Genomic DNA, 57671 nt, shown 5'->3' with positions numbered 1-57671 from the left:
GCGTGAAACCGTCGTTGTAGCCAAATTGCATAACTGCTATGCTCAGCGCAATCGAAGTGCTCGGGCGGCCGACTCAAGCGGCTGAAGCAATCCATGGAAATCTATCAACTGCGCACCTTTGTCACTGTCGCGCAGCAGGGGCATCTGACCCAGGCTGCCGAGCAGTTGCATCTGTCGCAGCCCGCAGTGACGGCGCAGATCAAGGCGCTGGAAGAAGAGGTGGGTTTGCCGCTGTTCGAACGTACCGCGGGGGGCGTGATGCTGACCCTGGCCGGACAGGACCTGCTGCCACGAGCGCAGTCTATCCTCGATTCGGCTCGTCACATGATTGACCATGCCCGTAGCCTGAAAGGGCAGCCCGGCGGGCTGGCACGCATCGGTCTGGCCTTGTCGCCGTCGATTCTGCGTATTGGCCCCTGGGTCGCGCACCTTTGTCAGCGTACCCCTTTGCTCGATTTACGCCTGTATCAGGGGGTGACGATCGACATCCTCAACAAGGTACGCAAGCATGAGCTGGAAGGGGGATTTTTCCTCGGAAAAAACCCCTATGCCAACGTGAATACCCAGTTGTTGACGCAGCTGCCTTTCGTGATCGCCATGCCGACCGCCTGGCGCGAGCGTCTGGCCGGTGGCCAGTTACGAGAGTTGGGCAAGTTGCCCTGGATCGGTCTTTCGCAGTTTTCCAGCTTTAACCGCCTGACGGCCGAGTTGTGGCGCGAACTGAATATTTCACCGCGCAAGCTGGTGGAGTGCGATCATCACGACACCCTGCTCGAGCTGGTGGCGTCGGAGGTGGGGCTGGCGCTGGTGCGTGAGGATGCCGCCCAGGCGATGGCGGCGCGCGGCGCATTGTGGGTTGTTCCCGGCGTGCGCAAACATTTTGATTTGCAGTTTGTCTATCCTGCAGACCGTGAGGGCGATCCGGTCATGCGTTTGTTGCTGTCCTCCCTGGCCGAGATCTGGACATTGTCGCCAGCCGAAGCACAGGCTCTTTCCTGATCTTCACTTCATCGACGGGTTTGCCGCCATGCGTAGCTATCTTGATACCCTGGATCACCATCGTCGCTGCCTGGACGAGGCGCAACGCGATGTCTGTCGCTCGGTGGCCGATGCCATCGACTCCGCCATGAACTGGCGCGAGGAGGAATGGCAGCAGCATCTGGACGGTGCCATGGTGGCCTCGCTGGCCTGGTGGCAGGTTCATGCCGACAGCCAGCGCGAAATGCAGCGCGTGGGTGAGCAATGGCTCAGTGCCCTGCATGCGCTGTGGCTGAAGCCCTGGCAGGATCCGGATGATCCGATTGCCCGTGCCATTCGCCTGAGCGACGTTTCCTGTGGTGCCATGGCCAAGATGACGCGCCAGGTCAGTCATTTTGCCTCGACCCGGCTGTCGGCGGCCGCCGTCAATGCGGCGCGCGAAGCACGCCGGGCCTGGCTCATCAGCCAGGGCCATGAACCGAAGGCCGGGCACGGCGGCATGTATTACTGCCGGCCGGGCTGTGGTCGCAGCAAGTAAGTCATTCCCCTACCGGTAACCACGTTTTTTTCCGCGTCGGCCACGGCTAGAATCCGGGCATGCCTATCTCATTTCCCCGTTTCGGCCAGCGCTTCCGTTCGCTGCCTGCCGTGTGTTACCGCCAGGTGGCGCCGACGCCGCTGCCCCAGCCCTACTGGATTGCCCGCAACGCCGCGCTGGCGGCCGAGCTGGGGCTGCCGGATGATTTGCTGGCCAGCCAGCTGCTCCTGTTCGCCGGTTCGGCCGTGGCCGACGGCGAACAACCGCTGGCCGCGCTGTATGCCGGACATCAGTTCGGGGTGTATGTGCCGCAGCTGGGCGACGGTCGGGCTCTGTTGCTGGGTGATTTGCCTCATGCGGACGGTGTCATGGAGCTGCAGCTGAAGGGGGCCGGGCAGACTCCCTTTTCGCGCATGGGGGACGGCCGTGCGGTCCTGCGTTCCAGTATTCGCGAATATCTGTGCTCCGAAGCCATGCATGGGCTGGGCATCCCGACCACCCGTGCCTTGTGCCTGGCCGGTTCCGACGAGACCGTTTGGCGCGAAAGCGCCGAAACCGCGGCGGTGGTGACGCGCGTGGCGCCCAGCTTTATCCGTTTCGGTTCTTTCGAGGTGTTCTATCACCGCGGCCAGCACGATGTGGTGCGCGCCCTGGCCGACCATGTGCTGCAGCATCATTACCCGCAGTGCCTGGCGGCCGACCAGCCCTATGCGGCGCTATTTGCCGAAATCAGCCGGCGTACCGCACAGATGGTCGCTGCCTGGCAGGCTGTTGGTTTCTGCCACGGGGTGATGAACAGCGACAATATGTCGATCCTCGGCCTGACCCTCGACTATGGCCCGTTCGGTTTTCTCGATGCCTTCGATGCCGGCCATATCTGCAACCATTCCGACCATGGCGGGCGCTACGCCTATAACGAGCAGCCACGCGTGGCGCACTGGAATCTGTCCTGTCTGGCCAGTGCGCTGCTGCCGCTGGTGTCGGAGGCCGATCTGCTGGCCGTGCTGGAGGATTTTCCGGGCGTGTTCCGCCAGGCCTGGCTGAGCCGCTGGCGTGCCAAGCTGGGGTTCGTCTCTGCGCAGGATGACGACGAGTCGCTGTTGCAGGCTTTGCTGCTGCTGTTGCAGGCGCAGGCGGTCGATTTTACGGTGTTCTTCCGGCGTCTGAGTCGTCTGTCGCTGCAAGGGGAGGATGATGCGCTGACCGCGCTGTTTGCCGAGCCGGCCGACTGGCTGGCCTGGCTTGCCCGCTATCGTGCCCGCCTGCAGGCCGAGGGCAGTGTCGATGCCGTTCGTCATCCGGCGATGCTGGCGGTCAACCCCAAATACATCCTGCGCAATTATCTGGCGGAACAGGCCATTGCCCGGGCGCGTGATGCACGCGACTACAGCGAGATTGCCCGTCTGCAGCAATGCCTGATGCATCCCTTTGACGAGCAGCCCGAGTTCGAGGCCTATGCGGCGCTGCCACCCTCCTGGGCGGCAGAGATCTGCCTGAGCTGTTCCAGTTGAGTGTGCCGGCCGGGGGTGGGGGCGCCAGGGGCCTGGCGATCAGCGCTCGCCGGTGACAGGCCCCAGTGCATGGGCGCTGATGCCGTGTGTGTCGATTTGCAGATAGCCGCCACGATCATCGTGCCAGTCGGCAATTACCCAGCGCTGGGTTTGCTGTCCGTCCTGCTCGATCAGATGACAGGCTGGGCGATGAGTGTGGCCATGCACCAGCATTGGCCAGCCATGAGCCTGCAGCAGGGCGAGCACGGCGCTGTCGGTGACATCGGAGATATCGCTCAGGCCTGTCTGCTGTTTGTTGCTCTCGCTGGCCATGCGTGCCTGGCGCGCGATGGCATGGCGTTCGGCCAGCGGTCGTGACAACATCGCCTGTTGCCAGGCCGGCTGGCGGCTCTGGGCGCGAAACTGCTGGTAGGCCAGATCATCGGTGCACAGGGCATCGCCATGGCAGAGCAGGTAGCGGCCGATGCCGACCTGCAGCTCGCTCGGCTCTTCCAGCAGGGTGGCGCCACTGGCGTCGGCAAAGCCCTGGCCCAGCAGGAAGTCTCGGTTGCCACGCATGACAAACAGCGGCGTGACGCGGGAGAACGCTTGCATGGCGGCCAGCATCTGGCGGATGAAATCCGAATCGTCGTCGTCTCCCACCCAGTATTCAAACAGATCGCCAAGGATGTAGAGGGCGTCGATCTTTCCTTGCCAGTCGGCCAGTGTCCTCAGGAACAGCTGGTTGAGTTTCGGCGTCTCTTCGCTCAGGTGCAGGTCGGAAATCAGGTGGATGGCCATGGCGGCTCCGCGCGGCGGTGGGTATGGATAGGCCCCCTGACGGGCAGGGGGCGGGGGACGATCAGGCGGTTTCGATCACTTCAGCCTTGACGATGGTCACCGGTTCCTTCGGTACGTCCTGGTGCATGCCACTGCGGCCGGTCGGTACGGTCTTGATGCGGTCGACCACGTCCTTGCCTTCGACCACTTCACCGAATACGGCATAGCCCCAGCCCTGGGCGGTCGCCGAGGTGTGGTTCAGGAAGTCGTTGTCTGCCACGTTGATGAAGAACTGAGCCGAGGCCGAGTGCGGGTCCATGGTGCGGGCCATGGCGATGGTGTAGGTCTTGTTGCCGACGCCATTGTTGGCTTCGTTCTTGATCGGCTCGCGGGTTTCTTTTTGCGCCATGTCGGCGGTGAAGCCGCCGCCCTGGATCATGAAGCCGTTGATGACGCGATGGAAGATGGTGCCGTCATAGTGGCCGTCACGCACGTACTGTTCGAAGTTGGCGGCGGTGACCGGTGCGCGGTCGTGGTACAGGTCGATGACGATATCGCCCAGGTTGGTGCTCAGTTTGATCATGTCTTGTTCCTTCGATATAGCGTGGAGAGGGGGACTCAGCCCTTGATCACCGCCTTGATGATCACGACCGGTTTTTCAGGGACGTCGGACATCATGCCGACATCAATGGTTTTCATGTGCGAGATGCGGTTGACCACATCCATCCCGCGCGTCACCTTGCCGAATACCGCATAGCCCCAGCCCTCATCGGTGCGGGAGCGGAAATCGAGCGGGTCGTTGTTGGCGACGTTGATGAAAAACTGTGCCGTGGCCGAATTGGGTTCCGGTGTGCGCGCCATGGCGATCGTGCCGATGGTGTTTTTCAGGCCGTTGTCGGCCTCGTTGACGATCGGTGCCCGTGTCGGTTTCTGCTTGAGTTTGGCATCGAAACCGCCGCCCTGGATCATGAAACCTTCTATAACACGGTGGAATACAGTACCGTTGTAATGACCTGATTTGACATAGGCCAGAAAGTTGGCAACTGTTTTGGGTGCGTGGGCCTGATCAAGCGTAATCTCGATATTGCCCTGGTTGGTGGTCAGTTCGACCACCGGCGCCGCCAGCACCAGGCCAGGCAGCAGCGCAAGGAGAGCCAGCAGTTTTTTCATCGTTGATCTCGGCGACATTTTAAAAAGCGGATTTTAGCACAGCGTTCGATCGCCTCAGAACAAGTTATTGCGCTGCAGGCACCACGGTTTGGTTGCCGAGACCATGGGCGCGGAAGGCGGGCTGGATCCGGGTTTATCCATTTTCAAGAAGACTTGTCATGATTGCATTTCGTCCAAGGTTACTGGACTGTCTGGCCGGCTATGACCGGCAAATTTTCCGCCATGATCTGATGGCCGGGCTGACGGTGGGGATTGTGGCGCTGCCGCTGGCCATGGCGTTTGCCATGGCCTCCGGGGTGACGCCGCAGGCGGGGATTTTCACCGCGGTGATCGGTGGCCTGCTGGCTGCCCTGTTCGGGGGGACGCGCCTGTCGGTCAGCGGCCCGACCGGGGCCTTCATCGTCATCATTTATGGCATCGTGCTGAAGTACGGCGTCGCCAATTTGCTGATCTGTACCATGATGGCCGGTGTGATGCTGCTGATCATGGGGCTGCTGCGCCTGGGACAGGTGATCCGCTTCTTCCCCATGCCGCTGATTACCGGGTTCACCAACGGGATTGCCCTGCTGATTTTCCTGACCCAGCTGAAAGATTTCTTCGGCTTGCCGGTGGCGCACATGCCGTCCGGTTTCTTCGCTGTGGCGCAAACCCTGAAACAGTCTCTGCCGCATCTGGATCCCCTGACCACGACCGTGGCCGTGCTGACGCTGGCGCTGATCCTGCTGTGGCCGCGCCGTCTCAACAAACTCTTGCCATCGCCCTTTGTGGCACTGGTACTGGGCACGGTAGTGTGCTCGCTGCTGCATCTGCCGCTGGCCACCATCGGCAGCAAGTTCGGCGCGATTCCGCAAGGCTTGCCCTCTCTGGTCGTGCCGCAACTGGATTTCAATCATCTGTCCGATCTGCTGGCTCCGGCCTTTACCATCGCCTTGCTGGGTGCCATCGAGTCCCTGCTGTGTGCGGTGGTGGCCGATACCATGACCAATGACAAGCATGATGCGAACCAGGAACTGATGGCGCAGGGGATTGCCAACCTGCTGGTGCCGCTGTTCGGCGGTATTCCGGTGACCGGTGCCGTGGCGCGGACCGCGACCAGCATCAGTAATGGCGGGCGGACGCCGGTCGCTGCCCTGATTCACTGCCTGGTGCTGCTGCTGATCCTGCTGCTGGCCGCACCGCTGGCATCGTATATTCCGCTGGCCGTGCTGGCCGCGATTCTGGTGTCGGTGTCACTGAAGATGGGTGACTGGGATGTGCGCAAGGCCATGCTGTTTCCTCGCCGCGATACCGCCATCCTGATCGTGACTTTCGTGCTGACGGTTACCTTCGATCTGACGGTGGCGGTCGAGGTCGGCCTGCTGATGGCCGCGGTGTTTTTCATTCAGAGCATGGCGCGCCATACCGGGGTGCATTTGCTCAAGCCAGAGTACGCCCAGCTGTTCGAGCGTCACTCGATTGCCGGCAAGGTCGTCCCGCCGGGCTGCGCCGCGTTCCGGATCGAGGGTGCACTGTTTTTTGGGGCGGCCGATACGGTGGATCAGTTACTGCACCAGGCACCGGATGCGCGTGTGATCATTCTGCAGCTGCACCGGCTGGTGTTGCTGGATACCACCGGCCTGCTGGCGCTCGACAGCCTCAATAGCAAGCTGCGCGAGCAGGGGCGGGTGCTGGTGCTGTGCGGTGCGGGCGCCGAAGTCATGGATCTGCTGGTCGGCTCGCGTCTGGCGGCGGATATGGGGGAGCGCAATTTGCAGCCGGATCTGGCGGCAGCGCTCAAGCATGCCGAAGAGCTATTGCTGCAAGGCGTGGTCTGGGGCTAGGGTCCGGGGTGTCGCTGGCCAGTTTTTGACCAGCGAGATAAAGTCCCGGCCGGACAGTGAATTAACAGGGTTGTCCACAGATTTATCCCCGATTCTTGTGGGCAACCCAAATCAGTCGTTTACGTCTTAAGTGTATGACAATAGTTTTGCAATGTGCGTTGGCCGGACTATTTTGTGTCTTTGTTTGAGGTGCGCGGAACTTTTGCGCGCCATTTTTGACTAAGTGCATCCAGTCGGTGGCTAGAAATTGATCGCTGCCACAAAATCTCGCCCGGACAGGCAATTAACAGGCTTATCCACAGCCTTATCCCAAAGTTCTTGTGAGCAACCCGGTGGTGGCGCACCGGGCTGATTTGGCATGTTATGGCTTGACCTGCGTCCGGGAGGGTCAACCTGTTGTTCCCGGGTTCTCCAGGCGTTCCAAAGCCTCCTGTACGCCCAGCCAGGCTTCCTCCACCTCGGCCAGCCGCGTACTGACCTCCCCCTGGCGCTTGATGCTGATGGTCATGCGCTCGCGGTTGGCTTCCTCGTAGGCCTCGGCCGACGACAGGAAGCTGTCCAGTGCCGCCTTCTCGCTGCCCAGGGTTTCCAGTTCCTTTTCCAGCTTGTTGAGCTGCTGTTGCAACGGTTTGCGCTGCTGTGACAGTCGTTGCCGGTTCTCTGCCTCCAGCCGCTTTTGTTCCTTGCGGTTGACGGCTGGTTCCTCGGATGCCGCAGGCCGCAGTGCTTCGGACAATTGTGCCAGGCGCCACTGGCGGTAATCCTCCAGATCGCCGTCGAAGGGGCGTACGCTGCCATCGGCCACCAGCCAGAAGGTGTCGGTGGTGGACTCCAGCAAGGCACGGTCGTGCGATACCACCAGCAGGGCGCCGGCAAAGTCCTGCAGGGCCATGGTCAGCGCATGGCGCATTTCCAGATCCAGATGGTTGGTTGGTTCGTCGAGCAGCAGCAGGTTGGGTTTGTCCCAGACAATCAGTGCCAGCGCCAGGCGAGCTTTTTCGCCGCCGGACATCGGGCCCACCGGGTCATTGACCATGTCGCCGCGGAAGTTGAAGCCGCCGAGGAAGCTGCGCAGCTCCTGTTCGCGTGCCTGCGGGGCTTTTTTCTGCAGGTGCCACAGGGGGGATTCTTCCAGTCGCAGGTGTTCCAGCTGGTGTTGGGCAAAGTAGCCGATGCGGATGGTGGGCGAGGTGATGCTCTGGCCTTGCAGGGGCGACAACTCGCCGGCCAGTACCTTGACCAGGGTCGACTTGCCGGCGCCGTTGACGCCCAGCAGGCCGATGCGACTGCCTGCCTCGACCGACAGGGACACCCGGGACAGAATGGTGCGTTCACCGTAGCCGGCCGATAGCTCGTCCAGGCGCAGCAGCGGGTTGGGCAGGCTGTCGGGGGTGGCAAAGTGAAAGTCGAACGGGGAGTGCACGTGCGCCGGGGCAATGCGCTCCAGTTTCTCCAGCGCCTTGACCCGGCTTTGAGCCTGGCGTGCCTTGGAGGCTTTGGCCTTGAAGCGACGGATAAAGTTTTCCAGGTGGGCGATTTCCCGCTGCTGCTTGTCGAAGTCGGACTGCTGACGTGACAGGCGTTCGGCACGCATGATCTCGAACTGGCTGTAGTTGCCGGTGTACAGCGAGAGGGTTTGCTGGGCCATTTCCACGATATGGCTGCAGATGGCATCGAGGAAGTCGCGGTCGTGCGAGATGACCAGCAGGGTGCCCGGGTAGCCCTTGAGCCATTCTTCCAGCCACAACACGGTTTCCAGATCCAGGTGGTTGGTCGGCTCGTCGAGCAGCAGCAGGTCGGAGCGGCACATCAGTGCCTGGGCCAGGTTCAGGCGCATGCGCCAGCCACCGGAGAAGCTGGCGACCGGCCGGGCATGCTGCTCGGTGCTGAAGCCCAGACCGTTGAGCAGCCGGGCTGCACGTGCCGGGGCGCTGTAGGCCTCGATGCGGGTCATTTCGTCGTGCAGATGCCCCTGGGCCATGCCATCGCCGGCGGCTTCTGCCGCGGCCAGATCGCGCTCCAGGGTGCGCAGTTCGTGGTCGCCATCCAGTACGAAGTCCAGCGCGCTCTGCGTCAGTGCCGGTGTTTCCTGTGCGACGTGGGCAATCACCCAGTTGGGCGGGATGTCGGCACTGCCGGCATCGGCATGCAGTTCACCCATCAGCAGGGCAAACAGACTGGATTTGCCGACGCCGTTGGCGCCGACCAGGCCGGCCTTGTAGCCCGGATTAAGGGTCAGGCTGGCATCTTTGAGCAGTTCTTTCAGGCCGCGCCGCAGCGCGAGGTTCTTGATTTGTATCATCGGTTTGCAGGCCGGCCCCCGGGGAGGCCGGCAATCAGGGTTAGACGGCCGGCAGGCTGGACAGGTCCCAGCGCGGCTTGACGCTGAAGCCGGCTGCCGGCTCGGCGTATTTCAGCCGCATGGCACCGGCAAAGGCGATCATGGCGCCGTTGTCGGTACACAGGGCCAGGGGCGGGTAGAAGACCTCGAAACGGCGACGGGCCGCGGCCTGGTCCAGGGCCGCGCGCAGCTGACGGTTGGCACCGACGCCGCCGGCAACCACCAGACGCTTCATGCCGGTCTGTTTCAGGGCCTTGAGCGATTTTTTCAACAGCACTTCGACGATGGCCTCCTGGAAGGCGCGGCAGATATCCTTGCGCGTCTGTTCGTCGAGCGTACCCAGCGCGGCTTCCTGCTGCCGGACCAGGGTCAGTACGGCGGTCTTCAGGCCGGAAAAGCTCATGTCCAGGTCGGCCGAGTTGAGCATCGGGCGCGGCAGGGTAAAGCGCAGCGGGTCCCCGCTTTCTGCCAGGCGCGACAGGGTCGGTCCGCCCGGGTAATCCAGCCCGAGCAGCTTGGCGGTTTTGTCGAAGGCCTCGCCGGCGGCATCGTCCAGCGTTTCGCCCAGTACTTCATAGCGGCCGACACCATGCACGGCCATTAACTGGGTGTGTCCGCCGGAAACCAGCAGGGCCAGGAAGGGGAAGTCCGGACGCGGCTCGGCCAGCAGCGGTGACAACAGGTGTCCTTCCAGGTGATGGACGGCGATGACCGGAATGCCCAGGCCGAAAGCCAGTGCATTGGCCACACTGGTGCCCACCAGCAGGGCGCCGCCAAGCCCCGGTCCCTTGGTATACGCCACGGCATCCAGGTCGGCCAGCGTCAGGCCGGCCTCGGCCAGGCAGGCCTCGGTCAGCGGAATGACGCGGCGGATATGGTCGCGGCTGGCCAGCTCCGGTACCACGCCACCGTATTCGGCGTGCATGGCCATTTGCGTGTGCAGTTGGTGCGCGAGCAGGCCGCGCTGGCTGTCATACAGCGCAACGCCGGTTTCGTCGCAGGAAGATTCGATACCCAGTACCAGCATGATGCTCCAGACGCCTGAAAAAAGGGCTGACAGGCTCTTTATAACAAAGAAAGCTTTCCATTCTACTGGTGAATCTTTGAACGCCCAAATCGATAGTGATACTTTCGTGCCATTGCACATGAATTTCAGAGGGTCAAAAGCATGAAGGCAGCATTGAAATGGGTGGACGGGGTGTGCTTTCTCGGTGAGTCAGGCAGTGGTCATGCGGTGGTGATGGATGGCGCACCGGAGGGCGGCGGGCGGAATCTCGGTCCGCGTCCGATGGAGCTGTTACTGCTGGGCACGGCCGGCTGTACCAGCTATGACGTGATGACGATTTTGAAAAAAGCGCGTCAGGATGTGCGGGACTGCCAGGTGGCGATCGAGGCGGAGCGGGCCGACACGGATCCGAAGGTCTTTACCCGCATTCATTTTCATTTCGAACTGACCGGGCGCGATCTCAAACCCGAGGTGGTGGAGCGCGCCCTGTCTTTGTCAGCGGAAAAGTACTGCTCGGCATCGATCATGCTGGGCAAGACCGCCGAGATCACGCACGACTATGTGTTGCGTGAAGCCTGAAGGGACGCCAGCAGGTAGGCCAGTGCGCTGAGCAGGGTGATCCAGAAACTGGTCGGCCAGTCGGTGAAGTAGGCCAGGGTAATCCCCAGCCAGGTTTCGCCCAGGGCGATCAGACCGGATAGCAGGATGCCGGCGCCCAGGCGGCTGGTGAGCTTCTGGGCGGTGGCGCCGGGGCCGACCATCAGGGTAAAGACCAGCAGCACACCAACGATCTGTACCGATTCGGCGGTGGCCAGCGCCACGATGCCGAGAAACAGCATCGACACCAGGCGCAGGGAAACACCCTTGGCTTCCGCCAGCTCGGGCTGCAGGCTGGCAAACAGCAGGGGTCTGGCCAGCACGGCCAGCAAGACCAGGCTGATCACGGCCAGCAAGGCCAGCCACCAGAGCGTGTCGCTGCTGACGCCGAGGACGTTGCCGAACAGCAGGGCCGTCGCCTGGGTGGCGTAGCTGGTATAGAAATGCAGGAACAGCATGCCCAGGCCGAGGGACAGTGACAGTACCGAGCCGATGGCGATGTCGCTGCCCTGCAGGCGGTCACCCATATAGCCCATGGCCATGCCGCCGGCCAGGGTGACGGCAACCAGGCCGCCCATCGGCGACAGTCCAATCAGGGCGGCGCCGGTGGCACCGGCAAAGCCGACGTGCGACAGGGCATGACCGGCGAAGGTCTGCCCGCGCAGCACCAGAAAATAGCCGACGATGCCCGCCAGCAGGGCGACAATTCCGCCCGCCATCAGGGCGTTTTGCATGAAATCGTAGTCAAGCATCGTGACAGTGATCCTCTTTTTCCACGTCCACTTCGCCGGACATGACGAAAATGCGGCCGTTGTGGCGCACGACATCGATGGGGGCACCATACAGTCGCGACAATACCGCCGGCTGGATGACCTGATCGACCGTGCCGAGTGCCACCTTGCCATGGCCGAGGTACAGCACCTGATCGATGACCGGCAGCAACGGGTTGAGCTCGTGCGCACTGAACAGGACCGTGATCCCCAGCTCGGCACGAACCTGGCGTACCAGCTCGATCACCCCATGCTGGTGGCGCGGGTCAAGGCTGACCAGCGGCTCGTCCAGCAGCAGCAGGCGCGGGTTGCCGATCAGGGCCTGGGCCAGCAGCAGACGCTGGCGCTGGCCGCCGGAGAGCTCCATCAGCGGTCGGCGGGCCAGCTCGCGTGCGTCCACCAGGGTCAGCACCCGATCAACCTCGCGCCACTGCTGGCGATCCAGTCGCGGCCAGCCCCAGCGATGGCCGTTGAGGGCAATGGCAACGAAGTCCCGGCCGCTCAGGCGCAGACTGGCGTTCTGGCTGCGTACCTGCGGCATGTAGCCGATGTCGGGGTTGCCGCGCAGGCCCTGGCTACCCAGGACGGCAATGCGGCCGGACTCTGGTGTGATCAGGCCGAGGATGGTGCGCATCAGGGTGGTCTTGCCGGCACCGTTGGGGCCGAGCACACCAATGAATTGATCCTGGCCGATGCTCAGACTGACATCGTCCAGGATGCGACGGTCACGGAAAGACACCGTGACCCGGTCAAGTTGCAGTACGTTCATGCGGATTATTTCAGTGCCTTGTCCAGCGTATCCAGTTCGGACAGGATCCAGTCCTGATAGTGTTTGCCGGCAGGCATGGTTTCGCTGATGCCGACCACCGGCACGCCGGCCTTCAGTGCGAGTTGCTGCATGCGCTTGGCGGAGGCGTCGCTGGCCTGGTTATTGTAAAGCAGTACGCGGACCTGTCGGGTTTTCAGGTCTCGCTCGAAAGCGGCGATATCTCCTGCCCGTGGTTCGGTTCCATTCATGACGGCCAGCTGGAAGCGTTCGTTGCGCATGATCAGGCCCAGCGCGCCAGCCATATAGCTGAACACCGGTTCGGTGGCGGTGACGGCCTTGCCGGCATGGCGAGTCTTCATGGCAGCGATGCGCTGGTCAATCTGCTTCAGGCTGGTCAGGACCTGCGCCAGATGCTGCTTGTAGTCGGCCGCATGAGCCGGGTCCAGCTGCTGCAGCTGGGTGCTGATCGTGCGGGCCAGTGCCGGCATGGTGGCAGGATCATACCAGAGGTGCGGGTTGTCGCCGGATTTCTTGCCCAGCAGGCTGCCTGCCACAACGACTTTGCGCTGTGCATTTTTGCCGGCTGCCAGCAGTTTGTTCATCCACGGGTCGTAATCGACGCCATTGTAAATGACCAGCCTGGCCTGGCTGAGGGCGCGCGCGGTCGACGGGCTGGCTTCGAACAGATGGGGGTCCTGTTCCGGGTTACTCATGATGCTGCTGACCTGGACATGCGTCCCGCCGAGTTGCTGGGCCAGGTCGCCATAGAAGTTTTCCGCGGCCACCACCTGGATGGTCTGGTTGGCGGCGATGCTGGTCGAGGCGGCCAGCAGCAGGGCACTTAGCCCGAGGAGTTTGCGCAGCAGCGTCATCACGGTTCCAGTGTTATGTTATAACGGATAGCAAATGTTACGGTATAACATACTCATTCGTCAATGCGTGCGGCGCAGGGACAAAAAAAATGAGCCGCGCAGGCGGCTCACAAGACGTTAGTTCTCCAGCTCAAATCTGCTCCCGAACCCATCTGTACGGAGCAGCCTCTCGTGTTGGCGAAAGACAGCCTGATCTTGCCCGAATTGCTGGGGAAGCAGCAAATTTAAGCATTTAAACATAAAATATTGTCGCAAAATCGAATATTAGGCGGGGAGTTAACCTGGGTTTAATTGCTATGCATGAAACTAATAGTGGTCCCATTAGCTGGGTTTGTTGCGTGAAGCAGTTGATTTGGCTGGCTTGATCTTTAAAGGGCAGTGAATTGCACTTAGGCAACACCGATGGGCAGACATCTCTCCGTGAGCACGCCTCGCCGCCAGGCGTATACCGCGCAGAAGGGGGCCGGCGCGCGTGCCGATTGGCTGACTGGCACATTTTTGCCTCGGCTGGCCGAAAAAACACCGGGCGTCTTCGCTTTTTCCCGGGTTTTGACATAAGATACGCGCTTTGCCATTGCTGCTGATGGCGACCATGTGGCAACGGTTTGTATCGATGCACAGTTCAGACCGCAGACGGGTGGCCATGCTGCCCGAAGCACTAACCGACTAGATTGAAGTTCATGAAGCCAAATACTGAAACGGCACTGGGCGCCGCTCTCAAATCCGCTGTACAGAGTCTGAGCAAGAAAAAGCAGACCGAGATGATCGCGGAGCATGTCTACAACAAGTTTGAAGTGTTTCGCCAGTTCCGCCCTCTGGCGCTGGGTATTCACGAGAGCCTGATTGCAGCCCTGCCACAGTTTGATCCGGTACTGATTGCTCGGGTGGTCGCCAACCATTGCCGCAAGCCGCGCTACATCAAGTCGGTGGCCCGTGGCGGCAAGCGCTTTGACCTGGCAGGCAAGCCGTCCGGCGAGGTCAAGCCGGAAGAAAAGAAGGCCGCCGAGCTGCAGTCCCTGCCCAAGCCGGCCGCGCCGGTGCCGGAACCTGCGGCAGACGCTGTGCCGCCGGCCAGCGGCGAGTAAGCCCGCCGTACGGAAAGCCACCGCCCCTCATTGCGGTGGCTTTTTTGTTGTCTGCCGGTGGGTCCCGGGTCTGCTGCCGTGGCAGTCAGGCCGTCTTTGACGAGGTGCCTCATGCATTGGTTACTCGCTCCGGATGCCTATAAAGGCTGCCTGTCCGCGCAACAGGTGGCCAGGGCGATGGCGGCCGGCATTCTGCGTGCAGATCCCGGCGCACAATGCACCTTGCAGCCCATGGCCGATGGCGGAGAGGGGACGCTGTCGGTATTGCAACATACGCTGGGCGGGCGCTGGTTGCGTCTGCCGGCAGAAGATCTCACCGGGCGCCAGCGGCAGACCGATTGCCTGTTGTTGCCGGATGGCACCGCCGTGATTGAGGTGGCTCGCATCATCGGGCTGACGCTGGCCGCGGGCACGCCCCTGATGTATCGCAGCAGTCGTGGTGTCGGTCAGTTGATCCGCGGTTGTCTGGATGCCGGGTGCCGGCGACTGATTTTGACGTTGGGAGGCTCCGGCACCAATGATGGCGGGGCGGGCTGTCTGGCGGCGCTGGGGGCGGTCTGGCTCGATGATCACGGGCAGGCGCTGGACGCTACGCCGCAGGGCTTGCAGGCGGTGGCGGCCGTCGATCTCTCCGGACTGGATGCGCGATTGGCGCAGGTGCCGCTGGAGGTCTGGAGTGATGTCGACAATCCCTTGCTGGGCGAGCAGGGGGCTACACGGGTTTTTGGACGCCAGAAGGGCGCGGGGGCTGAAGACGGTGAGCGCCTTGAGGCGCTGCTGGGGCAGCTGGCCTCTCTGGCGGGGGGCTCCCTGGCAGAAAGGCCGGGAAGCGGAGCGGCCGGTGGTCTTGGCTTTGCCCTGCAGTGGCTTGGCGGGACGCTGTGCCGTGGCGCGCAGGCGGTCGCCGAACGTTGCCGGCTGGATGCCGCGCTGGCCGGGGCAGACTGGGTCGTGACGGGGGAGGGCAGAACCGATGCCCAGACCCTGAATGGCAAGGCGCCTCTCGAAGTGGCGCGTCGCGCCCGTCTGGCGGGTATCCCTGTCTGTCTGATCTCCGGAGGTATCGAGTCACATCCTGCCTTGTCACAGGCCTTTGATGGTTTGTTTTCTCTCTGTCGCGGGCCGATGACCATCGCCTATGCCAAGGCCAATGCGGCGACGCTGATCAGTGAAACCAGTGAGCAGCTGGCACGCCTTGTGCTGGCAAGCGCCCGCCATGCGCCATCCCGCTGAGCTTTACTGCGGGGCCAGTTTGTGGCCGCAGCGCTTGCAGTGGCGGGCGTCCTGGTCGTGCCTGTCCAGCCCGCAGTCCGGGCAGCGTAATGCCGACGGGCGGGCCTTGCCGATTTCCACACTGACAATGCCGGTGGGCACCGCAATAATGCCGTAGCCGAGAATCATCACCAGACTGGCCAGTGACTGGCCGAGCGGTGTCTTGGGGGTGATGTCGCCGAATCCGACCGTGGTCAGGGTAACGATGGCCCAGTAAATGCTCACCGGAATACTGGTAAAGCCGTTCTCTTCCCCCTCGATGACATACATCAGCGAGCCCAGCACCATCACCATCATCATCACCACGACCAGAAACACCGTGATCTTGCGCCGGCTGGCCTGCAGGGCGTCGCGCAACTGCTGTGCCACACCCAGGTAGCGCGTGAGCTTGAAGACCCGGAACATGCGCAACAGGCGCAGGATGCGCACCGAAGACAGGAAGCGGCTTTCCGGTACGAACAGGGCGATGTACTGCGGCAGGATCGCCAGCAGATCGACGATGCCGAAAAAACTGCGGGCATAGCGGGCCGGGCGCGGGGCACACAGCAGACGCAGCAGGTACTCGATGGTGAACAGGATGGTCAGCCCCCAGTCCAGACCGTGCAGCAGGCCGGCGTATTGTCGGCGGATGCTTTGAACACTTTCCAGCGTCACGGTCAGCGCCGACAGCAGAATGGCGATGATCAGGACTTGATCGAACAGCCGGCCACGCCAGCTGTCCGGTTCGAAAAACAGCGTGTAGAGCTTCTGGCGCCAGGGGGCGCCGGGCATGTCGCTAGTGGTCATGGATGAGTAACCCGGCTGTTGTGATGGGCGGCAAAGCCAGCCGTGACGCGGCTTTCACCAGTGCGGTCGCAATGGTTCCCTTTTGCTGATGATATTGTATTACACTCCGGGCATGAGAGCGCTGACGACCCTGTTGCTGTTTTCGCTGCTGTTGTCTGCCTGCGGCAGCCTCAAGCAGTCCGCTGCACCGGTACAGTCCGGTGGCCGTTCTGCGACCGTGCGTGGCAGTGCATTGCAGCCGCCATCACGGACGCCGCTGATTTTCCGTGAGGCCAATCGTCTGGCCGGCGAAGTCGAGCAGGGGCACCTGACCCGGCTGGAAGCGGCCGACGAGCTCAATACCTTCCGCGTGCGCGTCGCCGGGTCCAACCGTATCGACGACTCCACCTTCGCGACCTATCGTTATCTGGCGGCGCAGCGCGACAGTGGCCGCATGACGGCCGAAGAGTCTCATTCGCGCATGGAAATGAAGCTGCGCGACTGGCAACGCCTGTGGCCGGGGATGCGCAATCGCCCGGTCGACCCGGCCTTTACCAATTTCCTCATGCAATTGTTCAATCTTCCCCTGCTGGATGCTTCCCGGCCATGAAGCGCAAGACTGTTGATGCCCCGTGCCCTTGCGGCCTGTCCGCACCTTATGCGCAATGCTGCGGCCGCTATGTCGACCATCCCGAAACCCCTGCACCGAGTGCCGAGGCGCTGATGCGCTCGCGCTATGTCGCCTATACCCGTCAGGCCGTCGATTATCTGCTGGCGAGCTGGCACGCCGATACGCGCCCGGACCGGCTGGACCTGTCCGAGGATGATCCTGGTCTGAAGTGGATCAGCCTGGAGGTGCTGCGCACGGTGGGCGGGCAGCCCGGCGATCAGGAAGGCGTGGTCGAATTCGTCGCCCGCTACAAGCTGGGTGGCCGGGCGGGGCGGATGCACGAAACCAGCCGCTTTGTCGCCGTGGATGGCCGCTGGTATTACCGTGACGGTGATGTGAGCGAATAAGCGGCCCTTGCGCCGCCGCAAGGTTTGGCCTCGCTGTGCTTGACCTGCCTTCCTGCCGGCACGAACATCGTTTGCTTCGCTGTTGTTGTCAGGATTGCCCCATGCAGACTTTCTATTCCGATATCCACCGCCAGCATCATGGTCGTACCGAATTGTATGCCGGTACGCTGGTGCCCTGTTTCGAGATGCCTTCCCGTGCCGATATGGTGCTGGAACGGGTGCGTGCGACCGCACTGGGTGAGGTCTTGCCACCCCGGTCTCACGGGCTGGACCCGGTACTCGCCGTGCATGATGCCGGTTATGTCACCTTTTTGCAGAGCGCCTGGCATCGCTGGCAGGCGCTCGGGCGGGATTATGATGCGCTGCCCAAGATGTGGCAGATCCGTCGCATGCGCCAGGCGGTACCGGAGCATGTCGAAGGTCAGCTCTGTTACTACTCGATGGATTGCGGCACGCCGATCACCGCCGGTACCTGGCCGGCGATCTGTGCGGCGGCCGATGTGGCGCTGTCGGGGCCGATGCCCTGCTGGCCGGGCAGCGTGCGGCCTTTGCCCTGACCCGTCCGCCGGGCCATCACGCGGCACGTGACTACTGTGGCGGGTATTGCTTCTTCAACAATGCGGCCATTGCCGCCCAGCATCTGCGTCAGAACGGTGCCCGGCGCGTCGCGGTGCTGGACGTCGACTATCACCATGGCAATGGTACGCAGGACATCTTCTACCGTCGCAGTGATGTGCTGTTCTTGTCGATTCATGGCCATCCGCGTACCGAATATCCCTTCTTCCTCGGTTTTGCCGACGAATGCGGCGAAGGGGAGGGGCTGGACTACAACGTCAACTATCCGCTGGCGGCGGGCAGTGATGTGGACAGCTGGTTTGCCGCGCTTGAACTGGCTTGTGGACGCATCGGCCGTTTTGCGCCGGACGCGCTGGTGATTTCCCTCGGGGTGGATGCCTTTGTCGGTGACCCGATTTCGAAATTTGCCCTGCAGAGCGAGGATTTCCTGCGTCTGGGCGAACGTCTGGGCCGGCTGGGTATTCCGGCGCTGTTCTGCCTCGAGGGCGGCTACGCGGTCGAGCCGATCGGCATGAATGCCGTCAATGTGCTAACTGCTTTCGAATCAAGCATTTGAGTCGGATCAAGCCGGCCCCGATCCGTCAGAATATCGATCGCAGACGGGCTATGCTTCTATAAAAGAATTCGAGCGGGGGCAATGGCAACATGGAGGTGAGCATCATGGGAGAAGCATTAACCGGCCTGCTGGCCGAGCTCGAAGCCTGCCGTGGAGAGGCCACGGCGCGCAAACTGTTGTTTGCCGAGGTGCCTCACGCGCTGCAGATGCCGATGGATCTGCAAACTTGTCACGAACTCAAGGCGCTGGCCGATGTGTTCGATTGTGAGCCGGCGCATCTGGCTTTTGTGATTTTGCGTTCGGCGCTGGCGGATATTCATCATGGACTGGACGACGATCTGGCCATGTTGGCGAAGGCGGCCAGGGAGGCTGCCGGATCACAATGTTGTTTCTGAATGTGATCTCGGGTCAAAAACAACCGGCGCCAGGCGCCGGTTGTTTTTTGTCGTTGGGCGGGCAAAAAAAAGACGTGGCGGCAAGGGGGAACCGCAACGCCTCAAGAAGACGCCTGTAGGCGTCAGGGTGGTGTGTGCAGAGTCACCACCCTTGTTCATCGTAGGACACCCGGACAAAAATGCGTAGTGACAAATGGGGTTTTTTGTTGCTAAGTGTTTGATAAAATGACAAAAGCCGCACGGTGTGCGGCTTTGGGCGGGGACGGTGCACCGACTCAGGGTTTCGGCAGCGTCACGCCGCTTTGCCCCATGTACTTGCCCTGACGGTCACGGTAAGACACATCACACTCTTCATCCGATTCGAAGAACAGCACCTGTGCCACGCCCTCGTTGGCATAGATCTTTGCCGGCAGCGGTGTGGTGTTGGAGAACTCCAGCGTCACATAGCCTTCCCATTCCGGTTCGAACGGCGTCACGTTGACGATGATGCCGCAACGGGCGTAGGTGGACTTGCCGAGGCAGACCGTCAGCACCTGGCGCGGAATGCGGAAGTACTCGACCGTGCGCGCAAGCGCGAAGGAGTTCGGCGGAATCAGGCAGTAGCCCTTGCCGGAGACTTCGACGAAGGAATTGGGGTCGAAGTTTTTCGGGTCGACGATGCTGCTGTTGATGTTGGTGAATACCTTGAACTCGTCGGCGCAGCGAATATCGTAGCCATAGCTCGAGGTGCCGTAGGAGATTACCTTCTGGCCATCCACGTTCTTGATCTGACCGGCTTCGAACGGTTCGATCATGCCGTGTTCTTCTGCCATGCGGCGAATCCATTTGTCGGATTTGATGCTCATTGCCGTAAGTATCCTGAAGGTAAATAGGGGTGATTCTACCTGTTTGCCCGGCGTCTGCGCCAGCCTCGCCTGAGGCTTATGGCTCAGGTCAAATCGTACGCCGGTGCGCTGTGGCATACTGCCAGTCTTTTTCATTGCACGCAGGAGAGAAATTCATGGCGGTGGACTTGTCACTCGAATGGTTGGGGCTCTCTATGGCATCCCCGCTCTACAATGCCTCCGGGGTCATGTGCCGTACCCGCGAAGAACTGGATGCCGTGGCCGGATCGGCCGCCGGTGCGCTGATCACCAAGAGCTGCACCCTGCTGCCGCGGGAGGGCAATCCCGAGCCGCGTTATCGCGCCACGCCGTTGGGCAGCATCAACTCGATGGGCCTGCCGAACGAAGGCTATCAATACTATTTCGATTACGCCCGGCAGTTCGACTACCGCAAGCCCCTGTTTGTCTCGATCTCGGGGATGTCGCTGGACGACAATCTGCAAATGCTGACCGCCTTGCGCGCGCTCAACCTGCCTTGCCTGCCGGAAGTGAATCTCTCTTGCCCGAACCTGCCCGGCAAGCCGCAGCTGGCGTACGACTTCGCCGCGACCGCCGAGGCGCTGGAACAAATCAGCCAGGTCTATCCGCATCCCTTCGGTGTCAAGTTGCCACCGTACTTCGATCCGGTGCACTTTGCCCAGATGGCGGCCTTGCTCAATCGCTTCGACGGTCTGCGCTTTGTTACCTGCATCAACTCGGTCGGCAACGGCCTGCTGGTCGACCTGGAGAGTGAGTCCACGCTGATTCGTCCCAAGGGCGGTCTGGGTGGGCTTGGCGGGGATTATGTCCTGCCTACCGCGCTGGCCAATGTGCGCGAGTTCTCGCGCCTGATGCCGGAAAAGCACGTCATCGGTTGCGGCGGGATCAAGAGCGGGGCGGAAGCCTTCATGCATCTGTTGTGCGGCGCCACGGCCGTGCAGATCGGAACCTGCCTGCATGAAGAGGGCGTAGCGGCCTTTGCCCGCATTGAGAGTGAGTTGATCGAACTGATGCAACGCAAGGGTTATCAGTGTCTGGCTGATTTCCGGGGGAAGTTGAAAACCCTGGATTGCTAATTATTGGTAAACAATTCAGGCACAACCGGTTGGTTTGTTTGTGAGATTGTTCGTACTATGATTAAATCAATTAGAACTAACCGGAAACCTGTTTATGCAACCCGCACTGTTTGTCTCGCATGGTGCCCCGACCCTGGCACTGGAGGATACCCCGACCACCCGCTTTCTTGAGCACTGGGGTGAAGCCGAACCGCGTCCGGACGCCATTATCGTCATTTCGGCACACTGGCAAAGCCATGGCCTGCTGATCGGCTCTGCCCCGCAGCCAGCCACCATTCACGATTTCGGCGGCTTCCCGCGCGTGCTGTATACCCTGAACTATCCGGCCCGCACAGACGCCGGTCGGGTGAGCCAGTTGCGTCAGCTGCTGGCGGCGCAGGGTTTCGAGGTGGCGGAAGATGCTGTGCGCGGGCTGGATCATGGTGCCTGGACGCCGTTGATGCGCTTGTACCCGCAAGCGGACATCCCGGTCATCAACCTGTCTCTGCCTGCCAATCTGGATGAGGCCGGCTTGCGCTCGCTGGGTCGTGCCCTGCGTCCGCTGCGTGCCGAGAATGTGCTGATCATGGCTTCCGGCAGCTATACCCATAACTTGTGGATGATGCAGCCGGATGGCAGTGCACCGCCCGCCTGGGCGCTGGAGTTTGCTGACTGGGTCGATCAGCGTCTGCTTCAGCGTCAGGACGACATGCTTGATGCCTGGGCAACGCAAGCGCCTCATGCCCTGCAGGCACATCCGAGCGATGAGCATTTCCTGCCGCTCTTCATTGCCCTGGGGGCGGCCAGTGATGGCATCGCGCCACGCCGCGTGCATGACGACTGGCGCTTTGGCGGCCTTTCGATGGCGATCTGGCGCTTCGACTGATCCATGGCGGCAAAAAAAAAGCCCGTGCAGAAAGATGCACGGGCTTTTTTGCATGGCGTCAGTCTCAGGCGGGTTCGCCTTCCAGTCCGCCCAGCGCTTCGATCAGTGCTTCAACCAGGTCGCCCAGCTCTTCACTCATCAGTGTGAAAGTCGCCTCAAACAGGCTGGCGCTGTCATCACCGGCGTGGCTGGCCTCGTCCTGAATCACGTCGAGAAACTGAATGCGCTTCAGTTGCAGCGTGTCGGTCAGCATGAAGCGCACGCGTTCCTTCCAGATCAGTCCCAGCTTGGTCACCTGCTTGCCGGTGGCGATGTGCTGGCGGATTTCCTCGCTGGTCAGGTCGATGCGTACACAGCGCACCACGGCACCGTTTTCGCTGCTGTCCTTCAGTTCGCAGTCGGCATCGAGCTCAAAGCCTGCCGGTGCTTCGCCGGCAGCCAGCCAGTCAGTCATGGCGGTATGCGGCGCGATCTGCGTGCGCGGCAGCGCGGCAGGGAAGGGCGGCAGCGCCTCGCGCAGCTTGCTGACCAGCGCTTCGGCCTTGCTGGCCGTGCCCGAGTCGACCATCAGCCAGCGGCGTTCGGTGTCCAGATAGGCAGACAGGCGGCTGGCGCGGGTAAAGGCGCGCGGCAGCAAGTCGTCGGTGATCTGTTCCTTCAGGGCCTGTTTTTCCTTGCGGCCGACCTTGCGATGCTCTGCCGCTTCAATTTCACTTGCCTTGAGTTCGACAAAATCGCGGATCACGGCACCGGGCAGTACCTTGTCCTCGCGCTTGAGCGAGACCAGCAGGCGCTGTCGGGCGCCAAAAACCGGCAAGTCGAGATGATGGGCCGGATTCACCCAGCCTTCGCTGAACCAGTCGAGACCGGTGCAGGGCTGAAAGGGTGATTTTTCAAGCGCAGCAGAAAGTTGCGCGCTATCCGGAACGGATTGGTCGTTCAGTCGATAAAATGAGAGTTGCTTAAACCACATAATTGTTTCATAATGCGCGTCCTCTGGGAGCTGGATTGTACCGCAGAAAGCGGGGCAGTCGTCAGATTTCTCGGAGCTGCCAATTTGGAAGACGGGGTGTAGCTTAGCCTGGTAGAGCGCTACGTTCGGGACGTAGAGGCCGGAGGTTCGAATCCTCTCACCCCGACCAAAAAGGCTTGTGTTAAGACACGAAATGCTGTACATTGCGTGTCTCTTGCGAAACGCAGGAAACGGGGTGTAGCTTAGCCTGGTAGAGCGCTACGTTCGGGACGTAGAGGCCGGAGGTTCGAATCCTCTCACCCCGACCAGGACACAAAAAAGCCTTGATCAAGCGGATGCGCGTTCAAGGCTTTTTTACCAAGTTTGGATGCCGGTATAGCTCAGTTGGTAGAGCAGCGCATTCGTAATGCGAAGGTCGGGGGTTCGACTCCTCTTACCGGCACCATATAGCTTTAAGTCGTTGATTTCAGTAAAGCTGTAGTAAAATCATGGGTTTGCGTGGCACGAAACGTGGTACAAGTTGTGGTACAAGCCCCATGAAAATCAATCATACAGAGTTACGCGGCAAGACCTATTGGTTTGTTCTCCGTGTTCCTTCGCACCTCCAAGCAGCATTCAAGTTAACCCGAATTCGGGAATCACTCAGAACCCAAGACCCCAAGGTAGCCAAGCACCGCGCTTCTGAGCGTTTTCTGCATTGGTCTGACGCCTTTCATCAGGTCGAGTTACGACAAGCCCAGGCAGCCCAGCCACAAGCCAGCAATCAGCCCTTATCCGAAGCAGATGCCGCCTATGTGCAACAGTGGGCAGAAGCCCATTACCTTGCGACGGACGAGAAGAAGCGCATATCGGGTGAACTCCTAACACCAGAAAGCATCCAGTTTGTTCCTGCTAGCCGGGCAAACATCACCAAGATTCTGAAGACAGCGATAGGGACAGGGCAGACAGCCCCCGTTCGTGGCGCAATGGAATACGCCATTCGCCAACGTGGCATCACTGGCACGCCCAGCCCTGAACAGGTCTATGCCTTTGCCAAGATGATGAAGAAGGCCACTGAAGCTGTATTGGCTCGGGATGACGGGGAAGTGGTTGAGACCCCCCCCATGCCCACGTCCATATCGGTGCATCCGTCTTTATCGGTCATCATCGATGCCTACTATCGTGAACAAGAGTTGGGCGGGACTTGGTCTGACAAGACGATGCAAGAGAACAAGGCCATCTACAGCTTAGTTTTGCGTATCCTCGGTGATGTTGATGTATCGAAGCTGTCGTTTCCTGATGTGCGACGGGTCAAGGAAACGCTCCTGAAGCTACCGGCTAACCTGAATCGTGGTCGTTTTAAGGGTCTGAGCATTGATGCCATCATCAAGCTGCAACCGGAGCCAATGGGGATTGGTACGGTTAACAAGTACCTGATTCGTCTGTCCTCGCTGTTTGAGTGGATGGTCAAGCAAGGGTATGTCGATAAAAACTACGCGGATAACATGACCGTCCAGCAGCGCAAGAAGGCAGCAGAACAACGCGATATGTTCACCAGCCAACAGCTTTGCGCCATGTTTGCCGCAATCCAGCATGGTCTTGTTGTCAAAAGAGGGGACAGGAAGCCATTCCACTACTGGATGCCCCTGCTTGGCTATTTTACTGGCGCACGAGTCAATGAACTGGCGTCCTTGCGACCACAAGACGTTGTTCAAGAGGATGGGATTCATTGCTTGTCCATCACCCAGCAAAATGATGGCGAGAAGGGAACCAAGACCATTGCCGGGGCAAGGTTGATAGCCATCCACCCCAAGCTGATTGAACTTGGCTTCATCGACTATGCGAAGCAACAGGCTTCAGCAGGCCATAACCGGTTGTTCCCCGAACTACCCATGTCAGCCACCAATGGATACGGGGCAAGGGTCAGCAAGTGGTTTAGCGGTCAGGCTGGCCGTGAATCTGGCTTCTTGTACCGGGCTGGCATTGATGCACAAGTCAGCTTCCATAGCTTCCGCCATACGTTCATCACCATGCTGGAACAGGCAGATATCAGCCCTATTCTGGTCAAGCGCCTGGCAGGACACAGCTTTACGGACGTTACCTATGAGCGGTATTCAAAGGGGAGCACGGCCAAGCAAGGCCGAGAAGCGCTGGTAAAGGCCATTCCTGTTGATGTGGTATCAGGCCTTGTGCGGTTTGCTGACTGGTTGTAGTTGGCCGATACCACCATGATTGCCACCATCCTGCCCTTGAACTACTCTTGGGCTAGATAAGTAGCTGGTTCTTCAGAAAGGCGACAAACATGCTGTTTAACCTGCTGGTCATCCTTGTGACACTGGCAATGGTTGCCCTGTATTTTTACGCCAACCACTTCCACAAATAGCAAAGCCAACACACAGACCAATCAAGGCAGGCAGGAACGGTATCAACCCGTCCTGTCCTCCTGCCCTATAGCCCCCTGATTACTGAGCGTTAAGCCGCTTGACCGTTCGTGGCGTCAGTTCGTCAAACATCCGGTTGTTCCTATCCTTGATGAACTGGTTGTTCAGTGCCTTCCGTCCCCAATCGTAATACATCATGGCTTCACGGCATTGATTGGATACTGGCAGACCATCCAGCGCATGAAGATAACCAGCACGAGCCATCAGGTATCGAATTTTCTTCGGTGATGCCCCTTTACGTTGATTGATGTGCTGTAGTGCGGTTCGTCTGGCGTCCAGTTCTTCTTCACGGACAAGACCGCCTTTCCGTTCCACTGCTTCAATGGCAGCTTCCAGCAAGACCCCCGCATTGACCTCCACACCCTTCACCCGGTCAGATACAGCAATGCCGTGTGTCTGTACTTCATCAAAGAGGCGGATAACTTCAAGGTTAAAGGCCGGACTGACCCACATGGCGTAGGGCGTAGACTAGTTCCTTGCAAACGTAGGTGCCGCCATAACGGCCAGCCTTCGATTCGGCAGGTTGCTTATTCTGCGAATTCGCAGAGTTAGCGAGTTCAGCCAACAAGTCGTTGGTTTCATTGCGGCGCATGAAGAAGGCCGGTTGATGCTTCTCTTCACCACCGGCAGCTTTATGCAGGTCATTGATGCAGTAGCGGCCTTGTTCATCTCTACGCAATGGAAAACCACCAATGATGATGGAGTCGTTGCTGATGGTCGGGTTGATGGTAGATACGTGGTTCATGTTGTGGCTCCTTTTCGTGATAGCCCTTCCTCAAGTCCTTTCCTGCTCAGCCCTTCAACTCCCCACAACGGGAAACTGAACAGGCAAGAGGAAAGGCCATGACGAAAAGCGTTGAAGTTGATGGATGAAACAGGCTGACCAAGGACGGTCAGTTGATACTGGTGATGCGGATACTGAAGATGGATACCCGGATGACCGGGATACACACCATCAAGGGGATGATGCTGATGGATTGGGATACAGCAGGATGAAGGGGATATGGTTAGTCAGATTCTGGTCTGACGTTAAGTCTCAATCGAGCCAACCATATAGGGATTGATGACCATCATCATCCATCATCCTTTAACATCCTCTTCCTTGGGGTATCCCCGGCGTAGCCGTCTGTATAAGGCAGTCAGCCGAACCCGAAGGGTGAGGATGCTGAAGATGTTGGAGAAGGTGGCTTGAAGACCAATCCAGAACAGCAAGCAGATAATCACGTTCATATACCGCTCAATCATCTAGTGACACTCCTGTAGTTGTGTAAGTATTAGTAAAAATCTATATACATAGGTGAGCTTAACTACCCTGTATAACTCTCGTTTTGTTATATCTGTATCGCTCTCGTAGACTTGCGCTCCTATAGTGATTGGAGTTTATTTATAAGTGCATGATTAATATGGAAATTCATCCTTTTCCTCTGCCGTCATGGACAGGGGCTCCATTAGTCGCAGTCCTCCGAAGCTGATGACCAGTCGTTCCTGAATCAACGGAATCAACCGCTTCAACTGCAAGGCAGTGGTTTCACAGACACCAACCTGTTTCATTAGCTGCTTTGTGGTTGCTTCCCCTTCTTCAGCCAGCAGCTTCATCGCCTTGATGACGGTCTTGCACTTGGGCTGAACAGAGTGGGTCTTGCACTGACGTTCAATATCGTCAAACCGGACTGAGCCACGATGAATGGCATCCAACTTGATGGTCATGACAAGGTGCTTGGTTCGACCTGCAATGACGTTGCGCAGACCAGCGATGACAATCTTGGTTGCTGATAGGGTTGGCTGATGGAACAGGATGGAATGGGATTCGGGATGATGACGGATAACGGACTTGGGTCTTGGCATAGCTCTCCTTCTAGTTCATGGGCGCATGGCCTCCTTGGCTGTTGTTAAAGTTGGTTGGAAAGAAAGTTGAGTAATTTGCTGATTCATAATAAAAACGATGAATAGATAGCGTTTCTCCTCCTTGTACGTGGGGACAATTAAGAAAACAGATATTTCACAAGCTCAAACAGAGCAATGGACACCACGGAAGTTATTGCAATGAGGATGGTCAGCGGGACGTAGATACACCAATCAGGAAACATGAGCCGATTACCAGTTAATCCCAAGTTTCTCAGCAGCCTTGTACAGCGATTCAACGTGGTACAGATTCGCATAGGCCGGGAAGGATTCACCTTTAACGGTCATCATGAATTCACGCTTCTCCACCGGGAAACCCATTTCTTCAGTAATCACCTTGGCCTTGCTGGCAATCCTGTTCTTCTCGGATTGGGTCAGATGCAGGTCAGCATTCAGCGCCCACTGGTTCAGGGAAATCATGGATTTCAGCTTGTGGTTATCGGCCTGAAGTTCGGCATTCACCTTCTTCAGCTTGCTAAGTTGTTCAGAGGCAACCAGGACAGCGCGAGCAAGGAAATCATCCGGGGATTCAACGGCCTCCTTGGCAACAGCCGGAGCCATATACATGCCGTTTTTACGGATGGATGGCAGGACTTCGGAAGTAACCCACTTGCGGAAGCGTTTGGCGGAGGGCTTGTTACTGCGCACAATCAGGGCATACAGGCCGGATTCAGAAACGATATTGGCACTCTGCGCCTTTGAACCTAAGAAAAGGTTAGGGTCGCTTTCTCGGGTAGAACGGCGGAACTCGTCACTATCAAGAATATGCATGGCTACCGTAGGGTTGGTATGGCCTAGCGCCTCACAAACATCCTTCGCCACGAACCACGGTTCACCGTGTTCATCTTGGATGATGCGAATGTTTGCGGTTAGGTCGGCGGTAGCGATGGAGAAGTTTTGTACTTGGGTGTTCATGGTTGTGATTCCTATATGTGCCAAGCCTCCATTTGTTTGGTTCTTCAAAGTCGCCTCTAAGTAGCGTCCTTCATCCCACATACCGCGAAAGGAACAAAGCCGGTAGCGGGTGCGCTCTTAGCAGGGCGCGGACTAGCGTCCACAGTGAAGAACCAAGCAAATGAAGGCTTGGATTGAATGAAAGAAATGAGAGAAAGAAGGGCAGCGTTTTACTGAGCTAATACGTGGGGGGAATTGCTAACCTCCCGAATAGTTCTCAAAAATGAGAATGTCCTACGCAAAGAAATACGGAGCATCGAGAACCTGCTCCAAATCGAAGTCACCTACTGCCGGGGGCGGCGGAAGTTCTACGCCTTCGGGAACCTGTTCACAGAGTTCTTCATAAAACTCCCGAATCACTTCTTGGCCGTACTGAGCAACAAAGGCTTCCCGCAAGAGTTCGGCCAGGGTGTCAGTGTTGGCGGCATGAGTGCCGTAACTGTCATGAATCATGGCGAAGTGCTGAATATCGGAATATTCAAGGCAAGTCGCTACGGTCATCATCAGGTGCGAGGCGTCCAGGGAGTGAACAAAGTTCGGGCTAATGCCTGCTGCCATCTTTCGGGCGTTGATGGTGGGTCAGCTTTCAGTTGCCGGTAGTGGGTCAGATTTCGGCTGTCGATGGGGGAGTTGGGGATACGAAAAAGCCAGCACGATGGCTGGCCTAATAGCGCTGAAAATTATTTTCTGGCATCAGTTATGGTTAGTAACTTCTTTCTCAATCATTTCTTTCAACTGACTCTGCATCTTCGGAATTTGAGGACTGACCTCTTGATCCATACGGAACAATATTTGTGTCACAATTTTAGGTGATTTTCTTATGACTGCTTGACCGGCTGGCGATGAATAGAATTGCAACATTCCCTTGAGTTCGTCGTCTGTGTAGTTGTCCTTGTAAACTTCTAGATACACCGGCTCTATTTTGTCCCATGACAATATTTTGTTATAAACGGTTGTAAAAAAAGAAAGTAATACCCTGTGTAGTTTTTCTCTAGCTTCTGGAGTGAAGTCATTTCTCTGGGCCGCCTCGTCATCGGCCATTTGAATCATGTGATTAATCATTTGGCTCTTGATGACCTGCAAGTTGTCTTGCATATGCATTACAACCAACAACTGACGAACGTCGGCATCTGTAACTTCTTCTGCGTTGGCAGGGACAGTTAAAACGCCAAGTAGCACCAGTGATATTGCAAGTAATTTTCTCATAGCAATGGCAATCCATTACGTAGTAGATGGGAAATTGTTTAAAGTTACCCCAAAACATTACATCATGTGCCTAACTATTGATAGACACCGATGCACAGGCCAATAACAAACTATTCTTGTCAGGCATTGCTCACCGCCTTCAACGCCCTCTTCACACTACTTTCCCCAATCCCAAAATGTTCAGCCGTGGCCTTGATGCTGGCTCCTGTTTCGGATCGCCATGCAGCAACAGCCTTGTCATCCACGGTCTTTGGTCTGCCGTTGTATCGGCCTTGCTCCTTGGCTAGTTCAATGCCTCTACGCTGCATTTCCTTGCGGTTGATGTAATCCACTTCACCCTGAGCCGCCATGAATGCCAGGACTGCATCGCGGGTTGCCTTGGCTATCGGGTCATCTGATGAACCATCAAACGCCATCTTGTTCATGGTGCAAAACACAATGACGCCACGTTGCATCAGGGTTTGCATGGTGTTGTGGAGTTCATCATATCGACGGCTGATACGGTCAAGCCAGCGAACATATAGCGTATCGCCAGCACGTAAGGCAGCCATAACCTTCTGCCATTCAGGACGGTCAGCAGGGGCAACATGGTAGCCGGATACGCCTTCATCAAAGAAGGAAGCATCACAGCCAAGGGATTCCGCTTCTGCACGTTGCTGGTTGATGTTCTGTTCGCTGGTGGAGACACGACCGTAGTAGATGGAATGAGGCATGATTTTGGGCTAGCTCAAAAGGTAATGAGGCCAATAGTAGATAGTCCAAAAGCCATAGTCAACCCTATTGGACTAGATTTTGAGGGGTTTTGGCATGGGTCGTATGGGTATACCTAAATGAACTGCGCCCTGAAATGAAAAGGACAGATAGGCTGTTGGTGGTTAGAATTTCCAAAACTAGACCAATGCGGGATATGTGATGAAGCCAATCAGCAGGGTTTTGAACGAATGGTTTGTTTGGAGCAACTACCATTCGGAACTAGAGAGCGCTTTCTTGAAGGGGCTGGGTTATTCAGACGAAGAGGCATCAGCCTTAATCGACAGGTTTAACGCTGGAGATGGCCACGGATTTCTTTTCCATTACACCAATCCAAAAGCCGCAAAGATGATTGCTTTCAGCATGTACATCAAGTCATCGAGACTTGGGTTCCACACAATAACGGAAGGCATTCACTGCGGTTCAACACCCAAGCCATCAATCAGGGACATTATCTTTCGCTGGAAGATATGGCCGAACCTCCCTTTCTTCCCTCTGAACAGTCTAGTTCGGTTGCCCATTCCTACTGAAGGATTGGAAATCAAGAGAATACGGCTGAATAACAGTTGCCTCATCGTCGTCAAGGATGGCCTACAGCTTCCGTGAGGGGCATGGGGGTAACTGCCTAGACCGGTTTTGTCAGATACCCTCTCAGAAATTTTTGCTGAAATTTTCCTGCTTAGACGCTGGGCGATTATCGCTTTGGTTCCTCACCAACATCATCAGCATCTAAGCCTACCAACTCGATGTGGTCGAACTCAATTCCCGACTTATGCAAGGTATCGAGAAGTCGGCGAACAGAAGGCTGGCCAGAGATTGAAATAAGCACGGAGTCGCCTTCTAGTACCTTTCCGCAGAAATTTCCTTTACTCCCTCGCTCAACAAACAAAACTTTCATCACTGCCCCATTGAAAGATTAGTCATCATATCTTATCACCAATGACATTTACCCTGTTCGCATACGAATCATGGGTTTGACAATCATCAGGTATTTTTGCATCATCACCCGTGGTACAAAACCAGCATCGCACTGTGGTACAGCACAAAAAATAGACAGCTTAACTAATTGATTATAAACAACTTAACAACGAAATACCCGTTTCCTCTTACCGGCACCATCTCGATCAAAAAGGTCAGCCGCAAGCGGTCTGACCTTTTTTCATTTTCATCCTTGTCCCTGTCTGCTGATGTCCTCGGCCATGTTTTGCAGCGGAATCGCTGGCATTTGGTTCGGTTTTCGCTGCCTGGTGTCGAACCAGTCTGTTCCGCGGCTCTCCAATTTCCTCTGATGTTCTTTGTCTCAACCGTTCAAACTAAGCCTGACCTTGGGGGGGTGTAGATATGCAAGAACAGTGCGTTTTATCCGTACTTCTTCGGGTTGTGGTGGCTGACCAGCTGATTTTCGCCAGTCGATGCGGTTTTGAGTGTCTGAGTCTGGCGAACTGGGTGAGTCGGCTTCCTCTGTCGGTGATGATCGGATGCGCAGTGAGTTGCGTGATCTGGTATCTGGAACGCACAGGTGTTTTCAAACCAGCATCATGAACATTTGGAGGTAATTGCCATGCATACGCTTCATGTTAATGATCTGCTGAAAGTCACCGGGGGCTGCCATGCCGGATGCTACCCGGCCACGTCAACGCCATCGCATACCCATGGCGGTGGCGGGGCGCGGTTGGGTGCCGTGGTTGATGCGGCGCTGCAGGGCGCCATTTATGGTACGAGCTCCCGTTCCTGGCAAGGTGTTGCTGTCGGCGCTGCCGCAGGAGCGGCCATCGCGGCGGTCAAAAGTGGCCCGAAACAAGCCTGATCGCCAACCCTCAGTGAAGATTCTGGCCCGGTGTCATCCGGGCCATTTTCTTTTCCCGTCCCCAGTGTGCTGAGTCTGCCCTTGAAATGTTCCCGGCGCTGCCCAAACTATTGCTTATCAACTATTGACAGGAGTGCATGATGCGCTTTGACAAACTGACAACCAAATTGCAGCAGTCGCTGGGCGACGCCCAGAGCCTGGCGATTGCGCGCGAGTGCGGTTTTATCGAGCCGGCCCATTTGCTGCTGGCCATGCTGGAAGATGCGGAAAGTGGTGTGGCCGGTTTGCTGGCGCGGGCCGGTGTCAATGTTCCCGGTCTGAAGCATGCCACCAAGGCGGCTGTCGAGCGGCTGCCGCGCGTTCAGGGGACCGGCGGCGAGATCACCGTGTCACGGGATCTGGCCAATCTGCTCAATCTGGCCGACAAGGCCGCCATGAAACGCGGCGACGAGTTTGTCGCCAGTGAAATGTTCCTGCTGGCACTCAGCCAGGACAAGAGCGAGCTGGCGCGGCTGTTCAAGGAGCAGGGCGCGACGACCGCGGCGCTGGAGGCTGCGATCGATGCCGTACGCGGCGGCCAGGCTGTGGCATCTCAGGATGCTGAAAGTCAGCGTGAAGCCCTGAAGAAATACACCCTTGACCTGACCGAGCGCGCCCGTCAGGGCAAGCTGGATCCGGTCATCGGCCGCGATGATGAAATCCGCCGTGCTATTCAGGTACTACAGCGCCGCACCAAGAATAACCCGGTGCTGATCGGTGAACCTGGTGTCGGCAAGACCGCCATCGTCGAAGGTCTGGCGCAACGCATCGTCAATGGCGAAGTACCGGAAGGCCTGAAGCATAAGCGCCTGCTCGTGCTCGACCTGGCCGCCCTGCTGGCCGGCGCCAAATATCGCGGCGAGTTCGAGGAACGGCTGAAGGCTGTGCTGACCGATCTGGCCCAGGACGAAGGCAATACCCTGATCTTCATCGACGAAATCCATACCCTGGTTGGCGCGGGCAAGGCCGAAGGGGCCATGGATGCCGGCAATATGCTCAAGCCGGCGCTGGCGCGTGGCGAATTGCATTGCCTTGGTGCTACCACACTGGATGAATATCGCAAATACATCGAAAAAGATGCCGCACTGGAGCGCCGCTTCCAGAAGGTCATGGTGGACGAGCCGACTGTCGAGGACACCATCGCCATCCTGCGCGGCCTGAAAGAGAAGTACGAGATTCACCACGGGGTGGAAATCACGGATCCGGCCATCGTGGCCGCCGCCGAGCTGTCGCAGCGCTATATCACCGACCGCTTCCTGCCGGACAAGGCCATCGACCTGATTGATGAGGCGGCCAGCCGCATCAAGATGGAGCTGGATTCCAAGCCGGAAGAGATGGACAAGCTGGATCGCCGCCTGATCCAGCTGAAGATCGAGCGCGAAGCGGTGCGCAAGGAGAGCGACGAAGCCTCGGCCAAGCGTCTGGCACTGATTGAAGAAGAGATCACGCGTCTGACGCAGGAATACTCCGATCTGGAAGAAATCTGGAAGGCCGAAAAGGCCAGCGCCCAGGGCAGCCAGACCATCAAGGAAGAAATCGACCGTCTCAAGAGCGAGATGGAAGATCTCAAGCGTCGCGGCGACTGGCAAAAACTGGCCGAGCTGCAGTACGGCAAGCTGCCGCAGCTCGAGTCACAGCTGAAGGATGCCGAAGCGGCAGGCACAGGCAAGGGCGCCACGCCCAATCGCCTGCTGCGTACCCTGGTCGGTACCGAAGAAATTGCCGAGGTGGTCAGCCGCATGACGGGCATTCCGGTCTCGAAAATGCTGACCGGCGAGCGCGAAAAACTGCTGCATATGGAAGAAGCCCTGCATCAGCGGGTGATCGGCCAGGATGAGGCGGTCAATGTCGTCTCGGATGCCATCCGTCGTTCGCGCTCCGGCCTGGGCGACCCGAATCGCCCGTATGGCAGTTTCCTGTTCCTCGGCCCGACCGGCGTCGGCAAGACCGAGCTGTGCAAGGCCCTGGCCGGCTTCCTGTTCGATTCGGAGGATCACCTGATCCGCATCGACATGTCCGAGTACATGGAGAAGCATTCGGTGGCGCGTCTGATCGGCGCCCCCCCGGGCTATGTCGGTTACGAAGAGGGTGGCTATCTGACCGAGCAGGTCAGACGCAAGCCCTATAGCGTGATCCTGCTCGATGAGGTGGAGAAGGCACATCCCGATGTGTTCAACATCCTGCTGCAGGTGCTGGACGATGGTCGCCTGACCGATGGCCAGGGGCGCACGGTGGATTTCAAGAACACCGTGGTGGTAATGACTTCCAATATCGGCAGCCAGCAGATCCAGGCGATGTCGACCGACGACTATCAGGTCATCAAGCTGGCGGTCATGGCCGAGGTGAAGAACTACTTCCGGCCGGAGTTCATCAACCGGATCGACGACGTGGTGGTGTTCCATGCCCTGGACGAACGGCATATCCGCTCGATTGCCCGCATTCAGCTCAAGGCGCTGGAAGCCCGTCTGGCCAAGCTCGATCTCAACCTGCAAGTCAGCGACAGCGCCTTGTCCGTGCTGGCCGAGGCTGGCTTTGATCCGGTGTATGGGGCGCGACCGCTGAAGCGGGCGATCCAGAACGAGATCGAAAACCCGCTGGCCAAGGCCATACTCGGCGGCAAATATGCACCGAAGGATACCGTGCTGATCGATGCACGCGGAGAACAGTTGGTTTTTGAATAATTTATAACAAGTAATTTAAAGCCCGCCGCAGCGTTCGGCGGGCTTTTTTTTGCCTTTCTGCCGGACGATCAATAGCTTGGCTGTCAGAATGTTCAGTCGGTTTGGAAAACGATTTCACGCACTATTGCACGACTTGTAAGCGCATGGTTATTATTCGCGCCAATCAGTTAACTCTGTGTTTGATAACGTTTACAAAATAGAACGAGCCACCGTGATCGATGCCATTGCCCAAACCGGCCCGGGCCGGGAAGAAATCAGTTCAGTGCCAGAGCAAGATCCATTGCGAACCTGCCTGCTTGCACTGGCGCACCACTGGGACCTTCCGTTCCCGCCTGAAACCGTTTTCTCCGGCCTGCCCCTGGAACAGGGGCGGCTGACCCCTTCCTTGTTCGTGCGCGCGGCACGTCGCCTCGGGCTGGTGGCACGCATCGTGCGCCAGCCGCTGGCGTCACTGACCGCGGAAATGCTGCCCGCTGTCCTGTTGCTGGCACAGGATCAGGCCTGCCTGTACGAAGGACTGGATCCGGATGGCCTGGCCCGCCTGCGCGAACCGAGCCTGATGGAGGGGGAGCAACGTCTGCCGGTTTCCCAACTGGCTGCCCGGTACCAGGGTCTGTGCATTCTGGTCCGGCCACGCTATCGGCAAGACCGGCGAACGGCTGTCCAGCGTAACGTGAAGCCAGGGCACTGGTTCTGGCAGGCGGTGGCGGAAGGCTGGCCCCTGTACCGCGATGCCCTGTTTGCCGCCTTGCTGATCAATCTGTGTGCCCTGGCCGTCCCGCTGGTCACCATGAATGTCTACGACCGGGTGGTGCCCAATCTGGCGCTTTCCACGTTGTGGGTACTGGCCCTGGGGGCTGCCCTGGTGCTGGTGTTTGACTTCCTGCTCAAACTGGCGCGTTCGCATCTGCTCGACCTGGCGGGCAAGCGCATCGACATCAGGCTGTCGGCTCAAATCATGGAGCGGGTGCTGGGCCTGCGGCTCGAGCACCGGCCTGCCTCGGTCGGCGCCTTTGCGGCCAATCTGCGTGCCTTCGAGTCGGTACGCGATTTCATTGCTTCCAGTTCGGTCGTCACCCTGGTCGACTTGCCGTTTGTGCTGCTGTTCGTGCTGATTCTGTTGTGGCTGTCCCCCTGGTTTGCCTTGCCGGTCGTCCTGGCGGCGGGCCTGATGCTGCTGCAGGCCTGGCTGACCGCCGGACGCATGCGCACCCTGTCTGAATCCACCCTGCGCGCGGCGGCCGAGCGCAATGCGCTGCTGGTCGAAAGTCTGGGCGGTCTGGAGACCCTCAAGGCCCTGTCGGCCCAGGGGGTGCAACAAGGGCGCTGGGAGCGCACGACCCGCTATCTGGCGCAAACCGGGGCTCGCCTGAAAATCCTTTCCGCCCTGACCGGACACTTCGCCGCCCTGATCCAGCAACTGAGCTACCTGAGCATGCTGGTGCTTGGCGTCTATCTGATTCTGGATGGCCGGACCAGCCCGGGGGGCATCATCGCCGCCGGCATGTTGTCTGCACGCGCCACGGCCCCCCTGGGACAACTGGTCGGCCTGCTGACCCAGTACCACAATGCCCGGGCCTCGCTGGCTTCGGTGGAGTCGGTCATGCAGCTGCCGGTCGAGCGCGACAGCGAGCAGGTCTATACCCCGCGTGCGCCGTTTCGTGGCGCCATCGAACTTTGCGGGGTCAGTTTCAGCTATCCGGGGGCCAGCCGCCCGGCCTTGTCCGACGTCAGTCTGCGACTACAGCCCGGTGAGCGCGTCGCCATCCTCGGCGCCATCGGTTCCGGCAAGAGCACCATCCAGAAACTGGTCATGGGCCTGTACCAGCCGACTGGCGGCACCGTGCGGGTGGATGGCATAGACCTGCGCCAGATCGACCCGGACGAGCTGCGTCAGCATATCGGCTACGTGCCGCAGGAAAGCCTGCTGTTCTACGGCTCCCTGCGTCACAACCTGGAAATGGGACAGCATCGGGTGACGGTGGAGCGCCTGCAGCGCGCCATGCGCATTGCCGGACTGGACCGCTTTGTCGATCAGCATCCGGAAGGCTATGACCTGTTGGTGGGTGAACGGGGCGAGACCCTGTCAGGCGGCCAGCGCCGTGCCGTATGCATTGCCCGCGCCTGGGTCAGCGATGCCAGCATCCTGCTGATGGACGAACCGACCAGCAATATGGATCCGGCGCAGGCTCAGCGCATCATTCGCGCCCTGTCGGCCGAGCTGGCCGGCAAGACCCTGTTGCTGGTGACGCATCAGCCGGATGTGCTGGCACTGGTCGATCGCATCGTGGTGCTGGAGCAGGGGCACATTGTTGCCGACGGGCCAAAGGCCGAGGTGTTGGCCGCATTGAGCGGCGGTCGTCGTAGCACGGAGGCCACAGCATGAAAAGCCGACTGATCCGTTATGCCGACCGTCTGCAGCAGCTGCGCAGCCAGCTTGGCCCGTACCTTGACCGCCTGAGCAACTGGGCTGCCGGACGAGATCTGCGAGAGGGCGCTGACTTTGCCGCCGATGCCGAGTGGAGCCGACAGCTGCAACATCCCGCTCGTCCCAGACTGTTCGTCTGGAGCAGCGGTGGTCTGCTGCTGTCCTGCCTGCTCTGGGCGGCCCTGGCCGAAGTGGATGAGGTGGCCCGCGGCGAAGGCAAGGTGGTGCCCTCGTTCCAGAACCAGCACATCCAGAGCCTGGATGGCGGACTGGTCGAACAGATCCTGGTGCGGGAAGGGCAGAAAGTCGCGAAAAATCAGCTGCTGCTGCGCATTGACAGCACCCGCGCCGAATCCTCGCTGCGCGAAAACCGCGCCCTGCACCTGGCCTTGCAGGCCAAGGCGGCTCGCCTGCGTGCGCTGGCCGGACCTCAGCCCTTCGAGATTCCAGAGATCGTGCGCCAGCACGCCCCCGAGGTGGCCATGCAGGAAAGTGCCCTGTACCACTCCCGGCAAAGCGAGCTGAACGCATCGCTGTCGATTGCCCGCGCCCAGCTTGGCCAGCGCAGGCAGGAGCTGTCCGAGGCGCGCGCGCGCCATGCCCAGGCGGTTCAGCAGTTCCAGCTTGCCAGTCGGGAACTGGAAGTCACCGCACCGCTGAAAGCCTCCGGCGCCGTCTCGGAAGTCGACCTGATGCGCCTGCAACGCGAACTGGCCCGGGCCCGGGGCGAACGCGACACCCTGGCCGCACAACTGATCCGCTTACAGGGCGGGATTGCCGAAGCCGAACGCAAGGTTCAGGAAGTCGAGCTGAGCTTCCGCAACGCCGCCAGCAGTGAGCTCTCCGACGTCATGGCCAGGATCGACGGCCTGTCGGCCGGCAGTATTGCCCTCAAGGACAAGGTGCGGGTCACCGAAGTGCGGGCGCCGGTGGCAGGCGAAATCAAACGGCTGCATCTCAATACCATCGGCAGCGTCGTGCAGCCCGGCAAGGACATTCTCGAACTGGTACCGGCGGAAGACGACCTGCTGGTCGAGGCTCGTCTGTCGCCACGCGACATTGCCTTCCTGCACCCCGGACAGCCGGCTCGGCTGCGCTTTACCGCCTATGACCATACCGTCTATGGCGCGCTGGATGGCGAAGTGCGGGAGATCAGTGCCGACAGCCTGGTCGATGAAAAGGGGCAGGCTTACTACCTGGTCCGCGTTCAGACCCGCCAGGCGCCCCATCAGCGCGCCTGGCGCATTATCCCCGGCATGGTGGCCCAGGTGGACATCCTGACCGGCAAGAAAACCGTTTTGTCCTATTTGCTGAAACCGGTATTGCGCGCCAAGGCCGAGTCCTTGAGTGAGCGTTGAGCGTTTTCTATCCATTGGAGAAGGAGATCCATGCAATGAGTATGGCCAGCCAGGTGCTGCAGGTCAGTGGAGAGGTATTTGCCGTCAATGCCCAGGGACAGCGTCGCCTGCTGCGTCGCCTTGACCGGCTCCGTGCCGACGAGCGCATAGAGGCGACGCCCGGCGCCCAGCTGCTGCTGCTGCGTGAAGATGGCCAGCGGGTCGCCATCAGCGGAGACAACCCGCAGCAGGTGGCCGCATTGACCGACAGCCCGTCTGTGGCGCCGGAGCCAGCGCCGGTGCGCAAACCTCGCAGTGTGCTGGAAGCTTTGGCGCGCGAGGCCAGACTCAAACAAATGCGCCCCGAGGCCGGCCTGCAGGGCGAAGCGGGCGAGAACCATGGCCACGACTTTGTGCGTGTTGAACGACTGCAGGAGGTGGTGCCTGGCGGTTACGGGCCGCTGGGACGTCCCTCCTGGCAAGACCACCGGGTCAGCGATCCCCCCGGCATCCGGGAGGGCGGGGACGACAACCGCCCGGCGGTGGTCATCGCCAGAACACTCAGCATGCTGGAGACGGATCGTGGCCGTGAGCGCCGCTTTCCCGGGCCGGAAGTGAGCGATCCTGATCCGGGGCAAAACGGGCTGCGGGCGCAGGGCTGGCAGGATTTTGCCGCCGGGCGCTATCAGGTGCAGGTCAGCGGTGACCTGCGCATTGCCCTTGATCCGGCCTGGCGCGAAATGAGCAGCGACGAGGTGGCGGAATTCTGGCTGCCCGTCCGTACCCTGGATGGCACTGCCGCGAGGGTTCCCCTGCAGATCCTTGGCGTCAACGACCCGGCACGCGTGGAGCCCGGGCAGCTTGTCTTTCTGGAAACCGAGAGCGGTCTTGAAAAGTCGACGACCCTGACCGTGATCGATGGCGACCCTGACGAGCAGGGTTTGCAGCCTCAGGCCTTGCTGCCATTCGAAGCCGGGTATTACCGCGTCGAGAGAGATGGCCAGGTGCTGGTGACCTTGACCCCCGGCTTGAAAGCCATGCGTGGTGATGAGACCGAACGGCACCGGCTGGATGTCTTGACGCTGGATGGTCAGCCGGGGTTTGTGGAAGTGGTGATTCACGGCGAAAACCAGCCGGCCGAGATTGTCGCTACTTCGCTGGACATCCGCGAAAGCCAGCGTGGCAGCGTGCTGGTGTTCAAGGGACCGACCGTCACCGACGCCGACCCGGGTGAGAGCGGCCTGCAGGCCGGTGACTGGGTGGAAATGAACTACAGCCGGGCACGGGTGCTGCCCAGCGGCGAGATCGAGGTCGACGTCAGCAAGCTGCCGCCAATGCGGCGCGGTGAGGTGCTCAGTGACGAACTGCCATTGCTCAGCCTGGACGGCACCGCCGCCAGTGTGAACGTGCGCTACCACGGCGAAAACCAGCCGGCCGAGATTGCCGCCACTTCGCTGGACATCCGCGAAAGCCAGCGTGGCAGCGTGTTGGTGTTCAAGGGGCCGACCGTTACCGACGCCGACCCGGGTGAGAGCGGCCTGCAGGCGGGGGACTGGATCGAGCTCAACTACAGCCGGGCGCGGGTCCTGCCCAGCGGCGAGATCGAGGTTGACGTCAGCAAGCTGCCGCCAATGCGGCGCGGTGAGGTGCTCAGTGACGAACTGCCATTGCTCAGCCTGGACGGCACCGCCGCCAGTGTGAACGTGCGCTACCACGGCGAAAACCAGCCGGCCGAGATCGCCGCCACTTCGCTGGACATCCGCGAAAGCCAGCGTGGCAGCGTGCTGGTGTTCAAGGGGCCGACCGTTACCGACGCCGACCCGGGTGAGAGCGGCCTGCAGGCGGGGGACTGGATCGAACTCAACTACAGCCGGGCGCGAGTGTTGCCCAGCGGCGAGATCGAGGTTGACGTCAGCAAGCTGCCGCCGCTGCGGCGCGGTGAGGTGCTCAGTGACGAACTGCCATTGCTCAGCCTGGACGGCAGCCGTGCCTCGATTAACGTGCGCTACCACGGCGAGAACCAGCCGGCCGAGATTGCCGCTACCTCACTCGACATCCGCGAAAGCCAGCGTGGCAGCGTGCTGGTGTTCAAGGGACCGACCGTCACCGACGCCGACCCGGGTGAGAGCGGCCTGCAGGCGGGGGACTGGATCGAACTCAACTACAGCCGGGCGCGGGTCCTGCCCAGCGGCGAGATCGAGGTCGACGTCAGCAAGCTGCCGCCAATGCGTGCCTGGTGGCAATGGACTGACGAGTTGCCGCTTGTCTCGCTGGACGGTACCCCCGCCACACTCACTCTGCGCTATCAAGGAGAGAACACCCCGGCGGCGATGACGCCCTTTACCCTGAATTTTGACCAGAACGACGTCGGACGCCGCCTGCGTTTTCAACCCGCCATCCGCGATGATGATCCCGACGAGGCGCAGGCCCGCGCCATGGGCGAGAAGGCGGTCGGCCCCTTGCGCTACAGCGTGGACGGCGATGGCTGGGTGAGTCTGCGCCTTGCCGAAACGCTGGCGCCAATGGCGAAAGGGCAGGTGTTGCCGTTCACCCTGCCATTGACGACTCAGGACGGGACCGAGGTGTTTTTTCATGTTGATATCCATGGGACGGGCAGTGGGCCGCGCGCCGAGAAAGGAGAGATCCGGATCGAGGCACCGGCAGCGCGCCCCATCGACCTGATGCTGGTGCTGGACATGTCCGGCAGCATGCAGACCTTCGAGCAGTCCGCGGAGGGGGCGGTGGACTACAAGCCGCGACTGCACTGGCTGAAGCAGGCCGTGGCCGATGTCATCGAACGGTATCAACTGATGGGGGCGGTCAGGGTTAATGTGGTGATGTTTGATGGCAATGCCTATGGCGAGTGGTCTGATCGTCTGAGCGATCATCCGGGGACGCGCCCGGGGTGGGTCACTCCGGATCAGCTCAAGGCAGGCTTGCTGGACGGCGGCGTCATGGATCTGAATGTGTTTTACAACCTGGGTACTAACTATGTAGACGCGCTGAACCTGGCTCAACAGTCGTTCGGGCAAGGCTCGGGCCGGGAGGGGGCACACCGCGTAGCGTTCTTCATCTCGGATGGCATTCCGACTTATACGATCGGTCAGCAGGATATCCGCCAGTGGCAACAGTTTTTACAGCAAAAGCAAATCGAGGGACATGTGGTCGGCATCGGTCGCTATCGGGAGGACGAAGGCTATGATCTGGATGGCAAGCATTTTACTCGCCAGCAAATGCTCGACAGTCTGAGCCCCGATGGCAAGTCGTTGCAGGTCTCCACCGGCGAGTGGCTGTCCTCCATCCTTCAGGGGCAAAGCCATGTTTACTCGGCCGGTGGCTCGCTGGGGAAAATGGGCGAGGGAGGGGGGTATGTCAGCCGCGTCAGCCTGGCCGGCAAAGAATGGCTGTTTGATGGTCGGCAGGCGGTGAGCGGGGACATGTCCCTGGCGCATTTCGACCCGGTCAGTCATCTGCTCAGCCTGCGCAGTGACGAGGTCTTGCTCAGCATTGACTTGCTGAGCGGCAGTTATGTCGCCACACAGCGTCTGCAACCTGCCTCCGTACAGACCGTCACGCTGGACTTTACCCTGACCGGCCTGCAGGGCAGCAGCGATTCGGGACAATTACGCATCGTGCTGGCCCCTGACCTTCCCGTGCTTGCCCCGTCCTGGTATGGCGAGGACATCGTGCTCCATGGTCCCCAGACTGCGCCTGTCACCGGAGAGTCCGGGCATTTCATCCGTTTTGCCAATGCCGGTCAGTCGGCGCTGCTCAAGGGGGGCGAGGGCGCCGATACGCTGATGGGCTATGTTCGTGATGATGTGCTGTACGGGCAGGGCGGGGCCGATGTCCTGCTGGGGCTGGAAGGGCATGACCAACTGTATGGCGGCCAGGGCAACGACACCTTGTTCGGGGCCGAGGGCAATGATCAGCTTTGGGGCGGCGACGGGGAGGATGTGCTGGTCGGCGGCAATGGCAATGACGTGCTGACCGGCGGCAGCGGGCGAGACATTTTCAAATGGTATGTGCCGCATCGGGGCCGTACCGAGATGGAGACCGACCGCATCACCGACTTCCGCATGGGAGAAGATCAGCTCGATTTTCGCGGTATTCAGCACTACGTCGATCAAGACAAGCTGCGCTGGCAGTTCAGTGCGCTGGCGCCCGATGCCACCCGGGTCGAGTTGCTGTTCGGCCAGGATGGCCAAACGCTGCGGATTGATGTGCAGGGACTGGCCATGCCTGTGGCCGCGGACAGCAGTGCCATCCTGGCGCGTTATCTTCAGGATGGCACGATGGCGGGGTTGGCTGCCTGAGTCGGATCCTTTCAACGCGCGGCGCGCTGTTATCCCCCTTCTGCGTCCGCGTTTTTTTATTGCTTGGCTGGCTCGGTGACGCCGCGGGCGGGCGTCATGCGAGCCAGCAGGAGGCGCCATTGCGGGAGTTGGCGTGCCGGGTAGCGCTCCTGCCCGATCTGCAGGATCTCGGTATTGAATGACCACTCTGCCTGCAGGTCCGGCCGCATCGAGGCCGGATACAGGCTGCCGACCAGATTGTCCAGGATCAGGGGGTCGGTACCCGGTGTCGGATAGTAGGCCAGCACCATGTGCTGCAGGGTCAGCGGGCTGTCCGGTCCGCCGACCCGTACTCTGGCGAAAGTCAGCCACAGCTTGTCGGTGGCCACGCCGAGCTGGCGCAAGGTGAAGTATTTGAGGATGGCGTAGTCCTCGCAGTCGCCCTGGCCGCGGCGCAGGGTCTCTGCCGGTGTCGACCAGTAGTCCTGCTGCTGCCAGAGGCTGCGGTCATCGGCAAAGCTCAGCATCTGGTTGAGGAGGCTGTTGACATGTGCCACCTGGTCAGCCTCCTCCAGGCTGGACCATTGCGTCATCCACTGACCCCAGGCCTGGGAGAGATCCCGGTGTTTGACCGCTCCTGCCTGGCATGGGGGCAGGAGGGCCAGAAACAGCAAGAGGCTGCGCCATAACCATCGGCCCTGTCCTAAGCCGATTCCCAAGTGAGTGTCGCTCGATTCTGATACCAGCTGTGGCTTCGGGCACAAGCGTTTCATTACCGTCCTTATCGCGTTATGGTTGAAAACGTTTTCACAGTTAGTTGTCAATTGCCGTTCAAACAGGAGGTCCGAGATTGAAAATCTGTCATGCCGCTTCTTCTCTGTGCGTGTTTTCCCTGCTGGTGACGCCGCCGGCCAGCGCCAGCCTGTCGCTGCCGGAGGTGGCCGCCCGTGCAATGGGCAACAGCCCGGAAGTCCGCATCAAGCTGCATCAGTACCTGGGGGCGGAGGCCGATGTCGCGCTGGCTCGCGCCGGATTCTTTCCACAGGCCGAGCTGAGCCATGTCAGCGGCCGGGAGCAGTCGACGGGAGATGGCCCGACACGGATGCAGCGCCAGTCGGAGCGCTGGGCCTGGAGCCTGAACCTCACGCAGAATCTGTTCTCGGGTTTTCAGACCGTCTATTCGCTGCGTCAACAAGATCATGCCAAAACCGCCCGCTATTATCAGTTGCTCGATGTCAGCGAGCAGCAGGCGCTGGAGGCCGTCAGGGCCTATCTGGATGTGATGCGCCAGCGCGAGCTGCTGCAAGCGGCCCGCACCAACCATGACAGCCACCGCCGCATCTACCAGAAAATCCGCAGCAAGGTGCGTCCCGACAGCGGGGTGGCGGTGGCCGCCGGCGTCGACCTGGAGCAGGCCGGCGGGCGTCTGGCGCTGGCGGAAGCCAATTTGTTGACGGTCGAGGCCAATCTGGCCGATGTGTCCGCCCGCTATGCCCGCATTGTCGGCGAGGCGCCGCCGGCGAGGCTGCAGCCCTATCGCGCACCGAAGGCGCCAGAGGATAGGGCGATTCAGCCGGGAGATACCCCGGCGGTTCGTGCCGCCCTGGCGGCAGTACAGGCCGCCAGGCAGCAAGTTCAGGTGCGGCGCGGTGCCTTTTTGCCGCGAGTGGATGCCCGCGCGCGTCAGGAGTGGGGGCGGCTCAATGCCGGGCCGGTCGGGCGCGACCGTTCCCGCGCCATCATCGAACTGAGCACGGTGCTGAATCTGTCGCGGGGGGGCGCGGACAAGGCGCAGCTGCAGCGCGCCGCCGAAGATCTGAATGCGGCGCTGGCCCAGCAGGACAAGTCCTGCCGCGAGGTCAGACAGCAGGTACAGATGGCACAGACCGAGCTCGACAAACTGCAGCGCAAGCTCAGTTTCCTGCGCCAGCACGCGCTGGCCAGCGAGAAAGTGCGCGATGCCTACTGGGATCAGTTCGAGATCAGCAAACGCTCGCTGCTGGACGTGCTGGACAGTGAAAATGAGTTTTTCCGTTCGCGTTCGGCCCTGATCGATGGCGAGACCGATCTGGTCATGTCGCAGCTGCGCCTGCAAGCTGCCGCCGGTCGTCTGCTCGGGGTGCTGGGCATTGCCCCGGCCCGGCCGGCGCCGGAGACCCCTGCCGGTGAGCCGGGAGAGCGCGTCTGCAGCGGGGAGGGGAGCGAAGTCTGATAACCATGGTCAATAAGTGGTTTTAAAACAGGGGTTTAATGTCTGTTTGTACCGGGGTGGCGCTTGACGCCGACTCCCCGGGACGCGCATAATGCGCCGCGCACTGATCGGGCTCCCTCGGGAGCCTGTTGTCATTTGTTGATAAAGCCGAACCGGCTGCCACCCACCGATCGAATGCCGATGAAATCTCCCGAACTGCTTCTGCCTGCGGGCACCCTCGACAAAATGCGTGCTGCGTACGATTACGGCGCCGACGCCGTCTATGCCGGTCAGCCGCGCTATTCGCTGCGTGCACGCAACAACGATTTCAAGCTCGAAGAGCTGCAGCAGGGCATCGAGGAGGCGCACGCCCGTGGCAAGCAATTCTATGTGGCCTCCAACATCCTGCCGCACAACGCCAAGATCCGGACCTATCTGGCCGACATGGCGCCGGTGATCGACATGAAACCCGATGCGCTGATCATGGCCGATCCGGGACTCATCATGATGGTGCGCGAGCGCTGGCCGGAGGTGCCGGTACACCTGTCGGTGCAGGCCAATACGGTCAATTACATGGGGGTGAAGTTCTGGCAGAAGCTGGGACTGTCGCGCATCATCCTGTCGCGCGAACTGTCGCTGGACGAAATCGCCGAAATCCGCCAGGAATGCCCGGACATGGAGATCGAAGTCTTCGTGCATGGCGCCTTGTGCATTGCCTATTCCGGCCGCTGCCTGCTGTCGGGCTATTTCAACCGGCGCGATCCGAATCAGGGCACCTGTACCAATGCCTGCCGCTGGGACTATCAGGTGCACGACACCCGCGAAGATGATGCCGGCGATGTGCAGCGCATCCAGTTCGATTTCCGCCGCGAGCAGGAAGAGGCCGACAAGCAGTTCGCTGCCTGTGGCGGCGCCGAGCGCCACCCGCTGGCCGACAAGACTTACCTGATCGAAGAGTCCAGCCGCCCGGGCGAGCTGATGCCGATCGTCGAAGACGAGCATGGCACCTACATCATGAATTCACGCGATCTGCGCGCGGTCGAGCACATCGAGCGCCTGGTGCAGATCGGTGTCGATTCGCTCAAGATCGAAGGGCGCACCAAGTCGCTGTACTACGTGGCGCGGACTGCCCAGGTCTATCGCCAGGCCATCGACGATGCCGTGGCCGGTCGCCCGTTCAATCCGGCCCTGCTGTCCGAGCTGGAGGGGCTGGCCAATCGTGGTTATACCGATGGCTTCCTGGAGCGCCATCACACCCACGAGTACCAGAACTACCTGACCGGTCATTCGCAGGCTCACCGCAGTCAGTATGTCGGCGAGGTGCTGGAGGTGGATGCGGAGGGTTGGGCGCTGGTGGACGTCAAGAACCGTTTCGCCGTGGGCGACCGCCTGGAAATCATTCACCCGCGGGGTAATCGCGTGTTCGAGCTGAGCACCATGACCCGCGATGGTGCCGACTGCCAGGTCGCGCCCGGCAATGGGGTCAAGGTGCGTATTCCGGATATGGCCGGCATGGACAAGGCGCTGATCGCCCGCTTCCTCTGATGGTTGCCGAGGATCCGAAACGGTGCATGGCCTGCCTGGCATGCACCGTTTTTGTTCATTTCCGTGACCGAGACCGGGCAGGGCGACCAGGGTGTTGCAGGATTTCCACCCTGATCCTGAATCGCAACTAGTGTTGCTGTTGGCATATATCTTGTTTTTTTTCAGCTGAATCACGTATCAGCGAAACACGAAGTACTTCTGATCCCCTCAAGAAAATGCGCCGGGCCAGTGGCTACGGTCGATTTCTCCTGTCGTCGCCTCATTTCGTGGCAGAAATCCCTATGGGTTGTTGCAGCAAAACATCAGTTCCCCTTGTCCGGCGACGAGTGTTTTGTTGCGATGCGGTATGAATTATTGTTGCCTACAGAATAAATTATGATTAAAAAGTAGTGACAAAGACGTCATTTTGTATGGATTCATTAAACACTTGGCCGTGTCTCTGCGCAAAATCGTGATCCGAAATGCGGGATGGAGGGTCAGGGCACATGGTTGAACGATGTGCATGCTGTGGGCGCATCCGGTTTGCCTGCCTCATTTCGGGGCAATGTCTTCGCAATGGTTATTTTTCGTCGCATGGAACGACTCACCGAGCATGTTTTTTGCTTTAATGCTCATGTTGTATGCCGTTAGAGAATAAACGCCATTTGGAATGGCTTGCAGGTACGGCGCCACTGGCGCAAATCAGGGGTCCGGCGTGGTGGCAACCTCGGCGGGACGCAAACTGATGGTGAACCTTAGGAAACCGCAAAAATGATGAAAAGCTCCAGGAAAGTGATGGCCTCTCTGCTGATGCTGCTGCCCTTCGGCGCGGCGCTGGCCGGGGGGACGCTCAACGTCTACAACTGGTCGGACTACATCGCCAAGAGCACCATCCCGGGTTTTGAGAAGCAGACCGGTAACAAGGTCCGTTACGATGTCTATGACAGTGACGATACCCTGCAGGCCAAAATGCTGACCGGGAACTCTGGTTACGATGTGGTCGCACCGACCTCCAACTACATGGCCAAGCAGATCCAGGCCGGCATTTACCAGCCGCTGGACAAGGCCAAGATCCCCAATCTGAAATACCTGGACCCGGCGCTGATGGCGCAAGTCGCCATTGCCGACCCGGGTAATGCCCATGGTGTGCCCTGGGCCTGGGGTACGGATGGTCTGGGCTACAACGTGACCAAGGTGAAAGCCCTGCTCGGCAAGGATGCCCCGCTGGACAGCTGGGACATGCTGTTCAACCCGAAATATGTCTCCAAGCTGAAGAGCTGTGGCGTCTCGGTGCTGGATCAGGCCAATGACGTGTTTGCTGCCGCACTGTTCTATCTGCACAAAGATCCGAACAGCCACAATCCGGCCGATCAGCAGGCGGCCTTCCAGCTGCTGAAGAGCATTCGCCCGTACATCACCCAGTTCAACTCCTCCGGCTATATCAATGATCTGGCTAACGGTGACGTGTGCATGGTGTTCGGCTGGTCCGGCGACGTGAACATTGCCAAGCGTCGTGCCGCCGAGGCCAAGAAGCCGTACCAGATCCAGTACTTCATTCCCAAGGCCGGTGCGCCGGTATGGTTTGACGTGATGGTGATTCCGAAGGATGCGCCGAACGCCGCGCTGGCCAACCAGTGGATCAACTATATCCAGGATCCGAAGGTGAATGCGGCCATCACCAATGAAGTGTTCTATCCGACCGCCAACAAGGAAGCACGCAAGTACGTGAACCCGGCGATTGCCAACGACCCGACCATCTACCCGTCGGCGGCAGTCATCAAGACCCTGTTCCTGCTCAAGCCGGTTCCTCCGGAGGTGCTGCGCCTGCAGAACCGCCTGTGGACACAGCTCAAGACCGGGCACTGAGTCTGAGGGGCCCGGGGGATCTCCCCGGGCTTTTTTGCAAGTAGCGGACGCAAAGTACAAAAATCATGATGAACGAACGCATGAACACCCAGGCCGTGGCAGCGGCAAAGAATGAGCGCCAGGATTTTGTCCAGATCATCGATGTGGTGAAAAACTTCGGCGAGCATGTCGCGCTGAATCAGGTCAGTCTGACCATCAAGAAGAATGAACTGTTTGCCTTGCTGGGCAGCTCGGGCTGCGGCAAGTCAACCTTGCTGCGTATTCTGGCCGGCTTTGAGACGGCGACCTCCGGCAAAATTCTGGTCGATGGGGAAGACCTGAGCCGGATTCCGCCCTACCGTCGCCCGGTGAACATGATGTTCCAGTCCTACGCCCTGTTCCCGCACATGAGTGTGCACGACAATGTGGCGTTCGGCCTCAAGCAGGAAGGCGTACCCAAAAACGAAATCAAGGAGCGTGTGGACGATGCCCTTGATCTGGTGCAGATGAAGAAATACGCCAAGCGCAAGCCGCACCAGTTGTCGGGCGGCCAGCAACAGCGTGTTGCCCTGGCGCGCAGCCTGGTGAAGCGGCCGAAACTGTTGCTGCTGGATGAGCCGATGTCGGCACTGGACAAGAAGATTCGCCAGAAGACCCAGCTGGAGCTGGTCAACATCATCGAGAAAGTCGACGTGACCTGCATCATGGTGACCCACGACCAGGAAGAGGCCATGACCATGGCCACGCGTCTGGCGGTCATGAGTGAAGGGGAAGTGATCCAGGTCGGCACACCGAATCAGGTCTACGAATATCCCAACTGTCGATTCACCGCCGAGTTCATCGGCTCCACCAACCTGTTTGATGGCGTGGTGGTGGAGGACGAGCCGGACCATGTGTTTGTCGAATGCCCGGAGCTGGATACCCGGCTGTATATCAACCATGGCATTACCGGGCCGCTGGGCATGGAAGTCACGGTGTCGATCCGGCCAGAGCGCGTCCGTGTCACGCGAGAAAAGCCGGAGCAGAAGTACAACTATGCCCGCGGCGTGGTGAAGGATCTGGCTTATATGGGGAGCTATACGCTGTACCACGTGCAGCTGGCCAACGGCAAGATCATCCTGGCCAACCTCTCCAGCCTGGTGCTGGCCGGCGGTGATGCGCCCAGTTATGACGACGAAGTCTATGCAAGCTGGGGTGAATCCAGCCAGGTGGTGCTGACATCATGAAAAAACTGCGCAGACTGCTCGCACGTTACGTGCCTTCCGGCCGGACAGGGGTGATCGCGATTCCGTTTGCCTTTCTGTTCCTGTTCTTCTTTGTGCCGTTCATTCTGGTCATCGGCATCAGCTTTTCGCAGCAGCAGATGGGCATTCCGCCTTACACGCCGCTGCACGAGATCAAGGATGGTGTGCTGCACATCACGCTGAATCTCAGTCACTACCAGTTTTTGTGGAGTGATGATCTGTATATCGCCACCTATCTCAGCTCGCTGCGGATGGCGCTGGTCTCGACCTTTCTCTGTCTGCTGATCGGCTATCCGGTGGCGTACTACATTGCCCGCTCGGAACCCTCGACGCGCAATACGCTGATGATGCTGGTGATGCTGCCGTTCTGGACTTCCTTCCTGATCCGGGTCTATGCCTGGGTGGCCATTCTCAAGAATGATGGTTTGCTGAACAATTTCCTCATCTGGCTCGGGCTGATCCATGAGCCCTTGCGGCTCTACCACACCAACTGGGGGGTCTATATCGGCATGGTCTATTCCTACCTGCCGTTCATGATCATGCCGCTCTACGCCCATCTGGTGAAAATGGATCTGTCGTTGCTGGAGGCGGCCTATGACCTCGGCGCCAAGCCCTGGAAAGCCTTCTTCCAGGTCACCTTGCCGCTGTCCAAGAACGGCATCATTGCCGGCAGTCTGCTGGTGTTCATTCCGGCCGTCGGCGAGTACGTGATTCCGGAACTGCTCGGAGGCTCCGATACCCTGATGATCGGTCGTCAGATGTGGAGCGAGTTCTTTGAAAACAATGACTGGCCGGTGGCGGCAGCCGTGACGTGCGCCATGGTGGTCTTGCTGCTGGTGCCGATGGCACTGTTCCAGCATTACCAGACCAAGGAAATGGAGGAGTCCTGAGATGATCAAACCCAACAAGACCCTCTCCAATACCGTGCTGGGTTTCGGCTATCTGTTTCTCTACCTGCCGATCATTCTGCTGGTGATCTATTCGTTCAACGAATCCAAGCTGGTGACGGTTTGGTCGGGTTTTTCCACCAAATGGTATGCCGCCCTGCTGGAGGATGACGAACTGATCTCGGCGGCCTGGCTCAGCATCCGTATCGCCCTGCTGACAGCAACCGCCTCGGTGGTGGTCGGGACCATCGCCGGCTTTGTGCTGGCCCGCTTCGGCCGTTTCCGCCTGTTTACCCTGTTCTCGGCCATGATCAATGCGCCGCTGGTGATGCCGGAGGTGATCATCGGTATTTCCATGCTGCTGTTGTTTGTGCAGATGGGGCAGTTTCTCGGCTGGCCCGCCGGGCGTGGTCTGGTGACGATCTGGATCGGGCACACCACCCTATGCGTGTCCTATGTGGCGATCATCGTGCAGTCTCGGGTGCGGGAACTGGATCTGTCGCTGGAAGAGGCGGCCATGGATCTGGGGGCGACGCCGGGCAAGATCTTCTTTGCCATCACGCTGCCGCTGATCTCGCAGGCGCTGGTATCCGGCTGGTTGCTGTCGTTTACGCTGTCGCTGGATGATCTGGTGCTGACTGCCTTCCTGTCCGGACCGGGGTCGACCACGCTGCCGATGGTGGTGTTCTCGCGTGTACGCCTGGGCCTGAATCCGGAAATGAACGCCCTGGCGACCCTGTTCATTACCTCGGTCACCATCGGGGTGCTGGCGGTCAACTGGTATATGCGTGCCGCCGAGCGCAAACTGGCGAGGGAAATGCGCATGGCGTTTGCCGCCGAATCCGCCTGAACGATTCCCGTACGGGCAGCCCCTGAAGCACGTCCTGCGGGACGTGCTTTCTTATTGCAAGGCAAATCCTTGACGAATGTCCGGTAAAAAACCGGATATCGCGTTGCCGCTGGCGCCGGGGTAGGCTTACAATCAAGACAGCATTTTCGTTCGCAAGCGAAAATCATTTTGGCTTTTGTGTTGATTGGAAAACTATCTATGACGATTCAGCAATTGATCAGCGAGCGGGTTCAGGCTGCGCTGGCCGCCGTGGGCGCCCCGGATGCGCCGGCGACCGTTCAGCCTGCTTCCAAACCGGAGTTCGGCGATTATCAGGCCAATGGCGTGATGGCCGCTGCCAAGCAAATGCGCGTCAATCCGCGCGAACTGGCCCAAAAAGTGGTCGACGCTCTGGACTTGCGACGAATTGCAGATCGCGTCGAAATTGCCGGCCCCGGCTTCATCAACATCCACCTGAGCGCCGAATTCATCGGTGAGCAGGCCGAACGTGCGCTGGCCGATGCCAAGCTGGGTGTGGCCCAGCAGGCACCCCAGACCGTGGTCATCGACTATTCCTCGCCCAATCTGGCCAAGGAAATGCACGTCGGTCACCTGCGTTCCTCGATCATCGGCGACTCGATCACCCGTGTACTGGAGTTCCTCGGTCATCAGGTGATCCGCCAGAACCACGTCGGCGACTGGGGTACCCAGTTCGGCATGCTGACCGCCTATCTGGTGGAAACCGACAACCAGGGCACCGCCTCGGCCGAGTTGCGCGACCTGGAAGAGTTCTACCGCAAAGCCAAGGTTCGTTTCGACGAAAGCGAGGAGTTCGCCAACCGTGCCCGTGACTATGTGGTCAAGCTGCAGGGCGGGGATGAACAGGTGCTGGCGCTGTGGAAGAAATTTGTCGCCGTGTCGCTCGATTACTGTCAGTCGGTTTACGACAAGCTGGGCCTCAAGCTGCAGCCGTCCGACGTGATGGGCGAGTCGGCCTACAACGAGGATCTGCCGCGCGTGGTGGAGGATCTGGAGGCCGCAGGGGTGCTCAAGGAAGACCAGGGCGCCAAGTGTGTGTTCCTGGATGAATTCCAGGATGCCGATGGCAATCCCTATCCCTTCATCGTGCAGAAGAAGGACGGGGCCTATCTGTATGCCACCACCGACCTGGGAGCCATCCGCTATCGTGTGCGCAGTCTGCATGGCAACCGCCTGATCTACGTCGTGGATGCCCGTCAGAGTCTGCACTTCGCCCAGCTGTTCGCGACCAGCCGCAAGGCCGGTTTTGCGCCGGCAGACGTTCGTCTGGAGCACGTGGCCTTCGGCACCATGATGGGGCAGGACGGCAAGCCGTTCAAAACCCGTTCCGGTGGCACCGTCAAGCTGGTGGATCTGCTGGACGAGTCCATCGAGCGTGCCTATACCATGGTGTCGGCCAAGAACCCGGATCTGGCCGAGGACGACAAGCGCCGCATCGCCCATGTGGTGGGCATTGGGGCCGTCAAGTATGCCGACCTGTCGAAGAGCCGCATGAGCGACTACATCTTCAACTGGGAAAGCATGCTGTCGTTCGAGGGCAATACCGCGCCCTACCTGCAGTATGCCTACACCCGTATCCAGAGCGTGTTCCGCAAGGCCGGCGACTGGAACAAGGCTGCCCGCATCCACGTCAGCGAGCCGGCCGAGAAACAGCTGGCCGTGGCCCTGTCGCAGTTCGAGGACGTGCTGGTGACGGTGGCCGAGGGCTGCTACCCGCACCACCTGAGCAGCTACCTGTACCATATCGCCACGCTGTTCTCGCGCTTCTATGAAGCCTGCCCGATCCTCAAGAGCGAGGGCGAAGTGCGCGACAGCCGTCTGCGTCTGGCCGAATGGACGGCGCGAACGCTGTCCACTGGCCTCGGCCTGCTGGGCATCGAGGTGCTGGAAACCATGTAAGCCGTCCGGGTCTGCCCCGGATCTGGCGAGACAAAACGGCAAGCCGTGCCAACGGTTTGCCGTTTTTTTATGCCTGTCCTTGCTTGGGCAATCATGCCGACAGCTCGATGATCATGATCGGGTGGGGGGATTCGGAATGCTGCGTCAGCAGCTCGAATGACAGAGTCTTCCGATGTCGGGGTCCTGGCGCAGCAACCAGCATGAGCCGGTTTCCATTGCGACGGAGTCGCCACCATGCTGAGTTCTAACTTCTTCTCCCCCAGAAGTCTTGTCTGGCCCTCTCCTTCGGCGGAGGCGGCGTCGGTACGGCAGGAGGCCGATCCGAAGCCGACCCTGTCGAGCCCCGCCCGTCCCGGGGCAACCCGTTCCCGGCGCCGGAAGTCAACCCGCAAGGCGAGCCGGCAGTTCAACCAGGCCCGGCGTGCACTCAGTTCGCTGGCCGACCAGTCTTTTTCGGTGGACGAGCTGACGGTGCCCTATCGTCCTCTTGATGCGACAGCCGACATTGCATGGCACAGGCTGACATGGAAAGGGGTCATGCTGCTGGGCTGGGGCTCGTGGTTTGGCGGGCAGGGGGGGATGCATGCCGGGCAGGCCCGCGCCACCGCGGCATCGGGCGCTGCGTCCGCCCGTGCCGTCACCACGACGGACCACGAGTCGGTCCTGGCCATGTTGTCCCATCTGGGGGCAGCAGTCAGTGCAGGCATCGGCAAGGTACTGCAGGGCTGTGTGTTGCCGGGGGCGGCGGCATTGCCCTTGCGGGATACGCCGCCGCCCCCGCCGGCCAGCCTGTTTCCCGAGGCGCCGCAGTCCACCGCCGGTCGGCCAGCCGGCGAACCGGTATGGGGCGGGGCGGCGGTCTGCACTTCACGGGTCGATCTGGCCTGCGAGCAGGTGGCGGCTGGTATGGCGACGCAGCCGACGGTGCCGGAAGGCGCTGCCGTCGAGATTGGCCGCCAGCGGCGTGATCACGCGCGGCATTTTGTGCCGGCAGGGCGGGCGGTGTCGATGCCGCCGCCCTGGCAGAGCGCGGCGCAGAGTGAGCCGATGATCGAAGCGCAGATCCGTTCGGCCCATGCGGCGCTGATTCAACAGCATCCGGCGCTGCGTTCGCACCCCACGCCCAGTGCTGATCCGGGCGCTGCCTTGCAGGCCTGGTATGCCGATCTGGCTTCCGTGGTGCGCCAGCAGCATGCCGGGCTGAGTGCCGAGCGGGTGGCTGCCAAAACCTGGCAACGCTTGATCGCGGATTTTTTGCTTGTCCAGAACCTGCGATTCGAGCCAGAAAGCGAGGCCTGGCGCCGTGCCGAGCAGCAGGTGTTCCGCTTGTTGTGTTTTCGCGCGGATCCGCAATCGCTGCTTAGCTCGCTGGCCGGTGCCCTGCGCGGCAAGACCCTTGCAGAGGGACTCACCCTCTTGCGTCAGCAGATCGACAGCGGTCAGTTGCAGTCGGTATTGCGGCGCGGTCTGTGGCAGCCTGGCGGGCTGCTGGACAGCGACGCTGCCCGCCAGCGCCTGCTGGCCGAGGTGGAACCGCTGGCGCGGGTGCCGGCCGTCCAGGCAGCGCCGCTGGCCCAAATCCCCTGGGCCAGCCTGACCCATCTGACCCTGAGTACCGGGCTGGCGATGGAGCGTGAAGCCGGCTGGCCTTTTACTTCACTGGATTTCAGCCATCAGCTGGCTTTGCGCGCCATGCGCCAGCTGGCGCATGGCCTCGCTGTCGAACCGGTCGCGGCGCACGACGCGGCCCCGACCCCCTCACCCGGCGAGGGCGCCCGCCCCAGTCTGCAGCAGCAGGGACTGGTTATTGCCCTGGCGCTCGCTCATGCCCGGCACCATGGTCGTCTTGACCTCGAGCAGGAGCAGGCGCTGCGCCGTGAAGATCAGGCCGCACCGGTGCTGCAGAAGGTATTGCAGGACTATGCGAAAGACATGGAGAATGCGGCGCGTGCACAGGGGCGGGATCAGGCCGCCCTGACCCGGCTGCAGCAAATGGTGGAAGAACCCATGCCCACCGAGGAGGCGCTGTGCGACAACCTGTCCCTGCGATCCGGCTATCAGGCCGGCGAAGTGGTGCACGCTTTAGTCGAGCATCCTTCTGCTGCCGGACTGGGCAGTGGCCCACGGCTGCATGCCTTCCAGACCATCCGGGATCAGACCCTGTTGCAACTGTTGCAGGGCGGTTATCGCCAGGTGCAGCTGTACCGCAAGGGCAGCCAGGAGCGCGTGACGATCAACTTGTCCGAAGTGCGGGCGCAGTACGAGACCATGCTGGCCGACTATGCCAGGAAGCATCGCAGCACGCTGAAAGCGGTGCTCAAGATTGCGCTGGAAGAGCAGCTTGGGCGTCCGGTGGCGGCCGCTGAGGTTGAGGTCCTGCAGCCGCAGCTGGCGTTTGGCAGCGCGGCAGGGCAACGCGCCGTGATTCTCAAGGTCGCCGGATTGAGCGGGCCATTGTTCTTTCGTTGCGAGATCGATGCCCTGAATCACAAGCTGGCACGGATTGCCCCGATTGAAGATCCGGATCGGATGGGGGAGTCGCTGGCGGCATATTTTACCGAGGCACAATTGGTCCGCCTGCCCGCCGATCAGCGGCAGATGGTGCTGCAGCGGCTGGTGCCCAAAGCAGGTGAAGACAGCTGGGATGTGCTGTTCCGGCTCAGCGGCATCGAGACGCAGATCGACCAGGCCCTGCAACAAGCGGCACGCAGCATGAACCTGCCGTCGCTGACGGAGGCGCTGCTGGACCTGGTGCCGTTTGGCAACTGCATCAATCTGGCGCGTCAGTTGCTGGCCGGTCAGCGTGTCAGTGTCGACAACGCGGTCTGGTGCGCGGTCGATACGGTCACCAGCGTGCCGCAAGCCTATGGCCTGGGGCGGGCGCTGGTCAGCGGTGCCAGGGCCGTGGGTAGTCTGGTGCGCGCAGCCGCCAGCCTGACGGCACGGCAAATGCAAAAAACCACGGGCTTGCGCACCATGACGGCGGCGGCTCGCTGGCAAGGCTGGCATCAGGCGCGTACGCTGGCGCGTCAGCATGCGGTGCAGGGCTTGCAACAGGCAGCTGCCGCCGGCGGCGAACTGCTGGAAGATCTGGCTTCCAATCTGCATCCGGCGATGGCCGCCAAATCCCTGCTGGATGGTGCCGCCAGTCTGGGCAGCGTGCGCAGTATTGCCAATCTTGGCTTGCGCAGCAGTGCCGAACTGGTGGAGACCCTGCGGCCGAGTCTCAAGCGGGTGATGGCGGTCACGCCGCCCCCGCAACTGACCCAGCTCAAGCCGGCCACGCTGAAGAAGCTCTCCCAGGTGATGCAGCAGAACGAGAACGGTTACTGGCAGGTGGCGGAAGGCATGGTGCTGGCGGTCAAGAAAACCGATGGCGATTTCCGTCGTCCGTTGCTCACCCTGGCGGAGGATCCGGACGTGGTGCTGGTGGAGACCGGCGCTGGGGTCGCAACGCTGGCGCGCCTGACCGGTGAGCGTAATGCCCAGGGGCTGCCGGTGTTGCGTGCCTTCGATCCGCAAACGCATCAGGATGTCGGCCCGGACTTGCTGGCGCTGCCACCGCTGCGCTCGCAGACCGAGTATGTCGTGCGCGTGGAGCTGGAAGGTCAGGCGCTCACGTTGAAAAACCATGAACTGGAAAGCTGGCAGGATCCGCGTCTGCCAGGGGAGCCCGTGGCGGTGGCCGAGCTGAAAGACGGCTTTTATCGCTTACGGCTTGATGAGCAGGGTGTCGCGCAACTGGATGTGCTGGATGAAGCCGAAACCGTGGCATTTCTCGAGGCGCGCCAGGCGCGGCGAACGTCACCGCCGCTCACCGCGCTGCGCAGCCGGGACGAAATGCTGGACAGTATTCATGTTGACCATCGCTTTCAGCGCGCCGGCCAGCAGTTGCAGGCCTTGCTCGACGACCCTCAGGTGAAGCAACAGTTGCAAAACTGGCATGGCCTGTTGCCAATCAATAATGAGTTTTTGAACCTGCCTGACAAGGTGATCCAGGTACAGCAGGCCGGTCGCCTGCATGGCTGGGTGTCGCAGTATGATCGATTGGATCGCCTGCAGCAGTCGGCCAAACAGCACTTTATTGGTCTATACGGTAAGTGGCTTGAACAATGGCGCCAGGCGCGTGTGGTCCCGCACGGGCAGGCCCGGCCGGCGCCTTTGTCCGACAATGATCTGGCTTTCCTGATGCAGGTCCATGAGGCCTGGAAGCGCATCGACTGGAGTCACGCCAAGCCTCTCGGCACGGCGACGGAGATAGAGTTACATGCGGCGATGGTGGCGGCTGCGGCGGTGGACGAAAAACTGGCGCAACTGGCCAAGCTGCGCGGCAATCTGCCTCAGGTTGAGAGCGAATATCAGCGTGGCGTAGCGCGGGTCCGCCAGGCGGAAGCGCAGCCGCAGGCGGTTGCGCGTGAACAGGTGCGTTCGCTGGGGTTTGGCGATGATCAGTTTGCCCTGATCGAGCAGGCTCAACAGCAGCAAGAGTATGACAAGCTGATCAAAATGCTGGTTTATGAGGATGATCCGGCGCGTATCGGGTTTTTGCAGGAATCCATGCATCGCCTGCGCCAGAGGAGTAGTGATCTTTTCCAGCAGTCGATTCCGGCCAACCAGAATCAGATGAAACACTACCTCCAGTTTTCACCGCACTATCAGCGTGTCCAGTTATGGACACTTCAACTGGATGGACGTGGCTTTTGTGAAAGTTTTACCTATCTCTATGCGCTCGATAAGCTGCTGTCGCCGGAGCCGGCTGCGGGGGCACACTTGCTGGACAAGCTGTTTCGTCGTATGACCCTGCTTGGTGCCCGTGGGCA

Annotated in this window: 48 protein-coding genes and 3 tRNA genes (1 of these 51 cut by a window edge); 32 read left to right on the top strand and 19 right to left on the bottom strand. The window is 60.0% G+C overall.

Translation table 11 applies throughout. From position 1 onward, the window contains the following. The first annotated feature begins 93 nt into the window (after positions 1-93). The 3 genes from JNO51_RS10915 to JNO51_RS10905 are packed head-to-tail and all read left to right on the top strand — an operon-like array spanning position 94 to position 3027. Entirely contained in the window at positions 94-999 is a 906-nt protein-coding gene (locus JNO51_RS10915) for a LysR family transcriptional regulator (RefSeq protein ID WP_215776973.1), read from the top strand. Positions 1000-1027: 28 nt separating this feature from the next. Continuing rightward, positions 1028-1516 (top strand): hypothetical protein, encoded by a 489-nt coding sequence (locus JNO51_RS10910; protein ID WP_215776971.1) that lies wholly within the window; start codon positions 1028-1030, stop codon positions 1514-1516. A gap of 59 nt (positions 1517-1575) precedes the next feature. Next, the gene (locus JNO51_RS10905; protein WP_215776969.1) at positions 1576-3027 is read left to right on the top strand and encodes a YdiU family protein; all 1452 of its coding nucleotides are present in this window, start codon (positions 1576-1578) and stop codon (positions 3025-3027) included. Positions 3028-3066: 39 nt separating this feature from the next. Here the strand turns inward: JNO51_RS10905 and JNO51_RS10900 are convergent, their stop codons facing one another. The 3 genes from JNO51_RS10900 to JNO51_RS10890 all read right to left on the bottom strand — a co-directional run bounded on the left by JNO51_RS10900 (position 3067) and on the right by JNO51_RS10890 (position 4956). Then, complete coding sequence (locus JNO51_RS10900; protein ID WP_215776967.1) at positions 3067-3807, bottom strand: UDP-2,3-diacylglucosamine diphosphatase; 741 nt, start codon at positions 3805-3807, stop codon at positions 3067-3069. A gap of 61 nt (positions 3808-3868) precedes the next feature. Then, a complete protein-coding gene (locus JNO51_RS10895) occupies positions 3869-4369 on the bottom strand; it encodes a peptidylprolyl isomerase (RefSeq protein WP_215776965.1) in 501 nt (166 codons plus the stop codon). A 35-nt stretch (positions 4370-4404) separates the two neighbouring features. Next, positions 4405-4956, bottom strand: coding sequence for a peptidylprolyl isomerase (locus tag JNO51_RS10890; protein WP_215776963.1), 552 nt, complete (start codon positions 4954-4956; stop codon positions 4405-4407). 158 nt (positions 4957-5114) lie between these two features. On the opposite strand from JNO51_RS10890, the gene JNO51_RS10885 reads away from it, so the two are divergent. Next, complete coding sequence (locus JNO51_RS10885) at positions 5115-6776, top strand: SulP family inorganic anion transporter (RefSeq protein ID WP_215776960.1); 1662 nt, start codon at positions 5115-5117, stop codon at positions 6774-6776. Positions 6777-7164: 388 nt separating this feature from the next. Here JNO51_RS10885 and JNO51_RS10880 read toward each other — a convergent pair whose 3' ends face one another. Both JNO51_RS10880 and tsaD read right to left on the bottom strand, forming a co-directional pair. Further along, positions 7165-9078, bottom strand: a complete 1914-nt coding sequence (locus JNO51_RS10880) for an ATP-binding cassette domain-containing protein (protein WP_215776958.1) — start codon at positions 9076-9078, stop codon at positions 7165-7167. Between the two features lie 40 nt (positions 9079-9118). Next, positions 9119-10144, bottom strand: coding sequence for a tRNA (adenosine(37)-N6)-threonylcarbamoyltransferase complex transferase subunit TsaD (gene tsaD / locus JNO51_RS10875; protein ID WP_215776955.1), 1026 nt, complete (start codon positions 10142-10144; stop codon positions 9119-9121). A gap of 141 nt (positions 10145-10285) precedes the next feature. Between tsaD and JNO51_RS10870 the strand changes: the two genes are divergently transcribed. After that, the gene (locus tag JNO51_RS10870) at positions 10286-10702 is read left to right on the top strand and encodes an OsmC family protein (RefSeq protein ID WP_215776953.1); all 417 of its coding nucleotides are present in this window, start codon (positions 10286-10288) and stop codon (positions 10700-10702) included. On the opposite strand, the gene JNO51_RS10865 is transcribed toward JNO51_RS10870, so the two are convergent. Genes JNO51_RS10865 through JNO51_RS10855 form a run of 3 tightly spaced genes read right to left on the bottom strand, consistent with a single transcriptional unit; the run spans position 10681 to position 13131 of the window. Further along, complete coding sequence (locus JNO51_RS10865) at positions 10681-11472, bottom strand: metal ABC transporter permease (protein WP_215776951.1); 792 nt, start codon at positions 11470-11472, stop codon at positions 10681-10683. The genes JNO51_RS10870 and JNO51_RS10865 overlap by 22 nt on opposite strands. Continuing rightward, positions 11465-12259, bottom strand: a complete 795-nt coding sequence (locus JNO51_RS10860; RefSeq protein WP_215776949.1) for a metal ABC transporter ATP-binding protein — start codon at positions 12257-12259, stop codon at positions 11465-11467. The genes JNO51_RS10865 and JNO51_RS10860 overlap by 8 nt, the downstream gene beginning before the upstream one ends. Before the next feature lie 5 nt (positions 12260-12264). Continuing rightward, entirely contained in the window at positions 12265-13131 is an 867-nt protein-coding gene (locus JNO51_RS10855; RefSeq protein ID WP_215776947.1) for a metal ABC transporter solute-binding protein, read from the bottom strand. A gap of 680 nt (positions 13132-13811) precedes the next feature. Here JNO51_RS10855 and JNO51_RS10850 point away from each other — a divergent pair. Further along, a complete protein-coding gene (locus JNO51_RS10850) occupies positions 13812-14216 on the top strand; it encodes a ProQ/FINO family protein (protein WP_215776945.1) in 405 nt (134 codons plus the stop codon). Positions 14217-14327: 111 nt separating this feature from the next. Then, positions 14328-15449, top strand: coding sequence for a glycerate kinase (locus tag JNO51_RS10845; protein WP_215776943.1), 1122 nt, complete (start codon positions 14328-14330; stop codon positions 15447-15449). Positions 15450-15452: 3 nt separating this feature from the next. On the opposite strand, the gene JNO51_RS10840 is transcribed toward JNO51_RS10845, so the two are convergent. Further along, positions 15453-16274, bottom strand: coding sequence for an ion transporter (locus JNO51_RS10840; protein ID WP_215776941.1), 822 nt, complete (start codon positions 16272-16274; stop codon positions 15453-15455). A 112-nt stretch (positions 16275-16386) separates the two neighbouring features. Between JNO51_RS10840 and JNO51_RS10835 the strand changes: the two genes are divergently transcribed. The 5 genes from JNO51_RS10835 (at position 16387) to JNO51_RS10820 (ending at position 18797) form a co-directional block, all read left to right on the top strand. Then, the gene (locus tag JNO51_RS10835) at positions 16387-16863 is read left to right on the top strand and encodes a hypothetical protein (protein WP_215776938.1); all 477 of its coding nucleotides are present in this window, start codon (positions 16387-16389) and stop codon (positions 16861-16863) included. Continuing rightward, the gene (locus JNO51_RS10830; RefSeq protein ID WP_215776936.1) at positions 16860-17270 is read left to right on the top strand and encodes a YchJ family protein; all 411 of its coding nucleotides are present in this window, start codon (positions 16860-16862) and stop codon (positions 17268-17270) included. The genes JNO51_RS10835 and JNO51_RS10830 overlap by 4 nt, the downstream gene beginning before the upstream one ends. A gap of 101 nt (positions 17271-17371) precedes the next feature. Beyond that, positions 17372-17827, top strand: coding sequence for a hypothetical protein (locus JNO51_RS17555; RefSeq protein ID WP_371822834.1), 456 nt, complete (start codon positions 17372-17374; stop codon positions 17825-17827). Further along, positions 17716-18402: a histone deacetylase family protein gene (locus tag JNO51_RS10825; RefSeq protein WP_371822833.1), complete on the top strand. Its 687-nt coding sequence runs from the start codon at positions 17716-17718 to the stop codon at positions 18400-18402. The genes JNO51_RS17555 and JNO51_RS10825 overlap by 112 nt, the downstream gene beginning before the upstream one ends. Before the next feature lie 104 nt (positions 18403-18506). Continuing rightward, positions 18507-18797, top strand: a complete 291-nt coding sequence (locus tag JNO51_RS10820) for a hypothetical protein (protein ID WP_215776934.1) — start codon at positions 18507-18509, stop codon at positions 18795-18797. A 275-nt stretch (positions 18798-19072) separates the two neighbouring features. Here JNO51_RS10820 and dcd read toward each other — a convergent pair whose 3' ends face one another. Beyond that, complete coding sequence (gene dcd, locus JNO51_RS10815) at positions 19073-19642, bottom strand: dCTP deaminase (RefSeq protein WP_215776931.1); 570 nt, start codon at positions 19640-19642, stop codon at positions 19073-19075. A gap of 194 nt (positions 19643-19836) precedes the next feature. On the opposite strand from dcd, the gene JNO51_RS10810 reads away from it, so the two are divergent. Then, positions 19837-20736 (top strand): dihydroorotate oxidase, encoded by a 900-nt coding sequence (locus JNO51_RS10810; RefSeq protein WP_252346063.1) that lies wholly within the window; start codon positions 19837-19839, stop codon positions 20734-20736. 94 nt (positions 20737-20830) lie between these two features. Then, positions 20831-21601 (top strand): class III extradiol ring-cleavage dioxygenase, encoded by a 771-nt coding sequence (locus tag JNO51_RS10805; RefSeq protein ID WP_215776926.1) that lies wholly within the window; start codon positions 20831-20833, stop codon positions 21599-21601. Positions 21602-21665: 64 nt separating this feature from the next. Here JNO51_RS10805 and JNO51_RS10800 read toward each other — a convergent pair whose 3' ends face one another. Then, positions 21666-22574 carry a recombination-associated protein RdgC gene (locus JNO51_RS10800; RefSeq protein ID WP_215776924.1) on the bottom strand — a complete coding sequence of 303 codons (909 nt, stop codon included), beginning with the start codon at positions 22572-22574 and terminating at the stop codon, positions 21666-21668. A gap of 92 nt (positions 22575-22666) precedes the next feature. Between JNO51_RS10800 and JNO51_RS10795 the strand changes: the two genes are divergently transcribed. The 4 genes from JNO51_RS10795 (at position 22667) to JNO51_RS10780 (ending at position 24766) form a co-directional block, all read left to right on the top strand. Further along, positions 22667-22743, top strand: a tRNA-Pro gene (locus tag JNO51_RS10795). Between the two features lie 62 nt (positions 22744-22805). Beyond that, a tRNA-Pro gene (locus tag JNO51_RS10790) sits at positions 22806-22882 on the top strand. Positions 22883-22943: 61 nt separating this feature from the next. Beyond that, a tRNA-Thr gene (locus tag JNO51_RS10785) sits at positions 22944-23019 on the top strand. Between the two features lie 91 nt (positions 23020-23110). Then, complete coding sequence (locus JNO51_RS10780) at positions 23111-24766, top strand: site-specific integrase (RefSeq protein ID WP_215776922.1); 1656 nt, start codon at positions 23111-23113, stop codon at positions 24764-24766. 249 nt (positions 24767-25015) lie between these two features. On the opposite strand, the gene JNO51_RS10775 is transcribed toward JNO51_RS10780, so the two are convergent. The 7 genes from JNO51_RS10775 to JNO51_RS10745 form a co-directional block, all read right to left on the bottom strand. Further along, complete coding sequence (locus JNO51_RS10775) at positions 25016-25447, bottom strand: hypothetical protein (protein ID WP_215776919.1); 432 nt, start codon at positions 25445-25447, stop codon at positions 25016-25018. Continuing rightward, complete coding sequence (locus tag JNO51_RS10770; protein WP_215776917.1) at positions 25425-25739, bottom strand: KilA-N domain-containing protein; 315 nt, start codon at positions 25737-25739, stop codon at positions 25425-25427. The genes JNO51_RS10775 and JNO51_RS10770 overlap by 23 nt, the downstream gene beginning before the upstream one ends. Positions 25740-26392: 653 nt before the next feature. After that, the gene (locus JNO51_RS10765; RefSeq protein WP_215776915.1) at positions 26393-26839 is read right to left on the bottom strand and encodes a hypothetical protein; all 447 of its coding nucleotides are present in this window, start codon (positions 26837-26839) and stop codon (positions 26393-26395) included. Between the two features lie 249 nt (positions 26840-27088). Next, the gene (locus JNO51_RS10760; protein WP_215776913.1) at positions 27089-27811 is read right to left on the bottom strand and encodes a BRO family protein; all 723 of its coding nucleotides are present in this window, start codon (positions 27809-27811) and stop codon (positions 27089-27091) included. Positions 27812-28084: 273 nt separating this feature from the next. Continuing rightward, positions 28085-28408 (bottom strand): DNA-directed RNA polymerase, encoded by a 324-nt coding sequence (locus JNO51_RS10755; RefSeq protein ID WP_215776911.1) that lies wholly within the window; start codon positions 28406-28408, stop codon positions 28085-28087. Positions 28409-28543: 135 nt separating this feature from the next. Then, positions 28544-29056 carry a DUF2059 domain-containing protein gene (locus JNO51_RS10750; RefSeq protein ID WP_215776908.1) on the bottom strand — a complete coding sequence of 171 codons (513 nt, stop codon included), beginning with the start codon at positions 29054-29056 and terminating at the stop codon, positions 28544-28546. Between the two features lie 119 nt (positions 29057-29175). Next, a complete protein-coding gene (locus tag JNO51_RS10745; protein ID WP_215776906.1) occupies positions 29176-29769 on the bottom strand; it encodes a recombinase family protein in 594 nt (197 codons plus the stop codon). Positions 29770-29968: 199 nt separating this feature from the next. Here JNO51_RS10745 and JNO51_RS10740 point away from each other — a divergent pair, with 199 nt between their 5' ends. The 6 genes from JNO51_RS10740 (at position 29969) to JNO51_RS10715 (ending at position 42414) form a co-directional block, all read left to right on the top strand. Further along, positions 29969-30412 carry a hypothetical protein gene (locus JNO51_RS10740; RefSeq protein WP_215776903.1) on the top strand — a complete coding sequence of 148 codons (444 nt, stop codon included), beginning with the start codon at positions 29969-29971 and terminating at the stop codon, positions 30410-30412. A gap of 955 nt (positions 30413-31367) precedes the next feature. Beyond that, a complete protein-coding gene (locus JNO51_RS10735) occupies positions 31368-31613 on the top strand; it encodes a hypothetical protein (RefSeq protein ID WP_215776901.1) in 246 nt (81 codons plus the stop codon). 140 nt (positions 31614-31753) lie between these two features. After that, entirely contained in the window at positions 31754-34333 is a 2580-nt protein-coding gene (gene clpB / locus JNO51_RS10730; RefSeq protein ID WP_215776899.1) for an ATP-dependent chaperone ClpB, read from the top strand. 262 nt (positions 34334-34595) lie between these two features. Then, a complete protein-coding gene (locus JNO51_RS10725; protein WP_215776896.1) occupies positions 34596-36719 on the top strand; it encodes a type I secretion system permease/ATPase in 2124 nt (707 codons plus the stop codon). Next, positions 36716-38119, top strand: coding sequence for an HlyD family type I secretion periplasmic adaptor subunit (locus JNO51_RS10720; protein WP_215776894.1), 1404 nt, complete (start codon positions 36716-36718; stop codon positions 38117-38119). The genes JNO51_RS10725 and JNO51_RS10720 overlap by 4 nt, the downstream gene beginning before the upstream one ends. A 35-nt stretch (positions 38120-38154) precedes the next feature. Continuing rightward, complete coding sequence (locus tag JNO51_RS10715; RefSeq protein ID WP_215776891.1) at positions 38155-42414, top strand: M10 family metallopeptidase C-terminal domain-containing protein; 4260 nt, start codon at positions 38155-38157, stop codon at positions 42412-42414. Positions 42415-42470: 56 nt separating this feature from the next. Here the strand turns inward: JNO51_RS10715 and JNO51_RS10710 are convergent, their stop codons facing one another. Continuing rightward, positions 42471-42986 (bottom strand): transglutaminase-like cysteine peptidase, encoded by a 516-nt coding sequence (locus JNO51_RS10710; protein WP_215776890.1) that lies wholly within the window; start codon positions 42984-42986, stop codon positions 42471-42473. 257 nt (positions 42987-43243) lie between these two features. On the opposite strand from JNO51_RS10710, the gene JNO51_RS10705 reads away from it, so the two are divergent. The 8 genes from JNO51_RS10705 to JNO51_RS10670 form a co-directional block, all read left to right on the top strand. Continuing rightward, positions 43244-44605 (top strand): TolC family protein, encoded by a 1362-nt coding sequence (locus tag JNO51_RS10705; protein WP_215776888.1) that lies wholly within the window; start codon positions 43244-43246, stop codon positions 44603-44605. Between the two features lie 180 nt (positions 44606-44785). After that, entirely contained in the window at positions 44786-46129 is a 1344-nt protein-coding gene (gene yegQ / locus JNO51_RS10700) for a tRNA 5-hydroxyuridine modification protein YegQ (RefSeq protein WP_215776887.1), read from the top strand. A 750-nt stretch (positions 46130-46879) separates the two neighbouring features. Further along, the gene (locus JNO51_RS10695) at positions 46880-47974 is read left to right on the top strand and encodes a polyamine ABC transporter substrate-binding protein (protein WP_215776886.1); all 1095 of its coding nucleotides are present in this window, start codon (positions 46880-46882) and stop codon (positions 47972-47974) included. Positions 47975-48039: 65 nt separating this feature from the next. Further along, complete coding sequence (locus tag JNO51_RS10690; protein WP_371822831.1) at positions 48040-49179, top strand: ABC transporter ATP-binding protein; 1140 nt, start codon at positions 48040-48042, stop codon at positions 49177-49179. Next, complete coding sequence (locus JNO51_RS10685) at positions 49176-50087, top strand: ABC transporter permease subunit (RefSeq protein WP_215776885.1); 912 nt, start codon at positions 49176-49178, stop codon at positions 50085-50087. Before JNO51_RS10690 ends, JNO51_RS10685 begins: the two co-directional genes overlap by 4 nt. Before the next feature lies 1 nt (position 50088). Next, positions 50089-50934 carry an ABC transporter permease subunit gene (locus JNO51_RS10680; RefSeq protein WP_215776883.1) on the top strand — a complete coding sequence of 282 codons (846 nt, stop codon included), beginning with the start codon at positions 50089-50091 and terminating at the stop codon, positions 50932-50934. A 198-nt stretch (positions 50935-51132) separates the two neighbouring features. Next, entirely contained in the window at positions 51133-52851 is a 1719-nt protein-coding gene (gene argS / locus JNO51_RS10675; RefSeq protein ID WP_215776882.1) for an arginine--tRNA ligase, read from the top strand. A gap of 234 nt (positions 52852-53085) precedes the next feature. Beyond that, positions 53086-57671, top strand: partial view of a hypothetical protein gene (locus JNO51_RS10670; protein WP_215776881.1) — the 5' portion only. The gene runs 457 nt beyond the window's last position; 4586 of the gene's 5043 nt are visible here — the first part of the coding sequence; it begins with the start codon at positions 53086-53088; its stop codon lies off the right edge, out of view.

Origin of the sequence: Paludibacterium sp. B53371, assembly GCF_018802765.1 — a bacterium.
Lineage (GTDB): Bacteria > Pseudomonadota > Gammaproteobacteria > Burkholderiales > Chromobacteriaceae > Paludibacterium.
Note: the sequence above shows the minus strand (reverse complement) of the source record. Positions and strands in the feature narration are given on the sequence as shown.

Bases quoted from the DNA above. Each gene is read 5' to 3' on its own strand.
- dcd (WP_215776931.1), bottom strand. From the start codon at position 19,642: ATGAGCATCAAATCCGACAAATGGATTCGCCGCATGGCAGAAGAACAC.
- JNO51_RS10695 (WP_215776886.1), top strand. From the start codon at position 46,880: ATGATGAAAAGCTCCAGGAAAGTGATGGCCTCTCTGCTGATGCTGCTG.
- JNO51_RS10820 (WP_215776934.1), top strand. From the start codon at position 18,507: ATGGGAGAAGCATTAACCGGCCTGCTGGCCGAGCTCGAAGCCTGCCGT.
- JNO51_RS10810 (WP_252346063.1), top strand. From the start codon at position 19,837: ATGGCATCCCCGCTCTACAATGCCTCCGGGGTCATGTGCCGTACCCGC.
- JNO51_RS10805 (WP_215776926.1), top strand. From the start codon at position 20,831: ATGCAACCCGCACTGTTTGTCTCGCATGGTGCCCCGACCCTGGCACTG.
- JNO51_RS10685 (WP_215776885.1), top strand. From the start codon at position 49,176: ATGAAAAAACTGCGCAGACTGCTCGCACGTTACGTGCCTTCCGGCCGG.
- JNO51_RS10905 (WP_215776969.1), top strand. From the start codon at position 1,576: ATGCCTATCTCATTTCCCCGTTTCGGCCAGCGCTTCCGTTCGCTGCCT.
- JNO51_RS10690 (WP_371822831.1), top strand. From the start codon at position 48,040: ATGATGAACGAACGCATGAACACCCAGGCCGTGGCAGCGGCAAAGAAT.
- JNO51_RS10880 (WP_215776958.1), bottom strand. From the start codon at position 9,078: ATGATACAAATCAAGAACCTCGCGCTGCGGCGCGGCCTGAAAGAACTG.
- JNO51_RS10850 (WP_215776945.1), top strand. From the start codon at position 13,812: ATGAAGCCAAATACTGAAACGGCACTGGGCGCCGCTCTCAAATCCGCT.
- JNO51_RS10890 (WP_215776963.1), bottom strand. From the start codon at position 4,956: ATGAAAAAACTGCTGGCTCTCCTTGCGCTGCTGCCTGGCCTGGTGCTG.
- JNO51_RS10870 (WP_215776953.1), top strand. From the start codon at position 10,286: ATGAAGGCAGCATTGAAATGGGTGGACGGGGTGTGCTTTCTCGGTGAG.
- JNO51_RS10840 (WP_215776941.1), bottom strand. From the start codon at position 16,274: ATGACCACTAGCGACATGCCCGGCGCCCCCTGGCGCCAGAAGCTCTAC.
- JNO51_RS10740 (WP_215776903.1), top strand. From the start codon at position 29,969: ATGAAGCCAATCAGCAGGGTTTTGAACGAATGGTTTGTTTGGAGCAAC.
- JNO51_RS10680 (WP_215776883.1), top strand. From the start codon at position 50,089: ATGATCAAACCCAACAAGACCCTCTCCAATACCGTGCTGGGTTTCGGC.
- JNO51_RS10855 (WP_215776947.1), bottom strand. From the start codon at position 13,131: ATGACGCTGCTGCGCAAACTCCTCGGGCTAAGTGCCCTGCTGCTGGCC.
- JNO51_RS10720 (WP_215776894.1), top strand. From the start codon at position 36,716: ATGAAAAGCCGACTGATCCGTTATGCCGACCGTCTGCAGCAGCTGCGC.
- JNO51_RS10770 (WP_215776917.1), bottom strand. From the start codon at position 25,739: ATGAACCACGTATCTACCATCAACCCGACCATCAGCAACGACTCCATC.
- yegQ (WP_215776887.1), top strand. From the start codon at position 44,786: ATGAAATCTCCCGAACTGCTTCTGCCTGCGGGCACCCTCGACAAAATG.
- JNO51_RS10775 (WP_215776919.1), bottom strand. From the start codon at position 25,447: ATGTGGGTCAGTCCGGCCTTTAACCTTGAAGTTATCCGCCTCTTTGAT.
- JNO51_RS10755 (WP_215776911.1), bottom strand. From the start codon at position 28,408: ATGGCAGCAGGCATTAGCCCGAACTTTGTTCACTCCCTGGACGCCTCG.
- JNO51_RS10745 (WP_215776906.1), bottom strand. From the start codon at position 29,769: ATGCCTCATTCCATCTACTACGGTCGTGTCTCCACCAGCGAACAGAAC.
- JNO51_RS10715 (WP_215776891.1), top strand. From the start codon at position 38,155: ATGAGTATGGCCAGCCAGGTGCTGCAGGTCAGTGGAGAGGTATTTGCC.
- JNO51_RS10800 (WP_215776924.1), bottom strand. From the start codon at position 22,574: ATGTGGTTTAAGCAACTCTCATTTTATCGACTGAACGACCAATCCGTT.
- JNO51_RS10845 (WP_215776943.1), top strand. From the start codon at position 14,328: ATGCATTGGTTACTCGCTCCGGATGCCTATAAAGGCTGCCTGTCCGCG.
- JNO51_RS10760 (WP_215776913.1), bottom strand. From the start codon at position 27,811: ATGAACACCCAAGTACAAAACTTCTCCATCGCTACCGCCGACCTAACC.
- clpB (WP_215776899.1), top strand. From the start codon at position 31,754: ATGCGCTTTGACAAACTGACAACCAAATTGCAGCAGTCGCTGGGCGAC.
- JNO51_RS10780 (WP_215776922.1), top strand. From the start codon at position 23,111: ATGAAAATCAATCATACAGAGTTACGCGGCAAGACCTATTGGTTTGTT.
- argS (WP_215776882.1), top strand. From the start codon at position 51,133: ATGACGATTCAGCAATTGATCAGCGAGCGGGTTCAGGCTGCGCTGGCC.
- JNO51_RS10915 (WP_215776973.1), top strand. From the start codon at position 94: ATGGAAATCTATCAACTGCGCACCTTTGTCACTGTCGCGCAGCAGGGG.
- JNO51_RS10900 (WP_215776967.1), bottom strand. From the start codon at position 3,807: ATGGCCATCCACCTGATTTCCGACCTGCACCTGAGCGAAGAGACGCCG.
- JNO51_RS10885 (WP_215776960.1), top strand. From the start codon at position 5,115: ATGATTGCATTTCGTCCAAGGTTACTGGACTGTCTGGCCGGCTATGAC.
- JNO51_RS10735 (WP_215776901.1), top strand. From the start codon at position 31,368: ATGCATACGCTTCATGTTAATGATCTGCTGAAAGTCACCGGGGGCTGC.
- JNO51_RS10895 (WP_215776965.1), bottom strand. From the start codon at position 4,369: ATGATCAAACTGAGCACCAACCTGGGCGATATCGTCATCGACCTGTAC.
- JNO51_RS10835 (WP_215776938.1), top strand. From the start codon at position 16,387: ATGAGAGCGCTGACGACCCTGTTGCTGTTTTCGCTGCTGTTGTCTGCC.
- JNO51_RS10910 (WP_215776971.1), top strand. From the start codon at position 1,028: ATGCGTAGCTATCTTGATACCCTGGATCACCATCGTCGCTGCCTGGAC.
- JNO51_RS10765 (WP_215776915.1), bottom strand. From the start codon at position 26,839: ATGCCAAGACCCAAGTCCGTTATCCGTCATCATCCCGAATCCCATTCC.
- JNO51_RS10710 (WP_215776890.1), bottom strand. From the start codon at position 42,986: ATGACGCAATGGTCCAGCCTGGAGGAGGCTGACCAGGTGGCACATGTC.
- tsaD (WP_215776955.1), bottom strand. From the start codon at position 10,144: ATGCTGGTACTGGGTATCGAATCTTCCTGCGACGAAACCGGCGTTGCG.
- JNO51_RS17555 (WP_371822834.1), top strand. From the start codon at position 17,372: ATGCAGACTTTCTATTCCGATATCCACCGCCAGCATCATGGTCGTACC.
- JNO51_RS10860 (WP_215776949.1), bottom strand. From the start codon at position 12,259: ATGAACGTACTGCAACTTGACCGGGTCACGGTGTCTTTCCGTGACCGT.
- JNO51_RS10830 (WP_215776936.1), top strand. From the start codon at position 16,860: ATGAAGCGCAAGACTGTTGATGCCCCGTGCCCTTGCGGCCTGTCCGCA.
- JNO51_RS10750 (WP_215776908.1), bottom strand. From the start codon at position 29,056: ATGAGAAAATTACTTGCAATATCACTGGTGCTACTTGGCGTTTTAACT.
- JNO51_RS10865 (WP_215776951.1), bottom strand. From the start codon at position 11,472: ATGCTTGACTACGATTTCATGCAAAACGCCCTGATGGCGGGCGGAATT.